Source organism: Protofrankia sp. Cas3 (assembly GCF_963555955.1).
Classification (GTDB): Bacteria; Actinomycetota; Actinomycetes; order Frankiales; family Frankiaceae; genus Protofrankia.
This window is the reverse complement of the sequence record NZ_CAUVXP010000008.1, coordinates 9328-64912: the sequence shown is the minus strand read 5'-3', so window position 1 is coordinate 64912 and position 55585 is coordinate 9328. Positions and strand designations below refer to the sequence as shown.

58 protein-coding genes and 7 pseudogenes are annotated in these 55585 nt (G+C 67.6%); 36 read left to right on the top strand and 29 right to left on the bottom strand.

The features are described 5' to 3' along the window. Positions 1-275 precede the first annotated feature (275 nt). Both U9983_RS03250 and U9983_RS03245 read left to right on the top strand, forming a co-directional pair. Positions 276-1010, top strand: coding sequence for an enoyl-CoA hydratase-related protein (locus U9983_RS03250; RefSeq protein WP_322752585.1), 735 nt, complete (start codon positions 276-278; stop codon positions 1008-1010). Positions 1011-1028: 18 nt separating this feature from the next. Continuing rightward, a complete protein-coding gene (locus tag U9983_RS03245; RefSeq protein WP_322752584.1) occupies positions 1029-1904 on the top strand; it encodes an LLM class F420-dependent oxidoreductase in 876 nt (291 codons plus the stop codon). Between the two features lie 106 nt (positions 1905-2010). Here U9983_RS03245 and U9983_RS03240 read toward each other — a convergent pair whose 3' ends face one another. Together U9983_RS03240 and U9983_RS03235 are read right to left on the bottom strand one after the other, a co-directional pair. Further along, positions 2011-3393, bottom strand: coding sequence for an alpha/beta hydrolase domain-containing protein (locus tag U9983_RS03240; RefSeq protein WP_322752583.1), 1383 nt, complete (start codon positions 3391-3393; stop codon positions 2011-2013). Positions 3394-3835: 442 nt separating this feature from the next. After that, the gene (locus U9983_RS03235; RefSeq protein WP_322752582.1) at positions 3836-4324 is read right to left on the bottom strand and encodes a hypothetical protein; all 489 of its coding nucleotides are present in this window, start codon (positions 4322-4324) and stop codon (positions 3836-3838) included. A gap of 429 nt (positions 4325-4753) precedes the next feature. On the opposite strand from U9983_RS03235, the gene U9983_RS03230 reads away from it, so the two are divergent. The 4 genes from U9983_RS03230 (at position 4754) to U9983_RS03215 (ending at position 6063) form a co-directional block, all read left to right on the top strand. Beyond that, positions 4754-4990 carry a FitA-like ribbon-helix-helix domain-containing protein gene (locus U9983_RS03230; RefSeq protein WP_322748999.1) on the top strand — a complete coding sequence of 79 codons (237 nt, stop codon included), beginning with the start codon at positions 4754-4756 and terminating at the stop codon, positions 4988-4990. Continuing rightward, positions 4987-5379: a type II toxin-antitoxin system VapC family toxin gene (locus U9983_RS03225; protein ID WP_322752581.1), complete on the top strand. Its 393-nt coding sequence runs from the start codon at positions 4987-4989 to the stop codon at positions 5377-5379. Before U9983_RS03230 ends, U9983_RS03225 begins: the two co-directional genes overlap by 4 nt. A gap of 133 nt (positions 5380-5512) precedes the next feature. Next, the gene (locus U9983_RS03220; protein WP_322752580.1) at positions 5513-5713 is read left to right on the top strand and encodes a hypothetical protein; all 201 of its coding nucleotides are present in this window, start codon (positions 5513-5515) and stop codon (positions 5711-5713) included. Positions 5714-5727: 14 nt separating this feature from the next. After that, a complete protein-coding gene (locus tag U9983_RS03215) occupies positions 5728-6063 on the top strand; it encodes a helix-turn-helix domain-containing protein (protein WP_322752579.1) in 336 nt (111 codons plus the stop codon). Between the two features lie 102 nt (positions 6064-6165). Here U9983_RS03215 and U9983_RS03210 read toward each other — a convergent pair whose 3' ends face one another. Further along, the gene (locus U9983_RS03210; protein WP_322752578.1) at positions 6166-7326 is read right to left on the bottom strand and encodes an epoxide hydrolase; all 1161 of its coding nucleotides are present in this window, start codon (positions 7324-7326) and stop codon (positions 6166-6168) included. Between the two features lie 629 nt (positions 7327-7955). On the opposite strand from U9983_RS03210, the pseudogene U9983_RS27695 reads away from it, so the two are divergent. The 12 genes and pseudogenes from U9983_RS27695 to U9983_RS03155 form a co-directional block, all read left to right on the top strand. Then, positions 7956-8039, top strand: a pseudogene (locus U9983_RS27695) (AAA family ATPase); the annotation flags it as partial. 124 nt (positions 8040-8163) lie between these two features. Further along, a complete protein-coding gene (locus U9983_RS03205; RefSeq protein WP_322752577.1) occupies positions 8164-8616 on the top strand; it encodes a VOC family protein in 453 nt (150 codons plus the stop codon). A 589-nt stretch (positions 8617-9205) separates the two neighbouring features. Continuing rightward, entirely contained in the window at positions 9206-9448 is a 243-nt protein-coding gene (locus tag U9983_RS03200) for a hypothetical protein (RefSeq protein WP_322752576.1), read from the top strand. Between the two features lie 17 nt (positions 9449-9465). Next, the gene (locus U9983_RS03195) at positions 9466-9744 is read left to right on the top strand and encodes a ribbon-helix-helix protein, CopG family (protein ID WP_322752575.1); all 279 of its coding nucleotides are present in this window, start codon (positions 9466-9468) and stop codon (positions 9742-9744) included. A 300-nt stretch (positions 9745-10044) separates the two neighbouring features. Continuing rightward, the gene (locus U9983_RS03190; RefSeq protein ID WP_322752574.1) at positions 10045-11022 is read left to right on the top strand and encodes a hypothetical protein; all 978 of its coding nucleotides are present in this window, start codon (positions 10045-10047) and stop codon (positions 11020-11022) included. A 79-nt stretch (positions 11023-11101) separates the two neighbouring features. Beyond that, positions 11102-12133, top strand: a complete 1032-nt coding sequence (locus tag U9983_RS03185) for a helix-turn-helix domain-containing protein (RefSeq protein ID WP_322752573.1) — start codon at positions 11102-11104, stop codon at positions 12131-12133. Then, positions 12123-12878 (top strand): nucleotidyl transferase AbiEii/AbiGii toxin family protein, encoded by a 756-nt coding sequence (locus tag U9983_RS03180; protein WP_322750478.1) that lies wholly within the window; start codon positions 12123-12125, stop codon positions 12876-12878. Before U9983_RS03185 ends, U9983_RS03180 begins: the two co-directional genes overlap by 11 nt. Positions 12879-13309: 431 nt before the next feature. Then, on the top strand, positions 13310-15484 hold the full coding sequence (locus tag U9983_RS03175) for a hypothetical protein (protein ID WP_322752572.1): 2175 nt from the start codon (positions 13310-13312) through the stop codon (positions 15482-15484). A 237-nt stretch (positions 15485-15721) separates the two neighbouring features. Next, the gene (locus U9983_RS03170) at positions 15722-17863 is read left to right on the top strand and encodes a SpoIIE family protein phosphatase (protein WP_322752571.1); all 2142 of its coding nucleotides are present in this window, start codon (positions 15722-15724) and stop codon (positions 17861-17863) included. Positions 17864-17936: 73 nt separating this feature from the next. Beyond that, a complete protein-coding gene (locus U9983_RS03165) occupies positions 17937-19451 on the top strand; it encodes an MFS transporter (RefSeq protein WP_322752570.1) in 1515 nt (504 codons plus the stop codon). Between the two features lie 413 nt (positions 19452-19864). Next, positions 19865-20518, top strand: a complete 654-nt coding sequence (locus U9983_RS03160) for a zinc ribbon domain-containing protein (RefSeq protein ID WP_322752569.1) — start codon at positions 19865-19867, stop codon at positions 20516-20518. A gap of 16 nt (positions 20519-20534) precedes the next feature. After that, the gene (locus U9983_RS03155) at positions 20535-21974 is read left to right on the top strand and encodes a hypothetical protein (protein WP_322752568.1); all 1440 of its coding nucleotides are present in this window, start codon (positions 20535-20537) and stop codon (positions 21972-21974) included. 114 nt (positions 21975-22088) lie between these two features. Here the strand turns inward: U9983_RS03155 and U9983_RS03150 are convergent, their stop codons facing one another. Next, positions 22089-23081, bottom strand: a complete 993-nt coding sequence (locus tag U9983_RS03150) for an aldo/keto reductase (RefSeq protein ID WP_322752593.1) — start codon at positions 23079-23081, stop codon at positions 22089-22091. Between the two features lie 178 nt (positions 23082-23259). Here U9983_RS03150 and U9983_RS03145 point away from each other — a divergent pair, with 178 nt between their 5' ends. Beyond that, positions 23260-24213, top strand: coding sequence for a helix-turn-helix transcriptional regulator (locus tag U9983_RS03145; RefSeq protein WP_322752567.1), 954 nt, complete (start codon positions 23260-23262; stop codon positions 24211-24213). On the opposite strand, the gene U9983_RS03140 is transcribed toward U9983_RS03145, so the two are convergent. Next, positions 24210-24500: a hypothetical protein gene (locus U9983_RS03140; protein ID WP_322752566.1), complete on the bottom strand. Its 291-nt coding sequence runs from the start codon at positions 24498-24500 to the stop codon at positions 24210-24212. The genes U9983_RS03145 and U9983_RS03140 overlap by 4 nt on opposite strands. Before the next feature lie 459 nt (positions 24501-24959). Here U9983_RS03140 and U9983_RS03135 point away from each other — a divergent pair, with 459 nt between their 5' ends. Beyond that, positions 24960-25166 (top strand): hypothetical protein, encoded by a 207-nt coding sequence (locus U9983_RS03135; RefSeq protein ID WP_322752565.1) that lies wholly within the window; start codon positions 24960-24962, stop codon positions 25164-25166. A 58-nt stretch (positions 25167-25224) separates the two neighbouring features. Here U9983_RS03135 and U9983_RS03130 read toward each other — a convergent pair whose 3' ends face one another. The 3 genes and pseudogenes from U9983_RS03130 to U9983_RS27690 form a co-directional block, all read right to left on the bottom strand. Next, positions 25225-25578, bottom strand: a complete 354-nt coding sequence (locus U9983_RS03130; protein ID WP_322752564.1) for a DUF86 domain-containing protein — start codon at positions 25576-25578, stop codon at positions 25225-25227. Further along, positions 25575-26099: a helix-turn-helix domain-containing protein gene (locus U9983_RS03125; protein ID WP_322750637.1), complete on the bottom strand. Its 525-nt coding sequence runs from the start codon at positions 26097-26099 to the stop codon at positions 25575-25577. The genes U9983_RS03130 and U9983_RS03125 overlap by 4 nt, the downstream gene beginning before the upstream one ends. Positions 26100-26327: 228 nt before the next feature. Beyond that, a pseudogene (locus U9983_RS27690) lies at positions 26328-26456 on the bottom strand (GTP-binding protein); the annotation flags it as partial. Positions 26457-26492: 36 nt separating this feature from the next. On the opposite strand from U9983_RS27690, the gene U9983_RS03120 reads away from it, so the two are divergent. After that, the gene (locus U9983_RS03120; RefSeq protein ID WP_322752563.1) at positions 26493-26699 is read left to right on the top strand and encodes a hypothetical protein; all 207 of its coding nucleotides are present in this window, start codon (positions 26493-26495) and stop codon (positions 26697-26699) included. A 66-nt stretch (positions 26700-26765) separates the two neighbouring features. On the opposite strand, the gene U9983_RS03115 is transcribed toward U9983_RS03120, so the two are convergent. Next, positions 26766-27740, bottom strand: a complete 975-nt coding sequence (locus U9983_RS03115) for an NAD(P)-dependent alcohol dehydrogenase (protein WP_322752562.1) — start codon at positions 27738-27740, stop codon at positions 26766-26768. Between the two features lie 374 nt (positions 27741-28114). Here U9983_RS03115 and U9983_RS03110 point away from each other — a divergent pair, with 374 nt between their 5' ends. Together U9983_RS03110 and U9983_RS03105 are read left to right on the top strand one after the other, a co-directional pair. Then, positions 28115-28915 carry a DNA polymerase beta superfamily protein gene (locus U9983_RS03110; RefSeq protein ID WP_322752561.1) on the top strand — a complete coding sequence of 267 codons (801 nt, stop codon included), beginning with the start codon at positions 28115-28117 and terminating at the stop codon, positions 28913-28915. A 242-nt stretch (positions 28916-29157) separates the two neighbouring features. Further along, positions 29158-29730, top strand: coding sequence for a TetR/AcrR family transcriptional regulator (locus tag U9983_RS03105; protein WP_322752560.1), 573 nt, complete (start codon positions 29158-29160; stop codon positions 29728-29730). Positions 29731-29880: 150 nt separating this feature from the next. Here U9983_RS03105 and U9983_RS03100 read toward each other — a convergent pair whose 3' ends face one another. Both U9983_RS03100 and U9983_RS03095 read right to left on the bottom strand, forming a co-directional pair. After that, complete coding sequence (locus tag U9983_RS03100) at positions 29881-30747, bottom strand: alpha/beta hydrolase (protein WP_322752559.1); 867 nt, start codon at positions 30745-30747, stop codon at positions 29881-29883. Between the two features lie 91 nt (positions 30748-30838). After that, complete coding sequence (locus U9983_RS03095; RefSeq protein ID WP_322752558.1) at positions 30839-31687, bottom strand: alpha/beta hydrolase; 849 nt, start codon at positions 31685-31687, stop codon at positions 30839-30841. Positions 31688-31873: 186 nt separating this feature from the next. Here U9983_RS03095 and U9983_RS03090 point away from each other — a divergent pair, with 186 nt between their 5' ends. The 3 genes from U9983_RS03090 (at position 31874) to U9983_RS03080 (ending at position 33820) form a co-directional block, all read left to right on the top strand. Next, positions 31874-32872, top strand: a complete 999-nt coding sequence (locus U9983_RS03090) for an NADP-dependent oxidoreductase (protein WP_322752557.1) — start codon at positions 31874-31876, stop codon at positions 32870-32872. A gap of 280 nt (positions 32873-33152) precedes the next feature. After that, the gene (locus tag U9983_RS03085) at positions 33153-33497 is read left to right on the top strand and encodes a type II toxin-antitoxin system RelE/ParE family toxin (protein WP_416211264.1); all 345 of its coding nucleotides are present in this window, start codon (positions 33153-33155) and stop codon (positions 33495-33497) included. Continuing rightward, on the top strand, positions 33494-33820 hold the full coding sequence (locus tag U9983_RS03080; RefSeq protein ID WP_322750647.1) for a helix-turn-helix transcriptional regulator: 327 nt from the start codon (positions 33494-33496) through the stop codon (positions 33818-33820). Before U9983_RS03085 ends, U9983_RS03080 begins: the two co-directional genes overlap by 4 nt. Positions 33821-34295: 475 nt before the next feature. Here the strand turns inward: U9983_RS03080 and U9983_RS03075 are convergent, their stop codons facing one another. The 7 genes and pseudogenes from U9983_RS03075 to U9983_RS03050 all read right to left on the bottom strand — a co-directional run bounded on the left by U9983_RS03075 (position 34296) and on the right by U9983_RS03050 (position 40110). Further along, entirely contained in the window at positions 34296-34757 is a 462-nt protein-coding gene (locus U9983_RS03075; RefSeq protein WP_322752555.1) for an NAD(P)H-dependent oxidoreductase, read from the bottom strand. Positions 34758-34857: 100 nt separating this feature from the next. Beyond that, complete coding sequence (locus U9983_RS03070) at positions 34858-36297, bottom strand: MFS transporter (protein WP_322752554.1); 1440 nt, start codon at positions 36295-36297, stop codon at positions 34858-34860. A 104-nt stretch (positions 36298-36401) separates the two neighbouring features. Continuing rightward, entirely contained in the window at positions 36402-36626 is a 225-nt protein-coding gene (locus tag U9983_RS03065) for an MBL fold metallo-hydrolase (RefSeq protein WP_322752553.1), read from the bottom strand. 124 nt (positions 36627-36750) lie between these two features. Beyond that, positions 36751-37509 (bottom strand): annotated as a pseudogene (locus U9983_RS27685) (nuclear transport factor 2 family protein); the annotation flags it as partial. 33 nt (positions 37510-37542) lie between these two features. Further along, positions 37543-38466, bottom strand: a pseudogene (locus U9983_RS27680) (NADP-dependent oxidoreductase); the annotation flags it as partial. A gap of 119 nt (positions 38467-38585) precedes the next feature. Next, complete coding sequence (locus tag U9983_RS03055) at positions 38586-39164, bottom strand: TetR/AcrR family transcriptional regulator (protein ID WP_322752551.1); 579 nt, start codon at positions 39162-39164, stop codon at positions 38586-38588. A gap of 130 nt (positions 39165-39294) precedes the next feature. Then, positions 39295-40110, bottom strand: coding sequence for an oxidoreductase (locus tag U9983_RS03050; RefSeq protein WP_322752550.1), 816 nt, complete (start codon positions 40108-40110; stop codon positions 39295-39297). Positions 40111-40484: 374 nt separating this feature from the next. Here U9983_RS03050 and U9983_RS03045 point away from each other — a divergent pair, with 374 nt between their 5' ends. Both U9983_RS03045 and U9983_RS03040 read left to right on the top strand, forming a co-directional pair. Next, on the top strand, positions 40485-41693 hold the full coding sequence (locus tag U9983_RS03045) for a cation:proton antiporter (RefSeq protein ID WP_322752549.1): 1209 nt from the start codon (positions 40485-40487) through the stop codon (positions 41691-41693). Between the two features lie 270 nt (positions 41694-41963). Beyond that, positions 41964-42323, top strand: coding sequence for a carboxymuconolactone decarboxylase family protein (locus tag U9983_RS03040; RefSeq protein ID WP_322752548.1), 360 nt, complete (start codon positions 41964-41966; stop codon positions 42321-42323). 283 nt (positions 42324-42606) lie between these two features. Here U9983_RS03040 and U9983_RS03035 read toward each other — a convergent pair whose 3' ends face one another. Both U9983_RS03035 and U9983_RS03030 read right to left on the bottom strand, forming a co-directional pair. After that, a complete protein-coding gene (locus tag U9983_RS03035; RefSeq protein ID WP_322752547.1) occupies positions 42607-42984 on the bottom strand; it encodes a PIN domain-containing protein in 378 nt (125 codons plus the stop codon). Beyond that, on the bottom strand, positions 42981-43235 hold the full coding sequence (locus tag U9983_RS03030; RefSeq protein ID WP_322752546.1) for a hypothetical protein: 255 nt from the start codon (positions 43233-43235) through the stop codon (positions 42981-42983). The genes U9983_RS03035 and U9983_RS03030 overlap by 4 nt, the downstream gene beginning before the upstream one ends. 227 nt (positions 43236-43462) lie before the next feature. Between U9983_RS03030 and U9983_RS03025 the strand changes: the two genes are divergently transcribed. The 3 genes from U9983_RS03025 (at position 43463) to U9983_RS03015 (ending at position 46876) form a co-directional block, all read left to right on the top strand. Beyond that, on the top strand, positions 43463-44119 hold the full coding sequence (locus U9983_RS03025; RefSeq protein WP_322752545.1) for a response regulator transcription factor: 657 nt from the start codon (positions 43463-43465) through the stop codon (positions 44117-44119). Then, positions 44116-45459 carry a HAMP domain-containing sensor histidine kinase gene (locus U9983_RS03020; protein WP_322752544.1) on the top strand — a complete coding sequence of 448 codons (1344 nt, stop codon included), beginning with the start codon at positions 44116-44118 and terminating at the stop codon, positions 45457-45459. The genes U9983_RS03025 and U9983_RS03020 overlap by 4 nt, the downstream gene beginning before the upstream one ends. Before the next feature lie 61 nt (positions 45460-45520). Then, the gene (locus U9983_RS03015; protein WP_322752543.1) at positions 45521-46876 is read left to right on the top strand and encodes a hypothetical protein; all 1356 of its coding nucleotides are present in this window, start codon (positions 45521-45523) and stop codon (positions 46874-46876) included. A gap of 18 nt (positions 46877-46894) precedes the next feature. On the opposite strand, the gene U9983_RS03010 is transcribed toward U9983_RS03015, so the two are convergent. Continuing rightward, on the bottom strand, positions 46895-47605 hold the full coding sequence (locus tag U9983_RS03010; RefSeq protein WP_322752592.1) for a 3'(2'),5'-bisphosphate nucleotidase CysQ: 711 nt from the start codon (positions 47603-47605) through the stop codon (positions 46895-46897). Between the two features lie 67 nt (positions 47606-47672). After that, positions 47673-47789, bottom strand: a pseudogene (locus U9983_RS27675) (sulfate adenylyltransferase small subunit); the annotation flags it as partial. Positions 47790-47870: 81 nt separating this feature from the next. Between U9983_RS27675 and U9983_RS03005 the strand changes: the two are divergent. The 5 genes and pseudogenes from U9983_RS03005 to U9983_RS02985 form a co-directional block, all read left to right on the top strand. Then, positions 47871-47975: pseudogene (locus U9983_RS03005) on the top strand (TetR/AcrR family transcriptional regulator); the annotation flags it as partial. Between the two features lie 453 nt (positions 47976-48428). Further along, a complete protein-coding gene (locus U9983_RS03000) occupies positions 48429-49394 on the top strand; it encodes a metal ABC transporter solute-binding protein, Zn/Mn family (RefSeq protein WP_416211263.1) in 966 nt (321 codons plus the stop codon). Continuing rightward, complete coding sequence (locus U9983_RS02995; RefSeq protein ID WP_322752541.1) at positions 49391-50218, top strand: metal ABC transporter ATP-binding protein; 828 nt, start codon at positions 49391-49393, stop codon at positions 50216-50218. The genes U9983_RS03000 and U9983_RS02995 overlap by 4 nt, the downstream gene beginning before the upstream one ends. Continuing rightward, positions 50215-51153, top strand: coding sequence for a metal ABC transporter permease (locus U9983_RS02990; RefSeq protein ID WP_322752540.1), 939 nt, complete (start codon positions 50215-50217; stop codon positions 51151-51153). The genes U9983_RS02995 and U9983_RS02990 overlap by 4 nt, the downstream gene beginning before the upstream one ends. Then, a complete protein-coding gene (locus U9983_RS02985; RefSeq protein WP_322752539.1) occupies positions 51150-52043 on the top strand; it encodes a metal ABC transporter permease in 894 nt (297 codons plus the stop codon). The genes U9983_RS02990 and U9983_RS02985 overlap by 4 nt, the downstream gene beginning before the upstream one ends. On the opposite strand, the gene U9983_RS02980 is transcribed toward U9983_RS02985, so the two are convergent. From U9983_RS02980 to U9983_RS02955, 7 genes and pseudogenes are all read right to left on the bottom strand, one after another. After that, positions 52033-52425 (bottom strand): SCO5389 family protein, encoded by a 393-nt coding sequence (locus tag U9983_RS02980; RefSeq protein ID WP_322752538.1) that lies wholly within the window; start codon positions 52423-52425, stop codon positions 52033-52035. The two genes, U9983_RS02985 and U9983_RS02980, sit on opposite strands and share 11 nt — an antisense overlap. A gap of 410 nt (positions 52426-52835) precedes the next feature. Beyond that, positions 52836-53363, bottom strand: a complete 528-nt coding sequence (locus U9983_RS02975; protein ID WP_322752537.1) for a YcaO-like family protein — start codon at positions 53361-53363, stop codon at positions 52836-52838. Then, positions 53360-53704, bottom strand: a complete 345-nt coding sequence (locus tag U9983_RS02970) for a YcaO-like family protein (RefSeq protein WP_322752536.1) — start codon at positions 53702-53704, stop codon at positions 53360-53362. Before U9983_RS02970 ends, U9983_RS02975 begins: the two co-directional genes overlap by 4 nt. A 211-nt stretch (positions 53705-53915) precedes the next feature. Beyond that, entirely contained in the window at positions 53916-54185 is a 270-nt protein-coding gene (locus U9983_RS02965; protein WP_322752535.1) for a hypothetical protein, read from the bottom strand. Positions 54186-54338: 153 nt separating this feature from the next. Further along, positions 54339-54543, bottom strand: a pseudogene (locus U9983_RS27670) (heavy metal translocating P-type ATPase); the annotation flags it as partial. A 49-nt stretch (positions 54544-54592) separates the two neighbouring features. Then, the gene (locus tag U9983_RS02960) at positions 54593-55150 is read right to left on the bottom strand and encodes a hypothetical protein (protein WP_322752534.1); all 558 of its coding nucleotides are present in this window, start codon (positions 55148-55150) and stop codon (positions 54593-54595) included. Between the two features lie 9 nt (positions 55151-55159). Further along, entirely contained in the window at positions 55160-55519 is a 360-nt protein-coding gene (locus U9983_RS02955) for a PadR family transcriptional regulator (RefSeq protein WP_322751290.1), read from the bottom strand. Positions 55520-55585 lie beyond the last annotated feature (66 nt).

The window sequence follows — 55585 nt, the reverse complement described above, 5'->3', positions numbered from 1 at the left end:
TAGATGAAACAAAGCCGAATCCACAACGCGGCCAGTCGCCGCCCGTACCTCAGTGTACAAGCTGTTCCGACCAGACCTGCCCGAGCCACAGCGTGCAGACGCGCTCGAGGGCTTTCAAGCGATGCATGCGATTCCGATCGCCCGTGTCAATGCCTCTGACATATCCGAAGATGACGCGGCAATCCGCGCGAGCGTTGAGCGAGGTCGCAGCGGCGACCCATCGTCCAGGCCGCAACCACAGCAGGCAAAACACTGTTCACGGACGGAGTGCTCGTATGACCTCAGCACAGGATCCACTTTTGGCCACAAAGGACGCCGGCGTCCTGACCGTGACGATGAACCGCTCGCCCCAACGTAATGCGCTCAGTCCGGGCCTGGTGTCCGCGTTCGCCGATGCGCTTGCCGATCTCGCCCACGATGACTCACTCGGCGCATGCGTCGTTACCGGGGCGGGGTCAGCTTTCTGCGCCGGACTCGACTTCGCCGCGTACGCCGAAGCGAACGCCGATCGCACAACAGTTACCGCTCTGCTGCACTCAATTGGGCAGACCCCAAAACCGATCATTGCCGCAGTCAACGGGCCTGCGGTCACCGGCGGCTTGGAGCTTGCGCTCGCGTGCGACTGGATCATCGCCGCTGAAAATGCGGTTTTCTTCGATACCCACGCTCGTGTGGGCGCGTACCCAGGAGGAGGGCTACCAGCCTATCTGGTAGAGGCCGTGGGCCTGCGGACCGCGAAAGCGATGACCCTCGGCGGACTTCGCCTCGATGCCGTGGCTGCGCTCCGCGCGGGTCTCGTCGCCGAAATCACATCCCCGGCAGAGCTGCTGAACCGCAGCGCTGAGGTCGCGCGCACGATCTGCATGCACGACGCCCGGCTCGTCGGGATGCTGCGCCGGGGCATGAATGAGGCAGTCGGCCACACAACGGAACACACCCTCCGCGCGGGGAAGGAGCACCTAAATACGTGGCGCGCCTCGGCGGACACCACACTCCAGCGAAGTCGCTGAGCAGGCGAGGGGAGACACATGCACATCGGACGGGTCGGCATCTGGTCGATCGCCCTCGACGCACAGCCGCTGCACGCCGCGCAGGACGCGGTCGCCGAACTCGAGGAACTCGGCTTCCCCGCCCTGTGGATCCCCGAGGCCGCCGGCAAAGAGGTCATGAGCCACGCCGCGCTGCTGCTCGCCACCACCGGGCGCATGGTCGTCGCGACCGGGATCGCGAACCTGTGGGCCCGCGACGCGACCGCCATGGCCAACGGCCAACGCACCCTCACCGAAGGATTCCCCGACCGTTTCCTGCTCGGTATCGGCGTCAGCCACACCCTGACGGTCGCGAACCGCGGACACCAGCCGACCAGCCCACTGCAGGTAACCCGCGACTACCTCGCCGCGATGGACACCGCCACCTACGCCGGCCCCCCACCGACTACCCCCCTGCACCGCGTCCTCGCAGCCCTCGGCCCGAAGATGCTCACCCTCGCCGCCGAGCTCACCGAGGGCGCACACACCTACACCGTCCCCGTCGAACACACCCAGTTCGCCCGCGGCCATCTCGGGCCAGGACCGCTACTGATCCCCGAACAGAAAGTCGTACTGGCCACCGAACCGAGTGAGGCCCGGCGCATCGCCCGCGCCAACATCGGCCGCGTCATCCGCCTCCCCAACTACGCCAACAACCTGCGCCGGCTCGGCTTCACCGACAACGACCTCGCGGAACGCGGCAGCGACCGGCTCATCGACGCTCTCGTCGCCTGGGGCACCATCGACGACATCGCCCGCCGGGTAAAGGAGCACCTCGACGCCGGCGCCGACCACGTCGCCCTCCAGGTACTCCCCGCCGACCCCACCGCCCTACCGCTACACGAGTGGCGCGAACTCGCCGCCCTCCTCGACTGACTGACTGACATCACTCCACACCCACGAGCCCCCGAGCCGGCGCGAGTCTCCCGGGTCCCGGTCAGCGTCACTTCGAAGGCCGTCCGGCCGGGACCCGTCTTTGCGTTTATGGAGTGGCGGAGGACTCAGCCTCGAGCATGATTCTCGCAGCGTCGCGTGGGAGTATGAAGCCCGCGGCTATACCCGCCGAAACCGCTTTCTCGACCTTCTCGAGATAAAGCTCTCGGGTGGGGTAGAGTGTTTTTAGAGTCTCGGGCGAGAACGGCTCCGAGGAACCGGGCAAGTTCTCGATCAGGTTGGCGGAGCCGCTGCTTCCCGTCAGCTTCGCGGTCGGTACCGCTACCGTAGGCAAACGGATGCCACCGCGAGCGATGCCATTGGCGTCGCGAACAACAGTGGGCGGTTCGCCGCCGATCTCGATGCGGGGTTGCGCTGGTGGCGGGATGTGCTCGGTCAGCCAACGCTGCATTTGGAAGAGAGAAGCATCGCGCAGTGGGCGGAGGTTGACGGTGTTCGGAGATGGTCTATCGAGAGTTGGCGACGCGGGCAGGCTCGTACCCCAGTCTCGCTCGAATTTGATCATGACCTCTTGAATGCTGGAGCTGGACGCGTGAGCCGTTCCGGCCGCCTCCCAGAGCCGGAACATTTCGGTGTCCGGCTGGCGGACCCTGAAGTACGTCGGCGTTTCGGTCTCGGTGTTGACCACCAGTACCGGGATGTCGAGATCGTCCCGTAGCCTCGTGACCGGCTGAAAAAGATCCACGACTCCCTGGAGGTTGGGTTCCCGTGAGGCATTCTCGGTCGACAGAGGCGCGACCCAGCCGAAATGGACGTCGAGCAGGAATCCGTCGAAGAGGTTCGTCAGCGGTTGGACCGCGTTGAAGTAGGTGTGCAGCCGGGCCGCCGACTGGGACGCCCCGGTCGCGAGCAGTCGCTTGACGTCCAGCCCGCCCATCGGATCATTCGCGCCCAGGTCGCGCTTGGGCCCAACGAGCTGGGCCGCCGCCGTGAAGATCCCGTAGGAGGCGTCGTCGGAGGGAATAGCCAGGGAGCCATAGCGTTCGGGATCCCAGCTCACCAGACCCTGGGGAGAGGCTGTGTCGAAGCCGTGCACGCCTACCGCCTGCGCGGAGACAGCGACCACCGCGAAGCCACCTTCGAAGGTTTCCGGCGTGTCGAGCTGAAACATGTCCGAGCCCATGGAGACGTTGATCCACGAAACGATCACGGTGCCGTTGAACTTCGCCGCGTCGACTGGGCGCCGGATAATCATCCGAGTCTTGAAGGGGTGGGTATCGCTGGGCTCCGCCGTCCAGCGGCCGTCCGCGCGTAACTCGCCATCGGCGAGGCGGTACGTGGTCGCGTCACCTTCGAAGAAGTACTCCTCCTCGACATAACCGTAGGTACTCACATCCACCAACGTGGTGCTCATGGGCCAGCCGCGGGTCCCACCGCTGACAGGCCCGGTCAGACGTGCGCTCTCACTCATCAACCGTGCTTCTCCCGTTGCTGGTGGCAGGGCTGCAACTGTGGCAGTGACCAGCATCGGGTTGCGGAAGGTCCAAGTCAACGAGTGCCTGAGATGTCAACAAACGCTCGGCGTCCCATCACACAAGGAAGTAGCTCGGCTCCGGGACGTTCCGTAGACGGCTCGGCACTGGAGCCGAGCGCGTCAGCTTCTTGTCTCAACCCTTACGATTCAGGCTGTCAAACGAATACGCGCGGTCGCGACGGTTTAGAGCGACCGGCAATAGTCGTGACGTCGGCGATCGGGTGGTCGGGCCGTGGTGGCCGTCGGGTGACAGCTCACCGGCGAGGATTCCCTTCTCCCGGCGGTACGGGCTTCGCGCAGGGCGCGTCGGCCTATTGCCGGGCGCTCTTATCCGGCGAGACGCCCAACACTTGGCCGAGCCAGGCGCATACACGACCTGTCATGTCGTGCACACCCAGGCGACCGAGGCGTCGACCGGGATGCCGTTTGGGGTCTGCCCGTCGATGGTGGTGGAGCCTCCGGTAGCGGTGATCGTGGTCGGCACCGGGCCTGCGGGGAGAGTGACGACCGTGCCGTCGGACTCGGTCAACTGGGCGGTGACGACAGCAGGGTAGTTACCCGGCCCGTGGTAGCCAGGTGCCCGAACGGTGAATGACAGAACGTCACCGTTGACGGGGACACTCGTAACGGAAGCCTGGTAGACGTGGCCGGTCGTGCAGGTAACCGTAGTCACGGCGGTACCGCTGACGGCCACCGGCTCGACAATCGACACGGTGACCGAGCCGGTTCCGGTGTCGGCGGCGGGTGCCGTGGCCGCCTCTGCGGCGGGGGCGAGGCCGACCGCCGCGGTCATGCCGACGGCCGTGAACACCCCGACCGCCCGGGCGGCGGCGAGGGTAGTGCTGCTGCGTCTGCGATGACGGGCCATCGACATACTCCTCGGATTGACTCGATCTTCCTTGGCCGAGGCTAATTTCCGGAAATATGCGTCCGTCCAAAGTTTTGTTCGAATCGGGTGTGAACGCGGGCGCGACAGGGGCAGCCCGGTGCACGGCTTTGGCGTCGAGAAGCGACTCTGGCGACGATCACGTGATGCTGGTCCCGGCCAGACCCACAGGTGCCAGTGCTAAGAGCGCCCGACAACAGGGGCGTGGATCAAGGAGCGGGGCTGGGGTGCGTAGATCGCAAGATGCGAGAAGGGAGGCACCGGAGGTGTTGGGTGTCGACCGACAGAGCCGGGATACCCGTGCACCGCGCAGCGATGGATGGGGAGCGATGCTGCGACGCGCGTCCCGAAGCACCGGCAGACCCGCCACGCGTGCTTGCTATGCGCTGCTGCTAGCAGCATAATGCTGCTATGGTCACTGCGATCACCATCCGGGATGTCCCTGACGAGACTCGCGACGAGCTTGCCTCCCGGGCCGCGCTCAGCGGTCGCTCGCTGCAGGAGTATGTGCGTTCTGCACTGATCGAGCTCGCCCGCCGGCCGGACGCGGAGGTGCTGCTGGCGCGCGTCCGTGACCGCAAGCAACGCGTCGGCAGCCGATTGTCGGTCGAGTCGATCATCGGCCATCGCGACGCCGACCGTCGATGAGCCTCGTCGTCGACTCCGGCCTGGTGGTGGCCGCGCTCGTCGACAGCGGCGAGATCGGCACCTGGGCGGATCACCTGCTCGCAACAGATGACCTGGCCGCGCCTCATCTCATGCCGGTGGAGGTCGCCAACGTGCTACGCCGGGCCGTCATGGCCAGCGAGATCTCAGCCGACACCGCGGCCCTGGCCTACGCCGACCTGCTGAGCCTGCGGGTCGAGCTGTTCGCCTACGAACCGTTCGCCAGCAGGGTGTGGGAACTGCGCGAGAATGTCACCGCCTACGACGGTTGGTACGTCGCGCTCGCCGAGTCGCTGGACGCAAAGCTGGCCACACTCGACGTCCGGTTGACGAAGGCCGCTGGACCTCGCTGCGTCTTTGCGACCCCGTAGGCTCGATGCCGGTCCGTACAGCTGGTGGGGGCGGCATCAACCGGTCACGTCGACAGCCGGCGTTAGTACCTCCATCGCGGCGGCAAGATCATAACGTTTATATTATATTGAAGCTATGGCCAGGTGACTGCTGGTGATACATCCCGAGGTGCGGGACTGGTTGCACGAGATCCGCAAGGGTGACCGTGAAACGGCGGCGCTCGTCGGGCAGGCTATCCAGCATGTGATCGACGGCCGCGGTCCGGACGAAGGACGTCCGCTTGTTTACCGGGTCAAGGGCAGCCGGGTGCACAGCTTGAAGGAGTTGGTGCCCGCCAGCGCCGGCGTTGACTGATGGGGCTGATTGAGATGACGAAGGAGACCGCCGCAGGGTGGCACGCATACGAGGACGTCGGAGAGCTGTTGGCCGAGCTCGAGCTCACCGACGACGACATGGAGCATGCCCGCGAAGCCACTGCTGACCACATCCGTGCGTGGCATCTCGCTCAGGTGCGCGCCGAGCAGGACCGGACCCAGGAGGACGTCGCTGCGGTGATGGGGGTCACGCAGCCCCGGGTGTCGGCGATCGAGCGGGGCGAACTTGACACAGTCACGTTCTCTACGTTGCGGGCGTACGTGCACGCTCTTGGTGGGAAGCTACGTGTCGTCGCGGATTTCGGTGACCGGGAGTACCGGCTGACATAAGCTGCACATTTTCAATGGCATCCTCGACGCATTCCTCGATCATGTCGGGCCGGACGCCGAAACGGCGGACCTCGCCAACGCAACAGACCCGTTCAGACCCGTTCAGAGCCGCTGGGTGCGGAAGAATGTGCGGACGTCATCGACGAGCAGCTCGGGCTCCTCCATCGCCGCGAAGTGGCCGCCCCGGGGCATATCCGTCCAGTGACACAGGGTGGGGAAGGCCGCCTCACACCAGCTGCGAGGGGCCCGGACGATTTCGGCCGGGAACGCGGCATGGCCGAGCGGGACCGTGATCGGCGGGGGTGTGTGGCGCCGGCCGGGACCGATCGACTCGTAGTAGAGGCGGGTCGAGGAGTTGATCGTCCCGGTCAGCCAGTAGATCGAGATGTTGTCGAGCAGCCGGTCGCGACTGAAGCGGGATTCGATCGTGTCGTCGCAGTCGCTCCATCCGTGGAACTTCTCCACGATCCAGCCGGCGAGCCCGGCCGGCGAGTCGGCGAGGCCGTAAGCGAGCGTCTGCGGCTTCGTCCCCTGGATCTTCTGGTAGCCGGTCTCGTGGTCGGCGAAATGCTTCACGCGGGCCAGGATGGCCAGGTCGGCTTCGTCCAGGCCGGCGGTTGGGTCGTTGCGGTCCGGCGGCGGCGCCGGCAGCAGGTTGAGGTGGATGGCCCGTACCCGCTCGGGGGCCAGGCCGGCGACCGTGGTGGTGACCGCGCTGCCCCAGTCGCCTCCCTGCGCGAAGAACCGCTCGTAGTCCAGGCGGGTCATGAGCTCCAGGAAGGCGGCCGCAGCCCGGGTGATGGTCCATCCCCGCTCGGTCGTCGGACCCGAGAAGCCGTAGCCGGGCAGGGACGGGGCGACGACGTGGAAAGCGTCGGCCGGGTCACCGCCGTGGCTTGCCGGGTCGGACAGGGGGCCGAGCACCTGCCAGAACTCTGCCACCGAGCCCGGCCAACCGTGGGTCAGCAGCAGGGGCCGGGCCGTCGGCTCGGGCGAGCGGGCGTGGATGAAATGGATGCGCTGCCCGTCGATCTCGGTCGTGAACTGAGGAAAGGCGTTGGCCCGGGTCTGGAAGCCCGACCAGTCGTAGTCGTCCTTCCAGTACCGACACAGCTCGACCAGGAAGTCACGTTCAGTGCCGTAGTCCCACGCGGTGCCGGGTATCTGGTCGGGCCACCGGGTCCGGGCAAGCCGGTCGCGGAGGTCGTCGATCTCGGCGGTGGTGACACGCACATCGAACGGTTCGATCGTTGGTGGGGTCATGACCTGGATCCATTCGCGAGTCACGCCGGTGGGGGTCGGTGGGTCATCGGCAGCCATCGCTCCCAGGATACGAAAAATCATACAACTCATTTGGTTGATGCGATCCGACCGCTGCTGGCGGACGCCTGCGGCGACCGCTCGGTCCAGGTCCGCAACCTCAACAAGCAGATCGACCGGCTGGGGTCGGTCGGCGAGCACGACTGATCCCCCGGGCGATGACGGGCTGGGTCGGTGACCACACGAACGACCGGGTACTACGCGACTACGAGCGGCTGGTTGCAATGGACCACTCTCCGTTAATGGACAGTACTATCCGCAACCATTGCGAGAGCTTACGGCCGGAGTGTTCCCTGCCCCGTGCGTCAAGCGATAATAGCGGTATCTTTTGTCTCGCTGTGCTTGAGAAGGCGGCCCTGCTTGCAACCGGTCGCGTAACGGCGGAAGTGGACCGTACCCGCTTTAGTGGACACTCGGTAAAGCTGCCCGATTGATCGGGAGCGCGAGATATGGTCTCGATACGCCGTCATTCCACACTCGAATACTTGATACCCAGAGAATACGAGCTAGGCTACAGAAATATCAGCCAAATGGCGGCTTAAAAGGGCGTCCAGAAAAGCGGAACCACTCCAGACCGACTCACCTTCGGCGGCAACAGCATCGAGACCGGCACCGACTCCTACCGCCTCGCCCGCACCCGAGCCCTCACCACCTGAGCCCCAACTGACGTCACAATTCACGAACATCGATCATGCTCCAAGCGCTCCGCTGACGCCGAAATCCAAGATTAGACGACGCCCCGCACCGACGCAGTCAAACATCCGCCCTATGCTCGGGGATATGACGATTCAGCGGATGGACCACGTCGGCGTCGTTGTCGACGACCTTAAGGCTGCTATTGAGTTCTTTGTCGAACTTGGCATGGAGCTGGAGGGCGAGGCGCCAGTCGAGGGACGTTGGGTGGACCGTGTCGTCGGGCTCGACGACGTCCGAGTCGACATCGCAATGATGCGGACCCCGGACGGCCACGGCCGGCTTGAACTGACGAAGTTCCACACGCCGACGGCGGTCAGCACTGAGCCGGAAAACGCACCGGCGAACACGCTGGGCATACGTCGCATCATGTTCGCCGTCGACGACATTGAGGACGTCCTTGCCCGCCTGCACACCCACGGCGCCGAACTCGTTGGCGAGCTGGAGAAGTACGAGGACAGCTATCGGCTCTGTTACGTCCGCGGCCCCGAGGGCATCATCGTCGCACTGGCCGAGCAGCTCAGCCGCCACACGCGCTGACGCCTGACTCGAGGACCGATGGCTGGCCGGTCCTCGAACCCGACTGGGTGCCCAGGCCACAGCGCGACCTCGACATCGGATGACCGACTGCGACTAGAGCGGGGTCACCCGCCGGTACATTGCTCTCTCTCAGTCGGCACTGCGCCATCCGGCGTAGTCAGTGGGCCATACACCCGGGTGGACGCACGCGTTCGGGCTCTGATCCGCGGCGGAGGATGTCGGTCCGCTGCTGTGGTGGCTGGACCGGATGCGTCGCGGCGGCCCGGTCCTCGTCCCGGCCCCGGACCGAGCGATCCAGCCCATTGATGTACGCGACGTGTCCCGCTTCATGATCGATCTGATCCAGCAGCGCGCGACCGGTGCCATCAACGTCGCTGCACCAACGGAGGGCCGAACCTACGGCGCCATGGTGCGGGCCTGCGCCGAGGTGGTCGCCGGCGACACTGACGGCTGCCTTCGCCGAACTCACCCTGGCAAGCCGATCAGCCAGCTGGCAGGGCCTGCCATGTCCTGCCTCCGTTCAACGCAACAGGGCCCGCACATCTCGTGGAGGCTGACAGGAGAACCAGTTTCGTAATACGTTTGTCGGGTGCATGTTCACCGGTCGGCACGCAAGCATGGCATCGCCGACGCGGACAGCATCCATGCCGCCCAACGATTCCTGGTCGCCTATCCCCTCGGGGACGACGAGGAGGAGCCGCGTCGGGAGCTGCGGTTGGGCCCGGACCGGGCGGGCAACCTGTTGGAGATCGTCGTCCTGCTCCTGGACGACACAGATCTGATCATCCACGCGATGCGAATGCGGGCGAAGTACCGGGATCTTCTGCCGTGATCAGTGAGAGGTGTGCCATGACGGACAGCAGTGAAAGGGCACCGACGTCGAACGGTGTGCCGGTGACCGACGAGCTGGTGGATCGGCTGGCGGCGGAGGCTGAGGCCGGTTATGACGTTGCGGAACTGCGTCGACGCGGGGGCCGCCGTCCGCTGGGGTCGGCTCCAGCAGATGTGGTACCGGTGCGGCTGGACCCGGAACTGCGGGCGGCGCTTGCCGCGCGGGCGGTTGCTGATCATACGAACACCAGCGACGTCATCCGTCAGGCACTCCGGGCATGGCTCGACGTCGCGTAGTCGTCGACGTCCCGCAGGGGTGCGGGGAACGGCTTCGACGATCGGAGTCGCACTGGTGAAATTCGTCGAATACTGTGGGTAACGCATATAATCATCTGCTATCCGGAAAAACGATGGGTACAGAAACTGTCTGTCACCACCGGAATCTTGCCAGAGCCGCAGTAACGGCGTAACTCCCCGAAAGTGAGGATGCGCCGTGACCGCCTTCTCGGTACGGAACAGCAGGAGAGCGAGAGAAGTCCGGTTCTCCTCCGCGACGGGTAGGCCGGCCAAGACCTCCAGCGGGCTGAACCAGTCGGCATGCCCTGGGGCGATCGTGCCGGAGACGAGCAGGCCGCGGATGCCGTCGTGGTCGACCGGGCGACTCGTAAAGCCTCCGCGGTCCAGCGGGCCCGGCGGGCCGGCATTCCATCGGATGTCGATGCGCTCGTGGCCTCGATGCTGGCGAAGGATCCGCGCGCGCGGCCTACCGCCGAAGCCGTCTACGAGGCGCTCGTGCCGTTCACGTCCACGCCGGATGAATCCTCGGGCACCGAGGGCACCGATGAGATCCGCGACCCGACTCTCCCGTTTCGCCGACCGCTGTTGGCGCCGCCCAGACGCCGCGAACCGGCAGACGGCCGCGCCACGCTCACCGAGGACGACGTCGACCTGCTGAAGGCCAACGTCCGGGCGCTGCTGGACAACGACCGACCGGCCGAAGCGATCAGCCTCCTCGAGGACGGCGTCGAGCGCACCCGTCACGACCCGTTCCTCGCGCTTCAGCTGCGGCACTTCCTGGCCGCCGCGCTGTTCTACGCCGGGGAGTACACGCGTGCCGCCGCACTCTTCGACGGCGTCGGACACGACTACCGCAGGCATCTGCCGCCGACCGACGCCTACGTCCTCGACTGCTCCTACCATGCCGGCCACGCCTACGCAGAGATCGGCAAACCGGACAAGGCGCTGCCTCAGCTCCGGTTCTACGTGCAGAACGCCGACAGCTCCGCAGGTGAGGACGAAGGGGCGAAGATTCTCGAATCCCGCTTCGTCATCGCCCAGCTGCTCGCGGCCGCCGGACATCCCGACGAGGCACTGACAGCGTTCGAGGCGGTCCGACCGCTGCTGGCCGACGCCTTCGGTGCCGACTCGGTCCAGGTCCGCAACCTCAACAGGCAGATCGACCGGCTCGGGTCGGTCAACGAGCACGGCTTAGAGGGGTCGGTCGACGCATCGAAACCCCACGTACGGAAGACGCCGGGCACCGTCGAAGACCGACCCGGCGAGGGAGCCAGATGATCTTGTGGGCCGTTGCTGTCACATGCCTGTTCGGTGTTCGGTATTGACCGAACACCGAACAGCACGGACGCTGGTCCGTATGGACACCGAGGCCCTCGTGGTCGACGCCCTCCTACAGCTCGGGGTCGAGGCCCGACTACCTGACGACGGGTCCGATGGTGGGGTCGACCTCGTGCTCGACCCGGATGGCGTCGCGGTTCCCATCGAGCTCAAGCGTCGGTCGCTGGTGTCCGAAGGCGTTGCCGCGCAGCTACTCGAGGCCAGCCGTCCACCCGGTGGATCGGGCGGCTCTCTCCTGCTGGTCGTCGCGGACCGGGTGACCGAGGCGGCCCGGAAGATGCTGACCGAGCATCGGGCCGGCTACTACGACCTACGCGGCCGGATTGCGCTTCGTTCGAGCAGCTTCGTGATCGATGCTGAAGTCAGCCCGGTCACCGGACGCGGTGAGCGGACACGGGTCTTGAGCGGCAAGGCCGGGCTCGAGGTCGCGACCACTCTGCTCATGGAGCCGGAGGAGGGCGCCGCCGTCCGGGAACTGGCACGCCGGCTCGGCCGGTCCCCCAGCACGGTGTCGGAGGTGCTGGCGACGCTGCGGCACGACGGTCTTGTCGACGCCACGAACGTCGTCACGGACGCGCGGCTGTTCTGGCAGGTGGCCGAGCGCTGGCCGGCGCGACGCACCTATCTCGCCAAACTCCCCGATCCCGGTGATGCGAACGGCGTCACCAGATCGCTGCGTCTTGGCCTCCGTGACGTGAGAAACGAGACCGGGTGGGCATTGACGGACACGGCCGCCGCCGCGGCGTACGGTGCCCCGGTCGCTGTTCGCGCTGACCAGTTGCTCGACTTCTTCATCCCCGATCAGGCGGTACTTCGGCGCGCGACCACGCTCCTCGGCGCCGCCTCGACGCCGGTCCAGGCGCGCGCCGCGGTGCGGGTCGCACCGGTCGCAGCCGTCTGCACGCGTCGTGTCGACCTCCTGCCCGAGCGGTGGCAGTGGCCGCTGGCGCATCCACTGTTCGTCGCGCTCGATCTGGCGCAGGACCTGGGGCGTGGACGCGAGATCCTCGACGCATGGCGGCCAGACCCGAGGTGGGCCCGTGTCTGGTAGCCGGGTGATCTTCCTTGGCGACGCGATGGCCGCGGTCGTCCAAGCCGTCGAGGAAGTGCGGAAGCTCATCGGCCAGCCGCCCGTCGTGGTCGGCGGGCTGGCGGTGCTGTGCCGAGTCTCCAGCACCCACCGAGCGACGGTGGACCTCGACGTCGTCGACCGGCTGCATGGGAGTGCGCCGCACCTGGAGGTGCTCCGCGCGGCCGAGGGCGCGAAGGCTGTGGAGCCCGCCGGTGTCCTGCTGCTAACTCCATATGGTCAGGTCAAGGTAGACGTGCTGGAGGTGCGGCAGGTAGAGCTCGACCAGCCGAGCGACGATCCCGGAGACCGCCTCCACGCGTCCGCGCACGCATGGGCGAACGACACTGCCACTGAGATCGCCATCGAGGTGATCCGGTCGAGCGGCGATCGCGTGGAGGTGAAAACGCCTGTCGCCGAGCCCGGTCCGATCATCGCGATGAAGCTCCAGGCGGTGATGAACCGCTCTGTGCAGAAGCAGGGCACCGACCTGCTCGATGTCATACGGCTCGCGCTCGACGACACGGCGCGCACGGCAGCGCTGGCCCAGCTCGGCGCCTGCGACTCGTCGACTGCCGCCGACATCGCCCTTCACGTCGATCTGTGGCTCGTCCGCCGCCGCGATCAGGCCATCCGATGGATACACGGCGTGGGCGGCGGTGACATCACGATGGATGACCTGGATCTTGTCGCCGAGCTTCTTCTCGATGCCTGCGAACGCACCTGACGCGGCCCGAATCGGCGACCAGGCGGGCACGGCCGCGTCGCGAGCGGCGGCGAGTACGCCCCCAACGCACTTGGCAACTTCGATTTCGAGGTCACGCTGAGCTACAGGCGTCTCTAGCGGCCTCGGCGTGACCTCGTGACACAGGCCATTCTCTACATTGCGAACATAGGTGCACGCTCTTGGTGGAAAGCTACGTGTCGTCGCGGATTTCGGCGATCGGGAGTATCGGCTGACATGGTGAGATCATCCCAGGTCACAGATCACAGGGCCAGGCAGCGGCTTCTGGCACCCCACCGGTTCCCGCTCGAGGTGACGCTGTCGTGACGGTCGACCTCTAGCGTCACCACCCGACCGAGTCGCGGTGGCCGACCGATCAGATCGCCGCAGGTGACGCGTGTGAACCGCAAGCGGGTGGACAGGGTGGGGAAGTCATGAGCGAAGCCAGTGCTGAGCACGAATTCGTCCTGGTCGTTCCATTGGACGCAAGCGGAATCGAGGGGTTTTCGCCCGAGCAGCAGGTAAAGGTCCTGGTCACCGATTGCGGCCGGACCTCGGTGTCGGTGGTCGCAGACCTGAATTCCGACGGCCACGGGCAGGCCATCCTTCGACTACCCGAGAACCCCGCGGGCGCACGTATCCACCTCGGCCCGAGTGGTGTCGCCGACGAGGACCTTCCCGGGCTTCAGACCATGACCGTGAGCCTGTCGTCCCGGCTCCTGCCGGAGGGGCCCGAGGGTCAGGTCGTGCGGCTGGAGCCGATCCGCATTCCGTCCTTCTACTGGTATCAGTGGTTGCGCTGGTGTCGCCGCTTCACGGTCCGTGGACGGTTGCTGTGCCCGGACGGCAGCCCGGTGCCCGGCGCCACGGTCTGCGCCTATGACGTCGACTGGTGGTGGTGGTGGTGCACCGACCAGCAGGTGGGCTGTGCCACGACCGACGTCCACGGCGCCTTCGAGATCACGTTCACCTGGTGTTGCGGCTGGTGGCCGTGGTGGTGGTGGGCGCGCCGGCTGTGGCGCGTTGAGCCAGGCCTGGCTGAGAAGATCACGGCGGCGCTGGGCGCAGGCACGGACATCGTGCTGCCACCGCCCCAGCCACGGCCCACCCTGGACATGTTCGACACGGTCCTGGCACGGGACGGGGTCGCAACCGGCATGCCCACCGAGGCTGTCGACCCGGCTCGGCTCGACAGCCTGCGCGCCCGGCTCCTGGAACGGCTGCCGGCGGTGGCTGAACTCGAGCGGCTGCGCGTCTGGCCGTGGTTGCCCTGGCATCCCTGGTGGGACTGCTCACCCGACCTGATCTTCCGCGCGACCCAGAGCTGCGACGGCCAGGAACGGGTGGTCCTGGACGAGTCCTGCCTGTCCGCCCGCCCGGACGTGCCGACCACCCTCAACGTCACCCTTGTCGCGAACGACAGCGCCTGCTGCGCCCACAGGCCGCCCTGCGGATGCGGCGACGCCGAGTGCCTGGTCATCTCGCATGCCTGTGGGGACCTGATGGCCACCATCGGCGGCAACGTCGGCGCGTCGCCGATGCCGGCCGGCTACCGGTCACCGGGGGTGGTCGCCACGGCCGGTGACCGTCCGTACGCGGGCACGGTGGCACTCCACGGGGTGTGCGGTGACTGGATGGACTACTACGAGTTCGAATGGTCCGACAACGCCGGCCTCAGCTGGCACGTCATGCCGGCCGGCGCGGCCGGCGGTTTCACGCTCACTTACTACGATCTACCGACACAATCGTGGAACCCCGTGTCGTTCGCGTTCACCACCATCAGCGGCCGGTTGGTGGTGGAAAGTCGGGCGCACTACGAAGCCACCCATTCACCGGGAAGCTGGGGGGTGACCCGGGTCTGGGTCGGAACGACCGACCTGCTTATGAACTGGGTGACGGCGGTCCCGTCGGCACCGACCGGACCGACGGCGTTGTTTGGCGACGGCACCTACCGGCTGCGGGTCCAGGCCTGGGATTTCGTCGGCGGCCACCTGAAGAATCCGCGGATACCACCGCTGTGCGGAAGCGATGAGGAGAACCGCGTCGTACTGACGCTCGACAACAGGATGGTCGGCCCGGGTGCCGGACACCCCACCACTGCGAGCCACCCATGCGGCCCGGCCACGGTGCACCTGTGTACCACCGAGCCCGACACTCAGATCATCGACGTCCGGCTCGGCGGGGAACCGGCCACGCCATGCTCGATCATCCGAGCGCATGACGGCACTACCGTTGACATCGAGTTCCTCGCCAACGACCCGGACGGTCATCTGGCCTATTACACGCTGCACGCGCTCTACGGCAACAACGGTGTCGTCGACCTGCTTGCCGCGCCGTCCGCGACTCTTACCCGGGTAGCGGCCGCGCAGGTCGGCCCGACATATGGGGACGCGCGGGCGGGGGCGACCGCGCAGAACACCCCCGCGGCCGTTGCCCCGGTGTGGAACGGTGGCCGGATGCGCCTCACCATCGCCAACCTGCGGGACGCATTCCCCCAGTCCTGCTGCTACCTGCTCGAACTGCGGGCGTGGAAACGGACAATCGACAGTTGCGACGGCTCGTTCGGCCAGGGCAACTACAGCGTGTTCACCTTCACCGTAGAGCTCTGACCACTCCGCGCCCAACCGCGGTCATGGCGGCTCGTCCGCTCACGATCATCTAACGGCCGCTTGTCGATCTCTGACGTTTGGGTATCCGAGCAGGGGGCATCGGTTACCCGTGCCACGGGATGCCCCCTTTGGGGACTGCGTGTGCGTCGCTCGTCACCGTGTCGCGTGCCGCGTGCGCTGCTCGTCTCGACGCTGGGCGGGAGGTGGACCTGATCCGGGAATCCCGCGATCCCTCCGGTGGCGACCCGTGACGTGGAGCGGCACCGACTCCCCAGCCCCGCCAGCCCGGACGCATGGGACAGGCTGACGCTTGCCGCACGGATGTCCGACCTGGCCCCGATCGGCCTGCTGGTCGTCGACCGCGACCTGCGAGTCTGCTGGATGAACCAGACGATTCTCGCCATCAACGGCCTGTCCCCGGGCGACGTCGGGACCAAGAGCATCGCCGAACTGCTCCCCGGGGTAGAGCCCGAGGCGTGGCATGTGATCCGTCGGGTGCTGGCCACGGGCGAGCCGATCCTCGACGTCGACCTCGCCGGCACCACCCCGGCTACCGGGCCGGACCGGCAGGCCTGGCGCGTCTCCCACTACCCGATCCGCGATCGCGACGGGATCACCAAGGCGGTAGGTGTGGCGGTCGTCGACGTCACCGAGCAGCGCCACGCGGAGGCAGGTCGGGAGGCGGTAGAGCGGCGGTTGCGCCTGCTGAGCCGGGCCAGCGGGCTGGTCGGGGCGTCTCTGGACCTGTCAGCAATCCTGGAAGGGTTGATCGAACTCGTCGTCCCGGAATTCGCCGACGAATCCATCCTCCTGCTGACCGACGAACCTCTCGACACCGCCGCCAGGCCGGACCGGCTGCCGCTGCGCCGCCTGGTGAACGCACGAGTGGCTGGCTTCCCTGAACCACCACCCGGTCTGCAGATCGGTGAGCGGATCGAGTTCGCCAGCCAGACCCCCCACTACCAGGTATTCGCCGTAGGTGAACCACAGCTGCACCAAATGGGCGAGCAGCTCGTGCGTAACCTCGACATCCCCGGTGCGGGTGAGTACTTCAGGCAGATAGGCCTGCGGTCCGTCATCCATGTGCCGTTGCTGGCCGGTGGCAATTTTCACGGGGTGGTCATCTTCGCGGTCGGATCCTCCGGCCGGTCCTACACCGAACACGACGTACAACTCGCGGCGGAGCTGGGCAGCCGGATCTCCAGCGCGATCGCCAACGCCCGCGCCTACGCCCACCAACACACGGCCGCACTCACCCTGCAACGCGGGCTGTTGCCTGGAAACCTGCCCGCGGTCGAGGGCCTGGAACTCGCCTGGCGCTACGAGCCGGGCACCGCCGCCACCGAGGTCGGCGGCGACTGGTTCGACGTCATCGGCCTGTCGGCCGGCCGGGTCGCCCTCGTCATCGGCGACGTCATGGGCCGGGGCCTGACCGCTGCCGCCGTGATGGGACAGGTCCGCGCCGCGGTCCGCGCCTTCGCCGCCCTCGACCTGCCCGCCGCGGACGTACTGACCCACCTCGACGACATCGTCCGATCCATCGACGCCGGCCCCGACGGCGCGCTGGTCAGCTGCATCTACGCCATCTTCGAGCCCGCGACCGCCACCATCACCGTCGCCAACGCCGGCCACCTGCCCCCCGCCCTCGTCGACCCGCACGCAGACGTCCACCTCCTCGACGACGACAGCGGAATCATCCTCGGCGTCGCCGGTCAGCGGCTCACCGAAACCCGTTACCCTTTCCCACCGGGCGCCACCCTCTCTCTTTACACCGACGGGCTCGTCGAATCCCCCACCACCGACATCGCACAAGGCACCCGCCGACTACAGGCCGCACTCGCCGATCCCGCCGGCCTGCACACCACCGCCGACCGCCTCTTCACTCTCATCGACCGGACCGGCGGCTACGACGACGACGCCGCCCTCCTGCTCGTCCACGCCACCACCCCCGCGACCGTCAGCACCCGCCGGCTCCCCCCAGACCCCCGGGCAGCCAAGACCGCCCGCGACGTCACGGTCGCCGCCCTCTACCAGTGGCACCTGGCCGAACACATCGACCTGGTGGAACTCCTCGTCAGCGAACTCGTCACCAATGCCATCCGATACGCGCAGACCCCCAGTCACCTCACCCTGCGCCGCGGCCAGCACGCCCTCTACGTCGAGATCGCCGACAGCGACAGTCGCGTCCCCCGTCTCCTGAACCCCACCCCCGATGACGAAGGCGGCCGCGGCCTCCAACTCGTCGCCGAACTCGCCACCCGCTGGGGCGCCCGCCCCACCCGCACCGGCAAAACCGTCTGGTTCCAACTCGACACACCCGACACAGACCAGGCCAACTCGCTGAAAGCGGGTAGCGAGGCTTTGCCACGGCATCCGTGAGATCGGTTGCACGGGCCCATGCCTGGGGTCGATGATCAGGACGGCGGCGCCGGCCAGCCCGGGGGGATGACTTGTGATCCAGGAGACCCCGTCGCGGCACCACACCCGGGCTCCCACCAGATCATCACTCCCGTCAGACCGCTACGCGCAGGGGTCTGCGCACGCCACTCCCGCCATGGTGGTCCTGACGTGCCTGGTCGGGATGTTCTCGACCACCTTCACGGCCACCGTCCTCACCGTGTCGGTCCGCACGGTCGCCACCGACCTTCACAGCACCGCCGGTGTGATCACCTGGGCGGTGACGGGTGGGATGCTGGCGCAGGCGGTCGCGATGCCGATCCTCGGGCGGGTAGGCGACATCCGCGGTCACCGCCGGACCTTTCTCGTCGGTATAGCCCTGGCCATTGTCTTCTCGGTCCTGTCGGCTCTGGCCTGGAACGCCCTCTCGTTGATCGCCTTTCGGACGGCGGCGCAGCTCGCCGGCGCGGCGACGATCCCCTCATCGTTCGCGATCCTCTTCGAAGCCTTCCCGCCCGCCGAACGGATCCGTCCCTCGGCGTGGGCGTCCGGTGTGCTGGCGGGTGCCTCGGTCAGCGGGCTGGCCATCGGCGGCCTGGTCATCTCATCGATCGGCTGGCGTCCGTTGTTCGCGATCCAGGCCTGTCTGGCCCTGCTCGCGTTCGTGTCAGCAATCAGAGTCTTGCCGGCCGACCGGGGAAACGCCCACCTGTCGTTGGACCGGGCCGGCTCCTTCGTGCTTGCCATGACCGCGTTCGCGCTCACCTTCGGCGTCAACCGGGCGGCCGTCTGGGGCGCACGCCCGGTGGTCATCGGGCTGCTTGCGGCGGTCCCGGTGCTGGCGTGGATCCTGGTGCGGACAGAGCGGCGGGCCGCCGTGCCGGTGATTCCCCTGCAGCTGCTCGCCGAACGCGACATCCGTGCATCCGGAGTCGCCTCATTCATGATCGGCGCGGCGCACCTGGGCAACTTCCTCGTGACGCCGCTTCTTCTGGAGGGGGTCTTCGGGTTGTCCATCGCGGTGACGTCGCTCGTGACGATGGCCCGCACACTGTCCATCTCGCTGTCAGCGCCGTCCGCGAGTCGGCTGGGAAGCCGCTTTGGACCACGCCGGCTCGCCGTCGCAGGAGCCGCCGCCTATGTGGTCGCACTCGGTCTCCTGGCGGCGGGCACACAACTCGCCACCTTGTGGATGGTCATCGTCGGGTTGATGGCCAGCGGGCTGGCTTTCGGGCACGCGCAGCCGCCACTGCTGGTCATCGCGGGCAGCGCGGCGCCGGCCGACAGCTTCGGGCTGTCGATCTCGTTGCAGCAGACCGCGATCCAGATCGGCGCCGTGACGGGCATGAGCCTGCTGTCGGCGATCGTCGCGGACTCCGTGCGTGCCGGGCCGTTCGTCGCCGCATACCTGCTCGGTGCGGCGCTCGCCGTCCTCGGCTGCATCGCAGCCCACTTCTGCTCCCCTACTCCCCTGCTCCCCACGCGCGAGGGCCGGACGCCCCAGGTGGAGCTCCACACCCTCAGCTCAGACGGTGACCTGGACGTTTACACGGGGCCGCTGGGGCGCTGAGAGCGCCCGACAACAGGGGCGTGGACGAAGGAGCGGGGCCGCAATCCATGCGGTGCGACGAGTGGAAGAACGACGTCAGGAGACGCCAGTCTTCGGGCGGAAAATGTATGTCAACCATCCACTCGTGCTGGACCGGCCACCCACCGGCCCCCACCCGCCGGCCCCCACTCGCCGACCTGCACATCCACCACCGCGGCGCATCCGCCTCCCGCCTACTCACCAACATCCACGTCGAGGGTCTGGAGCCCCACACGCGTCAGAGCGCCCGGTCGCGCTCTATGATGCGGGTTGTCCGCAGATAGCCGATGGTGTGACGAGCGTGGTTCTCGAGCTGCCGGAGGCCTGGTGGAATTGCAGAGTGCGGGAGGTCCGGGTGGGCTGCGGGCCCTGGCCGTGAGGTGCGAGGGAGCGGCATGGCGAACCAGGTGCCTTTCACAAACAACTACCGGGACCTGTCGACACGCGAGGGTTACCAGTATGAGTTCTCCTGCCTGCGGTGCGGTAACGGGTACAAGTCCGCGTTCCGGCATTCCGTCACCGGCTTCGGTGGCCGGATCGCGACGATAGGTGGGCGGCTACTCGGCGGCAACATGGGTAACCGGATCGCCGACGCCGGCTGGAACGCCGAGTGGCTGCGTGACTCTACCGCCGGGTCGACCAACGACAGGATGCTGCGCGCTGCCGTCGAAGAGGTCTCCCCCAGCTTCCAGCAGTGCCACCGTTGCGGCCAGTGGGTCTGCAAGCAGGTCTGCTGGAACGGTACCCGCGGCCTGTGCGTGACCTGCGCACCCAAGGTCGACCAGGAGATCGCCGCCCGCCAGGCCTCGGCCCAGGTCCAGCAGATCGACGAACGAGTGCGGCAGGTCGACTGGACCGACGACCTCAACCTGCGCGACCGGGGCACCGGGCTCTGCTCCGGTTGCGGGCAGGAAAGCGGTGGCGGCAGGTTCTGCGCGCACTGTGGGACCGCCCTTGCCGCCGCGCGCCCCAGCAGGTTCTGCGTGAACTGCGGGTCCGGTCTCGGGCCGGGGGTCAGCTTCTGCGGCGAGTGCGGAACAACCGCGTAGCCGCCGGCCGCTACCGATGCGCTACCGACTGATGGGTGCCGACGAGGAACTCCTCGAAGACGGCGAGGCCACCGCGGTCGTGCGTGATCACACGCTCGTGGTCTCGCCGAGGGCAGGCCAGCCGTTGCAGGTCCGGTGCGCCGACATCCTCGGTGTCACCGACGTCGCTGCGGGAGCCCTGCTCCTGCAGTTGGCGGAGGGCCCGATGCTGCTACTGGAGGGCTTGGGTCGGCTGCACGGTCAGGTGCTGGCAGACCTTGTCCAAGCCCGGGCCGAAGATCTCATCCAGACCCTGCTGCTGATGGGCGTCGGGCGACCGGAGCGGTTTGCCGGAGCGCTCGACGGCGTGGACGCTGCGCTGTACCTGTACGACGACGCCCTGATTGCGGTGCCTGACCTCGGCGATCCAGAACAGGTGCCGTACTCGTTCCTTGGTGAGATAGCCGCTGAGGGGTCGGGTTACCACCTCGAGATCGCCACCCTGGACGGACGCAGGCTGGTAATCGCGCGGCTCGGTCGGCGCACCGGCGAGTTCCGCGAGCTCCTGCGCGTCCGAGTCAGCGCGGCCCGGGCACGCAGCGGGCACCTGGTCTCGGCGCTCCTGCCCGGCCTGGGATCGCTGGCCGCCCGTCGGGTCGCCGGCTACCTGGCCGACGGGGTCGCTACCCCGCGCGCCCAACTCGACGGGGTCGACCCGACCATGTTCACCTCGCTCGTCGCTGTCTGCTCCACACCCCGGCAGGCGCGCTGCGTCGACGTACTGGCCACGATCGGCACGCTCTGGTTCGGCCTGCATCAAAGCGTCTCCGTCGAACGGGAAGGCTGGTCGACCGGCCGCGACGACGCCCACCCGATCGGGCCGAGGAACCACGCCGTACCGACCCCGGCGCCAGGCGGATTGGCCGGGGTCGCCCACGGAGGCCTGGTGGATACGATGGGCTCGGCGATGAGCGGGGGGCTTGACGCCGAACCGGACGTCGACGCTGTACTGGCCTATCGCCTGCTCGGCGGGTACGGGCGCGAGGGGGCCGGATTCGGCGGCCAGTCGCTGGGGCATGACCACCAACTGAGACCACGCGCGCAGCCGAACCAGGGACGTGCCCGCGCGCCGTGGACTGATCTCGCAGCGCTCACCGTCAGCGGCGACGCCCCGACGGTCCTCGCTTTCACCTTCTGCGAAACCGCTCGCCACGTGCTGTTCGAGGTCCTCAGCGAGGATGGCCACGCTACCTACGTCTACCGGGCGTACCCCGGCTGTGTCCCCGCACTGAACCAGGCACTCGCGCTGCTCGGGTTCCGGGTCGCGGCGATCTACTCCGATGCCGCGACCGCCGCCTCCCCCTACCGCCAGGCCGTCGAGCGCCTGCCATACCTGCGGGTACTGCGCGAGGCGTTCCTCGGGCGGATCATCCACACGGACGGGTGGGAGCAGCAGGTCCGAGCGTTCATCCGCTGATCTCGCGGTCCTGTGTGGCGGGTGCGGGGCGCCACAATTCGGCGCTGCCATGGCCTGGCACGCCGGGTTCAAAGGGGCTCCGACGTGGCGACACGTCGGAGCTACCCGACCCCGTTAGATGTGAACCGCCTGCATGGCTCTGGGCGGATAGCGGTCACCGGAGACGACGCCAGCGGGTGCGACGGCCTCGATGGCGGTGAGGTCGTCGGCGGTGAGGGCGACGTCCACGGCGGCGGCGTTGTCCTCCAGGTTGGCGATTCGGCGGGTGCCGGGGATGGGCACGATGTCGTCGCCTTGGGCCAGCACCCAGGCGAGCGCGAGCTGGGATGGCGTGACCTCCTTCGCCTTGGCGAGGGCGACGACCCGGTCGACGACGTCGAGGTTGCGGGCGAAGTTCTCCCCCTGGAACCGCGGTGAGGTACGGCGGAAGTCGTCGGGGGCGAGGTCGTCGAGGCTGCGGATCGTCCCGGCAAGGAACCCGCGGCCGAGCGGCGAGTAGGGCACGAAGCCGATGCCCAGCTCACGGACGGTCGCCAGCACGCCGTTGTCCTCAACGTCCCGGCTGAACAGCGAGTACTCGGTTTGGACGGCGGCCAGCGGATGCACCGCGTGCGCGCGGCGGATGGTGTCCGGCGCAGCCTCGGAGATCCCGAGGTAGCGGACCTTGCCAGCGGAGACCAGCTCGGCAAGCGCACCGAAGGTTTCCTCCACCGGCACGGCCGGATCGACCCGGTGCTGGTAATACAGGTCGATGACCTCGACGCCGAGGCGGCGCAGCGACCTGTCGACAGCGCGACGCGCATAGTCGGGGCGGCCGTTGACCCGCCCGGCAAGCCGCCCCTCGTCGTCGACCTCGTTACCGAACTTGGTGGCGAGGACGACCTCGTCCCGCCGGCTGGCGATGGCCGCGCCGACGAGCCGCTCGTTGGTCCATGGCCCGTACATGTCGGCCGTGTCGAGGAAGGTCACGCCGAGATCGAGCGCACGGTGGATCGTGGCCGTTGACTCGGCGTCGTCGCGGGCGCCGTAGAAGGCGCTCATCCCCATGCATCCCAGTCCCTCAGCAGAGACGGCTAGGCCAGCCGTGCCCAAGGTACGCAGCTGCACTGTGGTCACTCCATCGGTTGTGTTCGGCGGATCGTCATCAGCTCAGTGGTCTCCAGCTAACCGCGGCACGGCCAAGGCCGGGTTGACCCGGCCCGACCCGGGGTCGGACCGACCGTAGTTCTCCTAGGACCAGCTTCGCGCCGCCCGCCGGCTCACCCCGGCGGGGACAATAGGCCGCATGGACCGACGGGATGAGTTGCGGGAGTTCCTGCGGGCACGGCGGTCGCGGTTACGTCCCGGCGACGGCGACATACCCGCGTTCGCCGGAGCCCGTCGCGTTCCCGGACTGCGTCGCGAGGAACTCGCTCTGCTCGCCGGCATCAGCGTGGACTACTACGTCCGCCTCGAGCAGGGTCGCGTCGCGAACCCCGGAGAGACGGTCCTCGATGCGCTGGCCCAGGCGTTGCAACTCGACGACGCCGAACGGGATCACCTGTTCCACCTCGCCCGCCCGGCGCGGAGCCGCCCGCGACCGGTGGCGCCACAACGGGTCCGCCCGACGCTACGGGTGATGCTTGAGCAGATGTCGGGCACACCCGCGTTCATCACCGGCCGGCGCTCCGACGTCCTCGCCTGGAATCGGCTCGCCGCCGCCCTCATCACTGACTTCGACGCGATCCCGGCCGTCCAGCGGAACATGTGCCGGTTCATGTTTCTTGACGAGATGGCGCGGTCGCTCTACCGGGAATGGGAGAAGGTCGCCCGCGTATCGGTCAACGTGCTGCGCCTACGCGCCGGGCAGTACCCGCACGACCCGGAGCTCGCGTCCCTGGTCGGTGAGCTGTCGGTGCACAGCCCCGAGTTCCGGCGCTGGTGGGCCGACCATCAGGTAGCTGAACGCACCCACGGCACGAAGGCCTACCAGCATCCGCTCGTCGGCGAGCTGACTGTCGCGTACGAAAACTTCCGCCTCGCCGACAACGGCGAGCTGACCCTCACCGTCTACAGCGCCCCGCCCGGCTCACCGTCTCGCGCGGCACTCGACATGCTCGCCAGCCTCACCAGCCCAGGCCCAACTGCAGCCGCAAGCCCGGCTCCGACCGACAGCACCGCAGCGGCGGCGCCAACAGACGGACTGTCTTACGCCACCGCGCAGAACCGGGCCGGCGGAGCCGCGATCGGTCGTCCCTAGAACGAATCCGCGGAGTTCAGGCTCTGGTATACGCTGACCTCAGGTGGCGCGGATACTCCGGCGGCCTGCATGAGTCCGGGGATCTCGGTCTGGTTCGCGAAGAAATTCTGGAACGCCTCCACGCTTTCCCATTCGTCGACCGCCAGCACATGGTCCTCGCCGGCCACAAACCGGTGGTGCAGGCAACCCTGCGCCTTGCCGTCGCTGGATACCGCCGCGAATTCTGCCGCCCGTTCGCGGTGCGCTTCTCCGAACATCGTCGGATCCACGACAAACTTGACGATCACTGTTACCGACATTTTCTACCCCCGTGTTCAAGGCGGCGACCGGGCCGCCGGACCCACCAGCGTTCTGGTGCCTCCGCACCTTAGGGCAAGCCGTACCAGGTTATCAACACGGGCGTGCGTTCTCGTACAATCGGCGACCAGGCGAACACAGAACCGCCGCCGTGGTCCATTCCCTGCCGAGACCGAGCGGGTGGACTGTGATCAGGGGATGGACTGTGATCAGAGGGTGGCCGTCGGCCTGAGGCGACGTGCCATCTACGGCAGGAGCCGCCAGCGTCTGCCCGCCAGCCACGTCAAACCGGCTATCGCGCTGGGCGCCGGACGGGTGCTGGTAGTGGGTACCGAGCCGATCCGCAACCCCGAGGTTCCGCCCGGCGGTCGCCCGCCGCAGGAACCCGCGGTACAAGATTCCGCCGCACCGATGTTGAAGGCTGTACGGAAGAGGTCCTGGCGAATCGTTTGTCCGGCGCACGATTTCTGCTGGACCCTGAACTGGTGCTTCTTCGCACCCTGCTTGGTCCGCTCCCGAGTAGCAACGATATCCTCAGCTACCTGCTCTTCGAACCGGACTTCGTCGACACCGTGATTCAGCTGGGCAGCGACGATGCGAAAACAATCCTCAAACAAGTACTCTCCACGCCGAACCCGGAAAAAATTTCTGGCTGACGACGGAGTTCCCGTGAACCGGAGCGCCGCAGGAATTTCTGGGGTGTTTCGGTGGAGGTCATTCATTCGTGTCAGCGGACTTATCGGCCAGGTGCCGGCTCAGCCGTCGGATCGCCTGTTCCAGGTCGGGCAGGTCGTGGTCGACGGTGGCCTGCAGGATCGCGTGCGAGGTGTCGAAGTAGCGGTGGGCCAGGTGATCGCGCATTCGTGCGATCTGCTTCCAGGGGATGTCCGGTTCGGTGACGAGCAGGTCAGTGGGTAGAGCTTTGACGGCCTCCCCGATCTCGAGGAGTCGGATTCGGACCGCGTCGAAGACCAGACCATCCGAGAGGTTGCCGCGCTGCAGGTGGGAACCGATCGCCTCGATCGCGGCGAGGATGTCGGACACCCGCTGACGGTCCCGGTAGGTCACAGCGCCACCTGTTCGCGCTCGACCCGCGCGCGGACCTCGGGCTTGAGGTCCTGCGCCGGGACCAGGTCGACCGGGACACCGAGAATGGTCTCCAACGCGTCCTGCACGCGACCGAGCCCGAGCAGTCCCAGATCGGCGGGCAGGTCGGCGAGTAGGTCCACGTCGCTGTCAGGGCGGTCCTGCCCGCGGGCCACACTGCCGAACACCCGCAGGTTCGACACCCTGTGCGCTGCGGCGGCCGCGATCAGCTCCCGCCGGTGGTGACGGACCACGCGCCCGATCGGCCCAGACAGCATCTGTAGCTGGTGCGGCGGTCTGCGAATTCCCACGGTGAGCTCGAACCCGGACGCCTCGATCAGCGCAGCCAGCGTCGACACGGCCGGCTGCCGGTGCCCGGACTCGTAGGCGCTGATCACGCTCTGCGTCACTCCCGCGCGGGCCGCCAGCTCGATCTGAGTCAACCCCGCCCGGCGACGCGCGTCTCGAAGCACCGTTGCCGCCACGTCACCGGAAGAGAGCACGCCCCCGATAATATCGCGAATCGTCGATATTGAACAAGCTGGTGAGTCGCTGAGGACGGGCCTGCGCCTGACCCGCTGCCGGGCCACGTCTGCGACGGGGGGCCGGGTCACGATGGCTGACGGTGACGGCCACGGTGAACTACCCGGCCCGGTCACGGCCCAGAACGCCACCCAGCGGTGTGACGGCATCCCTGGCCGGCAGCTCAGCTGGCCCGGACCACTGGCCTCAAGTATCACGTACTGGGGGGCTTCGGGCCTGTTCATGACGCGCCGCACGGCATCGAATAGATCATCACGGATCGTGCAGCAGACACACCCGTTCGCCAGGCTGACGACCGCACAGTCGTCCGCACCCACTGGAACGGCCTGTTCGCGCTCGGCGCACCCGACGGTGTGGTCGTCAACGTCACCAAGGACGCGAGGTGGAAGGTCCCGACACCGACACACACGGTTTCCGATCTCATCGACCGGGTAACACTCGCCAGAGAGATCCCCGACGAGCGCTACGTCCCGGCGGACGTGCGGCGCCGTGCCGTGCGGACGTTTCCACAGAGCCTGGTCGGCGAACCAGCCCCGCTCGGCGAACGGGCCCCTCGGTGACCAATGGTGACTGGCGCTGCCCCCCCGGGCGTAACGAAAACCGCACACCGTCGGATGGGCTTGGCCTCACATCACGGTGACGACGACCTTGCCGCGGGCGTGTCCCTGCTCCACGTGGCGCAGGCCCTCGGCCGTGTCGGCCAGCGGATACGTTCGGTCGACGACCGGCGTGAGCGTCCCATCCTCAATGAGCCCGGTGAGGGCGAGCAGCTCCGCCCGGTCCTCCCGGGTCGGGAGGATCCGCAGGCGCTGTCGGACGAAACCATTGACCACGACCGCCCGCAGCATGGGGCCCACCGCCCCGACCACGCGGCCCGGTGAGCCGCCGGCGTTGAGCACGAGGGTCCCCGTCGGGGTCAACGCCCGGCGCAGCCGGCGCAGCGGCCGGTTGCCCACGTTGTCGAGGATCACGTCGTAGTGCGCGTGCCGGTCGGTGAAGTCCTCCGCCGTGTAGTCGACGACGTGTGCGGCACCGATCGAGCGCACCAACTCGACGTTGCCGGTGCTGCACACCCCGGTGACCTCCGCGCCCAGCGCCGCCGCGATCTGGACGGCGTACGTACCGACGCCGCCGGCGGCCCCGTTGACCAGCACCTGATGTCCGGCCCGCACCTCACCCACGTCCCGGATCCCCCGCAGTGCGGTCGCCGCCGCCACCGGGACCGCCGCCGCCTGCTCGAAGGTCAGGCCCGCCGGCTTGGGCACCACCTTGTCCGCCTCGGCGCGGGCGTATTCGGCGAACGCGCCCGGACAGAAGCCGAGCACCTCGTCGCCAGCCTGCAGCCCACGCACGTTCGCGCCGACCGCCTCCACCCGGCCCGCCGCGTCGAGCCCGGCCACCCGGTACTTCGGCCTGGTCAGGCCTACTCCCATGAGCCGCGCGACGAGGGGGTCGCCGCGCAGCATGTGCCAGTCGTACGGGTTCAGTGCGGCGGCGTGCACCCGAACCAGCACGTCGTCGGCCCCGATCTCGGGCAGGTCGGTGTCCACCAGCCGCAGGACGTCCGGCGGGCCGAACCGTTCCTGGACGATCGCCTTCATCAGGTCTCCTCCTGTCGTCACGCCATATGTGATGGTTAAGAGCGACCGGCAATAGGGGACGCGGCGTCGCGGGGCTGGGGCACGCACCTCGCGTCGTTGTCGTCGGTCGACACCCAACACCAGGGTGCCTCCCTCCTCCGCCTCGCGATCTACGTGCCCCAGCCCCGCTCCTTCATCCACGCCCCTATTGCCGGGCGCTCTAACGCTAAACCGGCGTAACGGTCCGGCGCGGTGGGGCTACCCCCACCGTTGCGTGGCCGCGCGGGCGGCTGCGGACCGGACCACACGAACGCCGGCGACGTTATTACGTCAGGCGCTTCGAGCACGGAAAAACTGGTTCGAGCGGCCGGCGCCGGTCGTGCCATCATCACGGCATGCCCGTTGCCGCGCCCCAAACCGAGTACGGCGACCGTGAACTGGCGTTGGCCGGGGAGATCCTGCGCACGGTCGTCGGTTCCGGCGTGCACGGCATCGCCATCGAGGGCACCGACGACCACGACGAGATGGGCGTCTTCATCGAACCCCCGGCCTATCTGATGGGGCTCGGTAAGCCGTCCGACCACTACGTGTTCCGGACCCAGCCCGAGGGCGCACGCTCCGGTCCCGGCGACACCGACCTGGTGATCTACTCGCTGCGGAAGTATCTGCGGCTGGCGACAAAGGGCAACCCGACGGCGCTGCTACCGCTGTACGCGCCGGCCGACACGGTGCTGGTCGTCACCCCGCTGGGCGAGGAACTGCGCAGGTTGGTTCCGGCCATGCTCTCGCAGCAGGCGGTGCGCCGGTTCCTGGGTTACCTGGACTCCCAGCTCAATCGACTGGTCGGCCGCGGACCGCGACGCGGGACACCCAACCGACCGGAACTGGTGGCCCGGTTCGGCTACGACGTCAAATACGCATCCCACGCTCTACGGTTGGCCTACCAAGGCAGGGAGGTCGCCCGCGACGGACGGCTGACCTTGCCGATGCCCGAACCGGAACGGCAACGCGTCCTGCAGGTCAAACGCGGGGAGGTCCGCGAACTCGGCGCCGTGCTGGACGAAATCGCCGACGTCCAGTCTCAGGTGGAGAACCTCCTCGCGGCCGGCCGAACACCATTGCCGGCCCAACCGGATCTGGCGACCGTGCAGGAATGGTGCGTCGAGGCTCATCGACAGCACTGGGGCTGGACCTGATCCACGGTAAACAGCGGTGACGGCCGCCGACCGGGGGTCGATGTGATGGGCGGCGGGTGACCTCATCCGCGGCCGGTGCGCGCGACTGGTCCACGCCGATCCGAAGGGGACGTCACTTTGGGCATGCCTCGTCTCGGACATCACCGATCAAATTGCCTGCTGATCGTAATATTACGTACGTCAGACTACAGTCTAGGATGGGGTGCAGGGCAATGGCCTTGCAAAGCGAATGGAGGAGCCCGGTGGCGCGCTACGACAAGGAGCACAAGCAGGCGACGCGGCAGCGGATCATCGAGACGGCGGGCTATCGGTTCAAGCAGGACGGCATCGACGGCTCCGGCGTCGCCACGCTGATGGCGGACGCGGGGCTGACCAACGGTGCGTTCTACGCCCACTTCGCGTCCAAGGAGGACCTCGTCGCGAACGTCGTCGCTGACCAGCTCGGTACACAGACCGCGAGGTTCAGCACGCTGGCGCCCGGCCGAGCGGGGCTGGAGGGGTTCGTACGCGACTACCTCTCGCCTCAGCACCGGGACAACCCCGGCACCGGATGCCCGTCTGCCGCCCTGCTCGACGAGATCGGGCGCTGCGCGACCGCAACCAAGCACGCCTACACCGACGGTACGCGGGCCATGGTGGACGAGATCGCCGCCCGTCTGGCTCCTGACGATCCGCAGTCCGCACGCGGAAAGACGCTCGGGCTCTTCACGATGATGGTGGGAACGATGCAGCTGTCCCGCGCCCTGTCCGACCCGAGGTTCGCCGACGAGGTCCTCGAACAGGGCATCCAGAACGCCCTCGCATTCATACGCTGAGCAATACGCATGGCGCTCCGCGGCGGAACGCGCACGGCTCAACCGCGCGAGAGCTGACGACCGACCGTCCGGATTCTGCGAGGCCGGCCCCCTCGACCGCGACTGGCGGGAGCGACTGGCGGGAGCGAAAGGGCCGCCTCCCCTCCGGCTCTACCGCTCGAGGAATTCGAGGGCCTTTTCGACGAACTGCCCGTGGAACTGGAAGATGCCGCCGTGCCCGGCGTCGGGGTAGATCACCAGCTCACTGTCCGGCAGGCGTCGAGCCAGGTCGGCCGAGTTCTTCGTCGGCACCATCCTGTCGCTCTCGCCGTTCGCGACGAGCACGGGCTGGCGAATGACGGAGAGGTCGGATGGCCGCTCCAGTCCCCAGCGGTGGATGGCCTTGAGCTGTGCGCCGTAGGACTTGAGGGAGATCGCCTTGTCTCGGTTGTCGGTGCGCTCCTTCAAGCGTGCCAGGAACTCCTTGCCGGCCCGACGCCCGTTGGGAGTCCTGGTGAAGAAGAGGAACTGCTTCGGGTCCTGCAACGTGAGCAGCCCGCGGATGGTGTCGAGATGCGACAGCTTGGTGACGTTCTTGATGCCCTCGCCGCCGGCGGGCCCCGTGCCCGCGAGGATCAGCGTGCGGACGAGCTGAGGTTCGTCCTGAGCGATCACCTGGGCGATCATGCCGCCCATGGAGAAGCCGAGGATGTCGACCTTGTCCAGACCCAGCGCCCGGATGAAGGTGACGGCGTCCGTCGCCATCGCCTGGATGGTGTTCGGCGTCGAGCCGGTGGACGCGCCGACGCCCCGGTTGTCGAACGTGAGGACCCGGTGTTTCGCGGCGATGCCGTCGACGACCCGAGGGTCCCAGTTGTCGAGGACCGCGGCCAGGTGGGTCAGGAAGACCACCGGGATGCCGGTCTTCGGGCCGAGCTCCCGGTAGGCGAAATCCACGCCACCGGCGGAGACGGTGCGGGTTGATGCGTTCTGGCACGATGTCACCACGTCGTCTCGTGTTCCTTGTCTGTTATTCATGGCCAGGTCCTTCTATGGGTGGGCTTCTGTGAGCATTGTGTGCCACGCCCCTCGAGCCACGCCCCTCGAGAAGAGCGAGGGCGCAGTGCAGTCAGTCCGCGAGGAAGAGGTTCACCTGCGCGACGAACTCGTCGATGTGCTGGAACAGGAAGGCATGGCCAGCATCGCTGTAAAGAACGAGGGTGGAGTCGGGGACCTGCTCGACCGCCTTGTAGGAGGCGATGGCGGGGATCATCACGTCGTGGATCCCGTTGGCATACAGGACCGGCTGGCTGATCGCCTGCAGCTCGGACTTGAGCTGGTCCCAATTCACGGCCAGGAGGCGGGCGACAGCGGCAAGTTGGCCGCGGGCAGCCTCCTCGGTCACCGCGGGGCCACCTTCGAGGCGCTTTGAGACCTTCGCGAGGTGCTCGAGCCCGGATGCGCGGGCCTGTTCGGTCTCGGGGTAGAAGAGGTAGAGCAGGTCTTCGGCGTCCGCGTCCGGCTTGGCCATGATGGAGAGCACCCGCTCGCTCATATCCGGGGTGCCCGGCGCCGCGCCCGGCCCGCTGCTACCCGCGACGATGATCTTGCGTACGAGGTCGGGCCGGCGCAGGGCGACGTGGTGCGCCACGATGCCACCGAGTGACCAGCCGAGCAGGTCGACCTGCGTCAGGCCGAGAGCATCGATGAACTCGATCGCACCCTCGGCGAACCCCTCGGAGGTGTCGCGAGGCTCACCGCTGGTGTACCCGATGCCGACGTTGTCGAACAGGATGACGTCGCGGTCCTGGGTGAGGCGGTCGATGAACTCCGGGTCCCACCAGTCGATGGTGCCGCGGAACCGCATGAGCAGGACAAGCGGCACACCACCCTGCGGGCCCGTGCGCCGGTAGGTGAACACCGTGGAGGGGCCGGCGGCAGTGTGGTTCTCGAGGGTGTCAGCCATGTAGGTCGTCATGAGTCTCTCTTCCCTGTTGTCTCCCAGGCTGTGACGGCAGTCTGAAGGTTCGACGGGCGCAGGCCGTGGGAATGGGTCCCTGTGCGGTCGAGCCTCTCGTCATCGCATGTCACTGATTGAAGTATGTCTGTAATTCTATCACGCCGCAAGTCGGCGAACCGAACGAGATGAAGAGAGCAGGAGGACATGAAGGCCTTCATCGTCGAGCGCTACCGCAAGGACGGCCTTCGAGCTGCCGAGGTCCCAGAACCCGAGCTGGGAGACGGCGACGTCCTGGTCCGGGTCCGCGCCGCCGGCGTCAACCCGCTGGACTCGAAGATCCGGGACGGCGAGTTCAAGCGCATCCTGCCCTACCGTCCGCCGTTCGTGCTCGGGCACGACGTCGCAGGCGTCGTCACGCGCGTCGGACCCGCGGTGCGGAGGTTCACAGTGGGCGACGAAGTCTACGCCCGGCCCGGGAAGGACCACATCGGGACGTTCGCGGAGTTCATCGCGATCGACCAGGACGACGTCGCGCTCAAGCCGGCCGCGCTGTCCATGCAGGAAGCGGCCGCGGTGCCCCTGGTCGGCCTCACCGCATGGCAGGCACTCGTCGAGCGAGCGAACGTGACCGCCGGCCAGAAGGTCCTCATCCACGCCGGCTCCGGCGGCGTGGGGACGATGGCGATCCAGCTCGCCAAACAGCTGGGCGCGACCGTCGCGACGACCACGAGCACTGCGAACGTGGACTGGGTGAAGAGCCTCGGCGCCGACGTCGTCGTCGACTACAAACAAGAGGACTTTGCCACGGTCCTCTTCGACTACGACGTCGTCCTGGACTCACTGGGCGGCAAGACGCTCGAGAAGTCGTTGACGGTGGTGAAGCCCGGCGGGCTGGTGATCGGCATCGGCGGCCCGCCGGATCCCGACTTCGCGAAGGAGATCGGAGCTTCAACATTCCTGCGCGTGGCCATGACCCTGCTGAGCCGCCGCATCCGGCGGCAGGCGAAGCGGCGGGGCGTGCGGTACTCGTTCTTGTTCATGCGGGCCAGCGGGACGCAGCTGCGAGAGCTCACCACGCTTATCGACGCCGGACACCTGCGCCCGGTCGTGGACCGGGTGTTCCCGTTCGACGCGACGCTCGAGGCGGTCGCGTACGTCGACCAGGGCCGCGCCAAGGGCAAGGTCGTCGTCACGCTGGCCTAGCTCGACACCTGTCGCCAGAAACCTGATGGCCTGACCTGGACGTCCAGCGGTTCGCATGTCCTGAACTATCGATCTTAGTAACTTTGGTGTTACATCGCTGGGCTTCTGGCCTGCGCTTCCACGAGACTGCCTCCATCCGTTGCGCTCGACCAAGTAGTCGGCCGCGCCTCGGTCTTACCGCCTGTTTCCCGGAAGCTGGCGGCGTCGAGAAGGTCCTAGTACACTGATGTACTGAACCTTCCTTGATCCGAAGGGGCCGTCGGTGAGCTATCAGCTGGCGATGGTCGACGAGGTCAGGGAATGGTTGCATACGCTGCGCCGGGCAGACCGAACGACCGCGATCGGTGTAGGCCAGGCGCTGGCCGCCCTCCTGGCGGAGGGGCCTGGCCTCGGACGGCCGCTGGTCGATCGGATCAAAGGCTCGCGGATACACAACCTGAAAGAACTCCGCCCCGGCTCGACCGGGACGAGCGAGGTCCGTGTCCTGTTCGTGTTCGATCCGGAGCGTCGAGCGGTCCTACTCGTCGCGGGCGACAAGGCGGGCGAATGGTCCGCCTGGTACCGGCGGGCGATACCGCTGGCCGAAGCCCGGTACGCCGTCTACCTCAAGGAGCGTGACCAGTGAGCGCGGTTCACGACTACGACAGGGACAGCTTCCTCGCGGAGTTCTTCCCCGACGACGCCGACCGCCACGAAGTCGAATCCGGCGCCAGCCGACTCGTTGCCGAGAACCGCGCCCATCGACTTGCCGAGATGCGTCGCCGGCTGGGCCTGACCCAGGCGGACGTCGCCGACCGGATGCACGTCCGCCAAGAACGCGTCTCCGCGATCGAGCGGGCCACCGTCGATGCCAGCGAGCTGCGCACACTCGCCGCCTACGTCAAGGCTCTCGGCGGACGCCTGGAGATCATCGCCGACTTCGGCGGTGAACGACTCGTCATCGGCTGAACACCACAGACCCGCCCCGGCCCCTCGCGCCCTCACCTTCGAGCGGCCGGGTCACGTTGATTTTCCCTCTAACGAACCACCCCACGCCGATGGATCAACAAGAATCGGCGTCAAATAGCCTCGACCAGGGCCTGTCTGATAGATCTTCGATCGCGCGGATCGATGCCCAAAAGGCGTCCCGCCGCCTTGTCGTCGTCACCGACGATATCCATCAGGCAGGCCCTAACTGCGCTGTCCCCCGTCGACGATGTTCCACGCACGTGCTGGCGTTGGAGCAAAAAATGGTCAGGGATTCTCGTGAGGTCGCCGGGCCGGCGAGCAATTGTCAGAACTTGTGGATGAGGTTCGTGGCTCAGGAGATCGGCCGTGCGGTGCGAAGGTGAGGGTGGAGGCGCTCATCGTCCATTCCAGGCCGTCGAGGCCGCCGCCGAGATACGTGGCGGATCGAGGGGAAGCGGCGGTGACGATTAGGTTGTTAAGCGGGGTCAGGAATCCGGCTACGCAATGAGGTTGGCGGTGGCCTCCAGGGGGCGCAGCAGTTCCGCCATCGTGAAGCGGTTGATCCCGTCAGGGCCGTACGCCTCGGCCGGGTGGCCGGTGGAGATGTGGAGATGGCGAAGCGCAGGGTCTTGCCGTGCAGTGCGGTGCCGCCCTCGCCGAAGGCCCAGCCGTACGTGAGGACCTCGTCCAGCCACAGCTTCAGCAGCGAGGGCGTCGAGTACCACTGGAAGGGGAACTGGAGTGTCACCGAGTCATGTGCGAGCAGCAGCCGCTGCTCGCGAGCGACGTCGATACGGAAGTCCGGGTAGGCGGCGTAAAGGTCGTGGACGGTTACGTGCTCTTCCTGGCGTGCGACGTCGGCCAGGGCGGCGTTGACCCGGGAGTTGGACAGGTTCGGGTGAGCGAGCAGGACCAGGGTTTTGGCGGTGTTCGGCATGGGGGATATTTCTTAATCTGATTAGCGGCGAATGGATTGTGAAGTGACACGTCCGGCGGTCGAGGCGGTGGGCTTGTCAGCGCACCGCCCGGTACGGGCTCTACGCAGCCACCGCCGCAGCCTCCGCGATCTGTTCAGGGCTGGGTGCCAGCCGGGGCGAGAGGAAGGTCACCGCGATCGTGACGACGGCGTAGACCGCCGCCACGAGCAGCCCGCGGTGGAAGCCGTCGGTCAGCCCGTCGGACTGGCTCGCGCCGGAGGCAATGGCGGAGGTGGTCCGGGAGGTGGACAGGGTGCTCACGATGGCGAGCCCGAGCGCGCCGCCGACCTGTTGGAAGGCCTGGACGACACCGGACGCGGCGCCGGCCTCCTGGTGGGAGACGTCGACCACGGCGGCGATCTGCGCGGGAACGGCGATCGCGCTGAGGCCGGCACCGAAGATGATCAGGCCGGGCATCAGTCCGGTCGGGTAGGAGCCGTGTGCGTCGACGCGCGCGAGCAGGAGGAGTCCGGCGACGTTGAGCACGGCGCCGACCATCATGACCGGCCGTGTTCCGAGGCGGGTGACCAGCGGGGTGGCCATGACCGCCCCGAGGATGGCGGCACCGCCCATGGGCAGGAACTCCACTCCCGTGCGCAGCGCCGAGTCGCCGCGCACCTGCTGCAGGAAGATCGCGGTCAGGAAGAACATCGACAGGAAGGCGGCACCGTTGAGCGCGAGCGCGCCACCGGCCGTGCTGAGCGCGCGGGCCCGAAGCAGCCGTAGCGGAACCAGCGGCGCCGTGGTCCGCGCCTCGACCGCCAGGAAGGCGGCGAGCATCACCACACCCGTGGCCAGGAACCCGATGACCTCCGCCGAGGACCAGCCGACGGGTTCGGCGCGGACCACGCCGTACACCACGGCGAGCAGGCCGCCGGTACCGAGCACGGCGCCCAGCAGGTCGAAGGAGCGGTTGCCCTGGTGCGGGGCGATGGGGCGGACGAAGACCGGGGTGGCGATGACGAGGGCGATCACGATCGGGACGTTGACGATGAAGACCCAGCGCCAGCTCAGGGAGTCGACCAGCACCCCGCCGAGGACCACGCCCGCCGTGCCGCCGAGGCCGGCCAGGCCGCCCCAGACGCCCATGGCGATGTTGCGTCGCCGGCCGTGTTCGAAGGTGATGGTGAGGATGCCCAGGGCGGCCGGGGACAGCAATGCGCCGCCGAAGCCCTGGACGGCCCGCGCAGCGATCAGCTGTACTGGTGAGGTGGCCAGGCCCCCGGCCAGCGAGCTGACGCCGAACAGGGCGAGCCCGGTGATGAAGACCCGCCGCGACCCCAGCAGGTCGGCCACGCGACCGCCGAGCAGCAGGAAACCGCCGAAGAGCAGGATGTACGCGCTGATCACCCATTGCAGTCCGTCGGTGGTGAAGCCGAGACCGCTCTGGATGTGCGGGAGCGCGACGTTCACGATCGTCACGTCCAGCACCACGATGAATTGCGCAAGGGCCAGCACGGTGAGCGTGGCCCAGGGACTGCGTCGCATGGCGAGATTCACGGATCATCTCTTTCTTGAACTGTAGGTACAAATATTGGGCACGGCGCGGCGGGCCCGAATCCATACGAGCGGCGGGGGTCAGAGAAGGTCGATGGTTGTGTTGATCACCCTGATGAGGCGGTCGGGCCCTGACTCGACACGGGCCATGAGCCGCGGTCGGCGTAATGGTCGCCGTGGCCATGGGTGATGTAGATCTGCGTAATGTCCCGGCCGATCTTCTCCACCCAGGCGAGCACCTCACGGGTGGCGCCGATGGTGAAGGGCGGGTCGACCAGGACAGCGTCGCGCTCGCCGTAGATCAGGGTCGTCGAGATGGGCGACCACACCATCGGGTCCCCGTTGGGAAGGTTTTGGGAAGGTTTAAGGTGCCGGTGTACTGCGGAATCGCGGGTGTCACGAACACCTTGAACATCAACGCGGTCATGTCTGTCTCCTGCTACGACCCGGCGGCGATCAGAACATCGTGTGGTCGTTGGCGGAGGTCTCCGGCACGTCCTGCGAGGCGTTCCAGTGCTCGACGATCTTTCCGTGCCGCACCCGGAACAGGTCGATGACCGCCCGGCCGCGCTCGCCCGGCGTGTCGACGTACTGGCTGTGGACGGCCACCAGATCGCCCTCCGCGATCACCCGCTTCGGTGCCACGCTCCCCTGCGGGAACTGTTCGAAGTAGGCGCCCAGCCCGGCCTTCAGGCCCGCCACGCCGTCGGGGATGTTCGGGTCGTGCTGGTGGTACTCGCGGCCCGCGTACCTGTCGATGGCGGTCAGGTCTTTCTGGACCAGGAGCTGGTCGAAGTACGCGGTGACCAGCTTCTTGTTGTACGCCGTGAGCCGCCGCTGCCCCGGCGCGTCGGTCTGCGGCCGGCTGAGCGTGGAGAACATGTCGTTGCCGTTGGCCGTGGTCGCCGGCACATCCTGGAGGACGTCCCAATGCTCGGCGAGCTTCCCGTCCTGGAAGCGGAAGATGTCGAAGACGGCGATCCCGGGGGTACCGGGGATGGTGACGGCGTGGGAGTGCAGGAGCGCCAGGTCGCCCTCGGAGATGACCCGCTTGAGGTCGTAGGTGGCGTCCGGGAACTGCTGTTGCCAGAAGGCGCCGAAGGCGTTCATGGCCTCGGGGCCGTCGGGGGCCAGCGGGTTGTGCTGGATGTAGTCCGGCTGAACGTAACGGTCGACGAGGGAGGTGTCGTCCGACTCGAACACGCTCCTGAGGACCTGGGCGGCCAGCTGCGCCTTCCTGGTCTCCGCCACGGTCAGCACGATCTTGCCGGTGGTCCGGTCGGTTTCGCCGAGGGCGTGGGCCTTGGCGGCCTCGGCGAGGGGGAAGACGGCCTCGATGTGGGCGCGCAGAGCGCCGGTCTCGACGAGGTCGGCGATGGCCTGCATCCCGCCGTGGTCGGCTTCGACCAGGAGGGCCTCGAATCGTACGCCCCGCTCGGCCGCCTTGGCCGCCACGTCGGGGTCGCCACCCAGGAGCGAAATCAGAGTGCCGCCCGGACGCAGGACCTCCAGGGAGCGGGCGAGGTTGTCGCCGGCGACCGGGTCGAGAACGATGTCGACGTCCGTGACGGCCGCGGTGACGTCGACGGTGCGGTAGTCGATGACCTCGTCGGCTCCCAGGGAGCGCAGGAAGTCGTGCTTGGCCGCGCTGGCGGTGCCGATCACATATGCGCCCCGGGCCTTGGCGATCTGGACGGCGAGGTGACCGACGCCGCCGGCGGCCGCATGGACGAGGACCCGCTGCCCGGGCTGGACATCGGCGGTGTCGACGAGTGCCTGGTAGGCGGTGAGGGCTGCGAGCGGGAGGGCACCGGCCTGGACGTGGTCCATACCGGCGGGCTTGTGGGCGAAGGAACGGGCGGGGGCGGTCACGTACTCGGCGTGGGCGCCGACCCCGTAGGGGTAGGGCAGCATGCCGAAGACCTCGTCGCCCGGCTCGAACAGGGTGACGCCGATACCGACGGCCTCGACGACGCCGGAGACGTCCCAGCCGAGGACCAGTGGCATGCGGTCGATGGTCAGGACCTGAGCGCGGTTCTTCCAGTCGGTCGGGTTGACGCCGGCCGCGCGGACGGCGACCAGGATCTCGCTCAGGCCCGGCACGGGCCGGGGAACGATGACCTCCTTGAGCACCTCGGGAGAACCGTGGATGTCCTGGCCGATGGCGCGCATGGTGGCGTTGTTCGTCATGCGTTCGGCGAGATCGAGAGTCATGGATCATCCTTTTTTTGAACTGTAGGTACAAATTTTGGGCATGGCGGGGTGGCCCGAATCCATGTGTGCGGTAGGGGTCAGAGAAGGTCGATGATTGTGTCGATCACCCTGATGAGGCGGTCGGGCACTGACTCGACACGGGCCATGAGCCGCATGCCGTTGACGGTGCTCAGCAGCAGGCTGGCCAGGCCCTTCGCGTCACGTCCAGGATCGATCTCCCCGGCGCGCTGACCCTCCTCGATCAGGGCGCGAAGGGCGCCCTCGATGCGGTCGAACATGTCTTGCACCTGCGCCGTCACGGATTCATCCGTGCGGCCGAACTCCATCGCGGTGTTCAGCACCAGACAGCCACGGCGGTCGGGGTCGGCGAGGTCCGCCTGAGCCACGAAGTGCAGCGCCTTGCGTAGCCGCTCCTTCACCGGCCCGGAACCCTCCAACAACTCCGTCACGGCCGAGTTCTGCAGGTCCAGGTAGCGGCGCAACGCCAGGTCGAACAGTTGGCGTTTGCTGCCGAAGGTGTTGTAGAGGCTGCCCTTGCCGATGCCCAGGGTGTCGATCAGGCATTGAGGTGTGGTGGCGCCGTATCCCTGTCGCCAGAACATCTGCATCGCCTGCTCGACCGCCACATCCGGGTCGAACTGCTTGGGCCTTCCCACGACTCAGACTCTAACACTTTTCTGGACCTGCAAGTCAAGTATCTGTCTGTCAATCAGAACCATGGAATCCGGGACGGGCACCGGCCGTCGGCGATAAAGCCGCAACCAGCCGCTCAGGGTCGAGTGGGTGTCAGCCGGCCAGCTTGTTGATCTTACGGATCTGGCGGTCGAAGGCCCGGGCGGGGGCGATACGGCGCAGGGTGGCGACGCGTCCGGCCGTCGAGCCGGCGGTGTAGCGCAGCTTCGGCTTCGCGTCGGTCGCTGCCGCGACGATCACCTTGCCGACGACGGCGGGGTCGTCCCCGTCCTTCATCGCCGCCACCAACAGTCCGTCGAAGATGTGCCGCTGCTGGGCGTAGACCGGTAGCGGGTTGTCGGGCTGGACGGCGTTCGCGTCGAATCCGGTCTTGGTGTAGGCGGGCTGGACGAGAAGCACCCGGACGCCGTGCTCGCGGACCTCGTGGTCCACGGACTCCGAGTACCCCTCGATCGCGTGCTTGGTCGCGGCGTAGACGGCCATGTAGGGCGCCGGGATGAAACCGAGGACGGACGAGATGTTGATGATGCGCCCGCTTCCCTGGGCGCGCATGTGTGGCAGCACGGCCGTCGTCATCCGGATCGTGCCGAAGACGTTGACGTCGAAGATGCTCTGCGCCTGTGCGACGGAGCTCTCCTCAGCGGCACCCGCCGCACCGATACCGGCGTTGTTGACCAGGACGTCGATCTGCCCGAACTCCTCGATCACCCGTTTGACGACGACGGTGACCGAATCGTCACTGGCCACGTCGAGATCAAGGAACGTCACCCCGTGGAGAGGGGCGACGCGCGAGGTGTTCCGGCTCGTGCCGATCACATCGAACCCCGCCTCGACGAGCGCGAGCGCGGCTGCCCTCCCGATGCCTGAGGACGCTCCCGTCACGAGCGCCACCTGTCGCGTTGCTGTCATCGTCGGCTCCCTAACCCTTTGGCGTACGGTCATACGACCATAGAGTGAGATGGAGCCTGAAGGCAAGGGTCTGCCAAAAATTAAGAGCGCCCGGCAATAGGGGTGTGGATCAAGGAACGGGGCCGGGGTGCGTAGATCGCGAGGCGCGAGGCGCGAGGCGCGAGGCGCGAGGAGGGAGGCAGCGGAGGTGCTGGGTGTCGACCGACGGAGCCGGGGTACCCGTGCATCGCGCAGCGATGGATGGGGAGAGTCGGGCACAGGGATCACACTGCCGCGAAGGGTACATGATGAGTGGCCTGACCGTAGTAGCGGTCGTATTCGTGGCCTACGCGCTGGTGGCGTCCAAGCTGGATCTCTAGTGGATCACCGGACCGATGGTATTTGTCGCGGCTGGCTTGATTCTCGGCCCGTACGCGCTCGGGATTCTGCCGTTCTCGCTGAGCAGCAAGACGATCCTCACCATCACTGAGCTGACGCTGGCGCTGGTGCTCTTCTCCGATGCCTCGACAGTCCGGCTCCGTGACGTCGAGGGCGACGCGACACTACCCGGACGCCTGCTGTTCGTGGGGCTCCCGCTCACCATCGCCGCAGGCGCGCTACTAGCCTATTACCTGCTCCCGGGGGCAGGGTGGGCGCTGGCGGCGCTGATCGCCACGATTCTCGCCCCCACCGATGCGGCCCTTGGCCTGGCTGTCGTGACCAACCAAGCGGTGCCGGTGCGGATCCGCCGGGCGCTCAACGTCGAGAGCGGCCTCAACGACGGGATCGCGACGCCGTTTGTCACCTTCTTCATCGCGGTAGCTGCGGCCGAGGAAGGCATCGGCGAGCACGCGTGGGGCCTGGAGGCGCTTAAGGAGATCGGCCTGGCGATCGTCGCGGCGGCCGTCGTCGGCTTTGTCGGCGGGAACCTGCTGGCATTCGCCAAGAGCCGGGGGTGGACCTCGGAGGTGTCCGAGCAGATCGCCATCCTCGCGCTCGCGCTGCTTGCGTACGCGGGCTCGGTCGCGATCGGCGGGAACGGGTTCGTCGCGGCATTCGGCGGGGGGATCCTGTTCGGGACCGTCACCAAAGGACGTCTGGGCGCGGCCGGCGCGTTCACCGAGACGCTCGGGCTGACCGCCTCCTTCGTGGTGTGGACCATCTTCGGCGCACTGTTCGTAGGAATGACCTTCTCCCACGCACTTTCCGCCCGGCCCATCGTGTACGCGGTGTCAAGCCTGACGGTGATCAGGATGGTCCCCGTCGCGCTCGCCCTCATGGGAATCAACCTGCGGCCTGCCACCGTCGCCTTCATGGGCTGGTTCGGCCCTCGCGGGCTGGCCTCGGTGGTCTTCGCTCTCATCGCCCTGGAGGAATTCGACCACAGCAGCGCCGGCGACACGCTGGTAGCGGCCGTGACGTGGACGATCCTGTCCTCGGTGGTCCTGCACGGCATTTCAGCCTCGCCGCTGGCCGCACGGTACGGAGCGCTTATCGCGCAGGAACCTGACGTGCCAGAGAAGGCTCCGGCAGAAGAGCCGTGGATCAGGTTGCGCGACCTGGCAGGTCGTCATCCACTGGGAAGGCAGCCGGAGAAAGAATGACCCTTTCCCGGGTGTCTCTTCTGGTGATTCTAGATCATTACTTACTGTTACCAATCGTGAGGGGCTGAGATCGGCGTAGGCGGGCGAGACTGTGCCAGACGATCTCACGAGGACCCTCGGACACTTCGCCGTCAGGCACGCAGAGTTAGTTGCATCGGAAAACACCAGCCATCTATGGTTTGAGCTGGACACGGCTGGGCAGTTCAGGTCCCAAGAGCGGATACCGCCACTGGTAGCCGTGCTGGCGATGTAGGGGAAGGGAAAAGATCAATGGCGACACAAACCCCCGAACGGACTCTTGACGCGGTAGCGCGGGGCGATCTGCCGGTTCTTGAGCAACTCCTTCAGATGCATATCGACACCCTGCCGAACTCGGGTCTCGACCCACGCACTTATCACCTCGTACGGCTGGCGGCGCTCATCTCGATGGATTCGGCGCCCGTATCCTATATGGTGAATCTCGCGGCGGCGCGCGACGCTGGCCTGACCGCAGCCGACGCACAATCGGTGTGCACGGCGATCGCGCCGATCGTGGGGAGCGCGCGGGTGGCATCCGCGGCGAGCAACGTGCTGCGAGCGCTCGGCTTGGGCGAGACGATCAAGGAAAATCAGAAGCAAAACCAGTCGTAGGCAAATGCGAGTCGGAATGCAGTCAGGTTCGGGTCTTCGAAACACTGCCAGGCAACTCGCCAACAAGATCAGATGATCTAACGCTGTTAGATTTGACAGGGGTGGGCGATGGCTGTCCGCAGCCCGTGCGCCCCGGCCCGGGAGCGGCCCGCATCCTCAAGGCGCGGGCGGCTGCCCGGGACGAATCGCTCAACACCTACCTGCGAGAAATGATTGACCGCCGCCCACACCCGCGCTGGATCAGCCGCACCCATGGCAACCGAACAACACCAAATGACCACAGTCAGATCACGACAACACCGAGCGTTGGGTCCAATTTGTGCAGATCATGCGGATCTGATGTGATGACCGTGGCACGGAGCTTCCGCGCCAGCAACGCGACATGAGCGTCGACGACATCACTCGTTCCCGATGCCGCCAGCAGCAGTCCGAGCCGGACAGCGATCTCCTCCGACAAGGGCTCGACCCGCAACGCGCCCGTCCGCACCAGTTTCATGACGGCATGCTGACGTGGTGAGCCACGCCAGACCTGGGCGAGGACTCCCGCCGGTAGGTGCGCCGCGACCCTTGCGACCACCAGATCCGTGGCCAGCGCGAGCATGCGGGTGTCACGACGCTCAAGCGCGATGAGCGCACCCGCGTCGAGGACGACCGTTCTCACGCGGCCCCGGCCACATCGCCATCGTCGGCCTCCAGCGCCGAGCGCGCCCAGTCGTGCGCGGCGTGGTCCAGTCCGCCGGCATCTGCGATCATCTGGTCCAGGATCGTCTGTGCCTGCGCCCAGTCGGGCTCGGCAGCGGCAAGCCCGGCGAAGTAGGCCGAGACCGACTCCACCTGGCCGGCGTCGGCGGCCCGCTGCGCTTTCGCCGCGATGTCCTCCGGGACGCTGATAGTGATCCGCTTGAAGCTCATAAGTTAAGCATAAATCATGTGCAACCTTAGAGCGACCGGCAATAGGGGACGCGGCGTCGTGGACTGACCACTCGATCAACACCTTGACTCAGGTGATCATCCAAACGACGGACCCCGGTATTACGGGTCGAGACCGCGAGGGCGTCAGCAGACCGGCCGGTGCCCGTGCCCGGCCCACCAGCCGGGCTGGCGCCGTAGGCATACTGGCGGCTGTGGAGGGAGCGCGGGTGCTGGTCGTGGAGGACGACCCGGCGTTGCGCGGCGTCCTGGCCCGCGGCCTGCGTGAGCAGGGCGCGGTCGTGACCACGGTGGCCGACGGGTCGTCCGCCCTGTCACGGTTCACCGACGACAGCGGTTTCGACGTGGTCGTGATGGACGTGGGCCTGCCCGACTCCGATGGCCGGGACGTGTGCCAGGCCCTGCGGGCGCGTGGTGTGTACGTCCCGGTGCTGTTCCTCACCGCGAGGGGGAATGTCACCGATCTCGTTTCGGGTTTCGCGGCCGGCGGTGATGAGTACGTTGCGAAGCCGTTCCACTTCGCTGAGCTCGTGGCCCGGTTGGGGGGGCTGCTGAAGCGAGCCCGGTCCTCGCCGGTCTCGGTGCCTGACGGCCTGCGCCTGGACCCGCGCGACCATGCACTGGCCGCCGCGACCACGAGCGTGCGCCTGACCCCGACGGAGTACCGGGTCCTTGCCCGGTTGATGGCGTCGCCCGGCGTGGTGGTGAGACGGCGGGAGCTGGTGGGCGCAGGTTGGCCCGAAGGGGCGATCGTCCACGACAACACCCTGGACCAGTACGTCGCGAAGCTCCGCCGCAAGCTGGCGCTGGTGGACGGTTCACAGGCGATCACAACCGTCCATGGCATCGGGTACCAGTTCACGTGAGAAGGCCCTCGACGCTGCGGGGCCGGATCGCGGCGGTGGCGGTCGTGGCCACCGCAGGCTGGCTCGCGGTGCTGACCCTGGCGTTCAATGCCGCGCTCGGTGCGCAGCTGCGGCAGCAGGCCGACACCGTGCTACGGACCCGGGCAGAGGCTGTCGCCAGCACCATCGAGATCGTCACCAGCGGTGCGGTCTCCGTCCATGACGTACGTGACGACACCGCGATCGATACCGGGACGTGGATCTTCGCGGGTGGCCGGGCGGTGGAGCAGCCACCCGGCGGGGCCGCGTTACTGGGCCAGGCCAGCGCCCTGACCGGCATAGGCGAGCGGACGGTAACGACGGGTGACGCATCCCCGGTCCGGCTGTTCGCACTACCGGTGACGTCGCAGGGCCAGCAGGCAGCCACCGTCGTCGTCAGCCTGTCGCTGTCCCCCTACCGGCAGACCGAGAAGATCGCCGTCGTCGGCAGCGTGCTGCTGGCCCTGCTGCTGCTCGGCGGCGTGTACCTGGTGGTACAGGTCAGCACCGACCGGGCGTTGCGCCCGGTCGAGGAGATGACCGAGCAGGCAGGCCGGTGGAGCGCGGATGCCGCCGACCACCGGTTTGGAGCCGCGCCCCGACCGGCCGAACTCGACCGGCTCGCCGCGACGCTCGACGGTCTCCTGGACCGGATCAGCGCGGTTCTGCGCCACGAGCAGGCATTCAGCGATCACCTGTCGCACGAGCTGCGCACCCCGCTGGCCGCCATGGTCGCTGAGATCAGCCTGCTGCAGAGCCGGCCGCGCGACGCGGCCGAGTTCGACCGGGCGCTGCCCCCGATCGCCGACGCGGCGAACCGGATGACGGTCATCCTCGACACCCTCATGGCCGCCGCCCGCACGAGCGCCGGTGGACTGCCCGACCGGTGCGACGTCGACGAGGTGGTGCACGGCCTTGCCGAGCGGTGGAGCGCCCCGCCAGAGCTGGTGGTGTCGGTACCCGCCGGCACGCTCGCGGGGGTGGATGCCGGCCTGCTCGAGCGGATGTTGTCGCCGGTTCTGGACAACGCCCGCCGCTACGCACACACCCAGGTACACGTGGTGGCACGGGTCGTCGCCGGCCAGGTCCGCATCGACATCCGCGACGACGGGCCCGGGCTCGGCGCCGACACGGCGGCGCACCTGTTCGAACCGGGCTGGCGCGCGGACCCACACGACGGCCACGATGGGGCGGGGCTCGGACTGGCGCTGGTCCACCGCCTCGCGGCCGCTGCCGGCGGCAGCGTACGGGCCTTCGACGGCGGGCCCGGCGCGACTGTCGGGCCCGGCGCGACTGTCGAACTGTCGCTGCCCGGGGCGTGACACGCCGCTGACCGCCGACGTGGTCAGGATTTGTTCAGGCCTCCTGGGCCACCGTGGCAGCATGACGACTCCCACGCGCCTCGCGGTGCCCAGCCACCGCTCCCCGGCATCGTTGCGGGGCCGGCCGATGCTCAGCAAAGTTCCAGAAGTCACCGTCTACTTCTGGATCATCAAAGTGCTCTGTACGACCGTCGGTGAATCGGCCGCCGACTTTCTCAACGTCAACCTGAACCTTGGCCTGACCGGCACGTCCGTCATCACCGGCGTCCTGCTCGTCGTCGCTCTGATCGTCCAGTTCCGCGCGGATCGGTACGTACCGAGCAGGTACTGGCTGACGGTGGCGCTCGTCAGCGTCTTCGGCACATTGGTGACCGACAACCTCACGGACAGCGTCGGCGTGCCACTCGAAACAAGCACCCTGATCTTCGGCGTTCTTCTTGTTCTCGCCTTCCTCGCGTGGTATCTGACCGAGAAGACGCTCTCCATTCATTCCATCCTGACCAGACGACGAGAAGCGTTCTACTGGCTGACGATTCTCGTCACCTTCGCGCTCGGCACGGCAACCGGCGATCTCATGGCCGAGGTGCTGGGGATCGGCTACCTGATGACGGGAGTCATCGTGGTATCGCTGATCGCCGTCCTTGCGATTGGGTGGCGATTCGGACTCAACCCGGTTCTCTCCTTCTGGATCATCTACATCATGACCCGCCCGCTTGGAGCGTCGATCGGCGACTACCTGTCTCAGTCACCGAGCGAGGGCGGACTCGGTCTGGGTGCGACGGTAACGAGCCTCATCTTTACGGTCGGCATTCTCGGCATCGTCGCTTATTTCTCGCTGACGAAAGCCGATGTCATCGCGAGTGCGCCTGCCCTCGACCCTGACGAGGCCATGGAACGAGGAGGCCTGTGGCAAACCGTCGTCGTCGTGGCGCTTATCCTCGTCGCCGCGGGGACAGGATACTCCGTGCGCAAGTCCGCGCTTCAAAATGACACGTCAGACTCGGGTACCGTCGCGCAGTCGGTCCCTGCTGGAAGCCAGCCGTCAGGAGAGGCGATTCCCGGCGGAAGCCAGGGGGCCCAGGCGATACCCGGCGGAAGCCAGCCAGCGCAGGCGATACCCGGCGGAAGCCAGCCAGTGCAGGTCTCGCCCCTCGGCGACCTCTCGAAGTTCCGAAAAATCACACAGGACACGCTGGATCTCCTGAACTCCGGCAACCAGTCTGGTGCCACGGCCCGCATCGCCGATCTCGAAACCGAGTGGGACAAGGGCGAGGCGCGTCTGAAACCGAAGGACAAAGCTACCTGGACCAAGATCGATGGAAAAATCGATACGGTGCTGCGCGCGCTCCGGGCAACGAGCCCCAACCCGGACGGAGAGAAGACCGCGCTAAGCGCATTGCTCACGACACTCGGCTGAGCCTTTCCGTGTGACAATTCATCGCAGTAATGCGTTCAACACGACGCCGGCCAGTTCCGGGCGGCAGACGAGCAGGTCCGGTAGGTAGGGGTTGGGTTGGTTGTAGTGCAGGGGTGAGCCGTCGAGCCTGGAGACGTGCAGCCCGGCGGCCGCGGCGACGGCGACGGGCGCACATGAGTCCCACTCGTACTGCCCACCGGAGTGGGCGTAGACGTCGGCCTGTCCACGGATGACGGCCATCGCCTTCGCGCCCGCCGAGCCCATCGGGACCAGCGTCGCGTCCAGGCATGCGACGAGGTGGTCGACCCAGGCCGGCGGGCGCGTCCGGGAGACGGCGAGACGGATCGGGCCAGGCGACGCCGGCGCGACGGTCAGCGGCGATCCGGTGTGCAGCACGAGGTCTGCGCCGGGCAACGCAACCGCTCCGACCGTGGGACGCCCGTGCACGGCGAGCGCGACGTGAACCGCCCAGTCCGCCCGCGGCGGCTCGCCGTACTCGCGCGTCCCGTCAAGCGGATCGATGATCCAGACACGATCACGGGTGAGGCGGACGGCGTCGTCCGCCGCTTCCTCGGACAGGACGGCGTCGTCGGGACGTGCTTCGGCCAGCAGGCGCAGCAGCAGCTCGTTCGAGCGCCGGTCCCCCACGGCGCCACCCTGCGCGCGGATGTCGAGCAGGAGAGCCCCGGCCCGGGACGCGAGCGTGGCGGCGAGGGTGTGGTCGTCCATGACGTCGGCGGTGGGGAGGTCGGCGGTCGCGTGCGCCATCAGAAGTGCTCCTCCTCCTTATTCCTTCGCCATCGGGCTTTTCCTTCACCATCGGGCCGGACGAGTCGTAGTCGATCACCCGACCCTGGCGCTCCGAGCTGGTCAGCGGGTAGCAGCCCAGCGTCCGGAAGCGGACCCGCTTCAGTAATGTGCTGATCACATGCTTAGCATCGTGCCGCCGACCGGTCAAGCGCGCACGCAACGTCAGCAAGCGCCCCCGCTGGACGCGGCGAAGACGGGCCTCAAACCCGCCCTCGTGCGCTACTACTTCCGCACGATGGACGATCTGTTCCTGGCCGTGTTCCGACGCGGCGCGCAGGCGAAGCTTAGAGCGCCCGACAACAAAACAGACTCTTAGCGGTCGGCGCCGGACGTTCGTCCAACGAGGGGTCCCCGGCCAACGCGAAGCGGTGGACGGGGTACGTGCCGGCGCCAGGCGGCGCCTCGCGACGCATCCACCCCAACCCCACTCCTTGATCCGCATTCCATGCGGTGCGACGAGTGGAAGGAAGACGTCAGAAGGCGCCAGTTTTCGGGCGGAAAATGTATGCCAACCATCCACTCGTGCCGGGCCGGCCACCCACCAAGGTGTTGCTGCCACCGCGGCCACACATCCGCGCGGCCACCCGCCGGCCCACGCTCGCCGACCTGCACATCCGGCACGCGTCCGCGCCCCGCCCGCTACCCGAACTTGTAACGGTTTCCATTATCAGCTAGATTTGGTGAAAATGGATCCCGGTACGGATAGTGCATCCGGTTGACAGCAAGCAAGGAGATCATGGTCATGGAAGGTGCGGCTGCGGTACCGCGTCGGTGGACCCTGCGCCTGGGCGTGGTGGCCGCATGTGCGGTGGTGGGGGCCGTCGCGGCATGCGGGACATCCTCGCCGGGTGGTACCGGGGACAGCGCCGCCGGTGGCAGTGCCGCTGGTAGGAAGATTACGGTTGTGGCGGCCGAGAACTTCTGGGGCAGCATCGCCGCTCAGCTCGGCGGTGCCCGGGTGACGGTCACCAGCATCATCGACAACCCGGACGCCGATCCGCATGACTACGAGCCGACGCCTGCCGACGGCCGGGCGATCGCCGATGCGCGGCTGTTCATCGACAACGGTGTCGGCTACGACCCGTGGGCGGCCAAACTGGTGGCGGCCAACCCGACAGATGGACGGACGGTACTGACCGTCGGTGACCTGGTCGGTGCGACGGACGGGGACAACCCGCACCGCTGGTACAACCCGGGGGACGTCGCCAAGGTGATCGACACGGTCACCGCGGACTACAAGAAGATCGACCCGGCGGACGCGGGCTACTTCGACCAACAGCGGACGTCCTTCACCGCCACTACGCTGAAGCCGTACACCGACGTCATTGCGACGATCAGGACGACCTACGGCGGGACACCGGTCGGCGCGTCGGAGAGCATCTTCGCGATGCTGACCCCCGCCCTCGGACTGGACCTGCTGACCCCACCGGCGTTCCTGCGCGCGATCTCGGAGGGCACCGATCCGACCGCCACGGACAAGGCCACCATCGACGACCAGATCAAGGGCAAGAAGATCAAAGTTTACGTGTACAACAGCCAGAACGCGACCCCGGACGTCCAACGTCAGGTCGAAGAGGCGAAGGCGGCCGGTATCCCGGTGACCACCATCACCGAGACGCTCACCCCAGCCGGCACGTCCTTCCAGGACTGGCAGGTCGCCCAGCTGGAAGGCCTGCGTGCCGCGCTGGCCCAGGCCACCGGAAAATGACAGGAACGGCGACGGCGGTGTTCCGGGACGCCGCGGTCCGCCTCGGTGGGCGGGTGGTGTGGAGCGGCGTCAACGTCGAGGCGGCGGCCGGGGAGTTCGTCGCGATCCTCGGCCCCAACGGTGTGGGCAAGTCCACCCTGCTCAAGGCGACGCTCGGGCTGCTGCCGCTGTCCGCGGGGCAGGCGGTGGTACTGGGCCGGCCACCCGGGCAGGCCCAGGCCGAGATCGGGTACCTGCCGCAGCGGCGCAGCTTCGATCCGTCGGTGCGGATCCGCGGGCTGGACGTGGTCCGCCTCGGGTTGGACGGCCACCGGTGGGGCCTGCCCGTGCCCGGCGGACGTCGCGGCCGGGCAGCCAGGGGACGGGTCGCCGAGCTGGTCGAGTTGGTCGGCGCCGCCGGCTACGCCCACCAGCCGATCGGGCGGCTGTCCGGCGGGGAGCAGCAGCGACTGCTGATCGCTCAGGCGCTCGCACGCAGGCCCCGGCTCCTGCTTCTCGATGAGCCGCTGGACAGCCTTGACCTGTACAACGCCGGTGCGGTCGCGGCCCTCATCCGCGACATCTGCCAGACGGGGGTGACAGTGCTGATGGTCGCCCACGACGTCAACCCGATTCTCTCCAGTCTTGACCGGGTCATCTACCTCGCCGGTGGCGGTTCGGTGTCGGGAACACCCACTGACGTGATCACCAGTGGGACGTTGAGCCGGCTCTACCACACCCCCATCGAGGTGCTGACCACCTCGGATGGACGGCTCGTGGTCGTCGGCCAGCCCGAAGCGCCCGCGGTGCATGTCGACCGCCACAGTGGGACCGGCCGGATATGATCGTCGCCGCAACGACTGAGGCCGGCCTCTCGTGGGACCTGGCCGATGACATCCGGGCGATGTTCGCCTATCCGTTCATGGTGAACGCGTTCCGGGCCGGAACCGTCGTGGCGGTGACCGCCGGGGTGATCGGCTGGTTCATGATCCTGCGCCGTCAGACGTTCGCCGGCCACGCCCTGGCCATGGCCGGCTTTCCAGGTGCGGCCGGGGCGATCTGGCTCGGCGTCGGCGCGACCTACGGCTATTTCGCCTTCTGCCTCACCGCGGCGCTGGCCGTCGCGGCCATCCCGGCGGCGGGCGGGGGCGGGGGCAGCGCCGGGGGCAGCGCCGGGCGGTCCGAGGAGTCGGCCGCCGTCGGCACCGTCCAGGCGTTCGCCCTCGCCTGCGGGTTCCTGTTCGTCAGCCTCTACCAGGGATTCCTCGGTGGGGTGAACGCACTGCTGTTCGGCAGCTTTCTGGGTATCACCGGCGGGATGGTCCGCACCCTGGCCGTGCTCGCCCTCGTCGTCCTGGTCGTGCTGGCGGTCATCGGGCGTCCGTTGCTGTTCGCTTCGCTCGACCCGGCGGTGGCCACTGCCGCCGGGGTGCCGGTGCGGGGCCTGTCGACGGCATTCCTGATCCTGCTCGGGACCGCCACCGCCGAGGTCAGCCAGATCACCGGCACCCTGCTGGTCTTCACCCTGCTGGTGATCCCGGCCGCGACCGCGCAGGTCCTCACCGCCCGGCCGGTGCTCAGCCTGACCCTCACCGTGCTCCTCGGGGTGCTGGTCACCTGGGCCGGGCTGACGGTGGCCTACTACTCGCCGTATCCGATCGGCTTTTTCATCACCAGTTTCTCCTTCGGTCTGTACCTCCTCGCCCGCCTGGCCGTCGGTGTCCACGACATGCTCGGCCGGGCCGCCCGCGGCCCCCGGACGGCGGGAGCACCGGCATGATCACGATGTTCGACCATCCGTTCATCCAGCATGCCTTCCTCGCCGGCACAGGGATCGCCGCGGCGGCGGGCCTCGTCGGCTACTTCCTGGTCCTGCGCGCGCAGGTGTTCACCGGTGACGCGCTGTCCCACGTGGCGTTCACCGGTGCGCTCGCCGCCCTGGCCACCGGCATCGACGCCCGCGTCGGCCTGTTCGCCGCCACCATCGCCGTCGGATGCGTACTCGGGGTGCTGGGCCGCCGTGGCCGGGCCGACGACGTCGTCATCGGCAGCGTGTTCGCCTGGGTACTCGGGCTCGGGGTGCTCTTCCTCACCCTGTACACGACCCGGCGCAGCACCGGCAACGGCACCGCCGGAGTGACCATCCTGTTCGGCTCGATCTTCGGGTTAGCGCCGTCCCACGCCTGGGAGGCGGCCGTGGTCGGGGCGGCCATCTGCGTCGCCACGGTCGCGATCGGACGTCCGCTGCTGTTCGCGAGCCTGGACGAGGCGGTCGCCACCGCCCAGGGTGTTCCCGTCCGCCTCCTCGGCATCGGCTTCCTCGGCCTCGTCGGGGCGACCACGGCCGAGGCGACCCAGGCCGTCGGCGCACTGCTGCTACTCGGCCTGCTCGCCGCGCCCGCCGGCGCGGCCCACCGGCTCACCACCCGCCCCTACCACGGAATGTGGATCTCCGTCGGGCTCGCGGTCGCGGTGACGTGGGCCGGGCTGACGATGAGCTACCTCGCACCGCGGGTCCCGCCGAGCTTCGCCATCATCGCCGTCGCCACCGCCGTCTACACCGCCACCCTGGGCGTCACCTCGCTGACCGCACGCCGAGCGCACACGCTGCACCCGGACCCACCGCCGGCGGCTGGCGTTCCCTCCCGCCAGGCGACGTTCAGCAGTTGACGAACCCGGGCTGCTGGTTGAGGACCTGGCTCTCCGCGGAGACGAAGCGACGGTACTGCTCGCCGCCCACCGCAGCCGGGCGGAACGCGGCCAGCCGGTGGCAGTTCTGGAATGCCAACGCCACCCCGAACCGCCGCTCCAGCGAGCTGCGGATCGCGGTACTTGCCATCGCCCGCAGCAACTGCCCCCGCGCTGCGTCGTCCGGTGGCGGCACCAGGTTGTCCGCGAAGTCGCGCCCGGCGGCCGGCAGCTCACCCGCGAGCCGTTCGACCAGCCCGTAGGCGTAGGGCAGCGACTCGCGCACACACGCCAGGAACGCCTCCTGGTCGACATGGCCGGCTTCGGCTTGGACGAGCAGATCCGGGGACACGGTCAAGGACATGACTGATCCTCCTGTCGCAGCGACACGCTGGAACATCGACTATTTCCGATTTGACAACCATTGTCAATATGGGCTGCAGTCGCGTGTTCATCCGGCCGGGCCCACCATGATGGGCTTAGAGCGACCGGCAACAGGGGACGCGGCGTCGCGGGGCTGGGGCACGCACCTCGCGTCATCGCTCCCCGTCCATCGCTCCCCGTCCATCGCTCCCCGTCCATCGCTCCCCGTCCATCGCTGCGCGATGCACGGGTACCCCGGCTCCGTCGGTCGACACCCAACACCTCCGGTGCCTCCCTCCTCGCACCTCGCGATGCACGCACCCCAGCCCCGCTCCTTCATCCACGCCCCTGTTGCCGGGCGCTCTAACGATGTGAATCTGGTGCTACTGGAGCAGCACGAGATTCACATCCTTAGCGCGTGATCCGCACCGCGTGATCCGCAGTAAGGATCTGGCAGCGGCAGGTGGCGAACGGCGCATCGGTGTCGAGCGTTTCCCATCCGATCGTCCCGTTGATGGAGTCGGTGAGTTCAGCCGCCAGCCGCTCCTGCATTCTCGGATCGAGGAAGAGCTGCAGGTGGGTGCAGTACTCGACGACATCGGCAAGATCGTCCCGGCAGTCGTCGAGGTAGCACCGGTCGGCTCGCCACGGCTTGAGCGGACTGTCCGGACGACGCGCGGCACGCATGTACGCTCCGTCCGGGTCGTCAAGGTCGCCGACGAACATCTGCAGCTGAAAAGCTTCAGCCAGGGCCTTTCGCAGGGCCGGTTCGGCGATGGTTCGGCAGGCCGCGCCCATGGACAGGTAGCCGCTGGTCTCATCGAATACCAGCGCACCGATGACGATCATTCCGAATTCGTTGGGGAATTCGATGAAACGGGTCGTCAGGCTGCTCTGCTCCCCCGTGCCCAGCTGTGCCAGCCACGGTGGTGGGATCACTTCTCGCAGCGGCCGGCGGCCAGCCCGGAGCTGAGGACCGGATTGAGGAACAGCACGCCGCGCACGGGTGCCTGATGCGCGTACGACACCCAGACGAGGTTCGCCGGCACCCACACGACGGCTCCGGTGAGCAGCTGGGTGCCGGGTACCCACTCCAGTTCGAGATCTTCGCTGAATGCGACGAACGGGAAACGCGGCGAGCCGTACTGCGCGGGGGAGAACAACACCACCGAGCGTGGATCGAGGACCTGACAGTCGGACGCGGTGAGCTCGGCGAAGGTCGCGCGGCGCAACCCGGCCGGAATCAGGTTGCCGCAGTACCGCTCGACAGCTTCTCCCACGGCGGGCCCAAGGGCCGCATCCTCGTCCAGGAGCGCGTATCCGGGCCCGGCGAAGTCCGCTGGCCCAGGCGGAGAACCTCGTGGTGTCAGAAAGCACAGCAGTGACCATGAAGAATTCGGATGGCAGCGTGGGCGGGATAGTATTTCTCTCGATCCGGCGGATGATACCCGTTCTCGGGTCGAGAATCGCGGAGAGATTCATCGGCACGTCCTACACGTGGGGAATCGGGTACGGGTACAACGTGTCCTCGGTCAGGTTCTCGGTGACCCAGCCCAGCTCGGTGGGCACGGTGTAAAGCCGGTCGCCGCCGAGATACGGAAAGGCAGCGGGAGGGTTGCAGTAGAGCCCTGGGACGATCACTCGCACCACCGCCAGACCGGCGGCCCGCACGTCGGATGTGGTCACGTCCACCGACACGGCCCGTAGGTTCCGCTTCGCCAGGATGTCCAGGTAGTGCTGGCGGGCCCGGCTCTCCTGCACCGCGGAGATGTCCGTGAGCCGTACCGGCCGTGTCCGGTGCCGTCATCCGGGGCCATGTTGTACCGAGCGAGGAGATCGGCGGCGTCGACAACGGTCTGGGGGCGTGTTTCACTCGCCCACCAGATGGTGTTCGCGTCGCGTTCGAAGAGTTCTGTTCCATCACGATGGCGGACTTCACCAGCACGCCGTGGCGGCCGGCGTTGGCGATCGCGCACAGCAACGGCGGCATGGTCGCCAGCACCACCGCACACGGCGACGCGACAATCATGAACGTCATCGCCCGCAGCAGCGTCGGCCGCAACGCCGCGTCGAGCACCAACGGCACAACGAGCAGGACGACGGTGGCGCCCACCACACCGGCGGCGAACCACCAGCTGACAGCGGCGATCAGGGGGCGTGGAGTGTGGTCAGGGGGTGGCCGTCGGTCTGCCGCGGCGTGCCATCCACGGCAGGAGCCGCCAGAGTCTGCCCGCCAGCACTGTTCCCACCAGCAACAGGACATAGGTAATCGGGGTCCACGCACCGCCGACCTGACTGCCATTGCCCTCGGCGAAGGTGTACGTGACCGCGCTTTGCAGGTAGCCGATGCCACCCCAGGTGAACGTTCCGGTCGCGTGCGGGTCCGTCGCCGTGATGGCCTGCTGGTAGGCCGAGGCGGCTTCGCCGAAGAAAAAATTGATCACCAGCGGAAAGAAAGTGCAGAAGTAGGCGGCGGCTATCCAGGAGTGCCGGGGGCCCTCACCGAGCTCGGCGGTCAGATATTCCTCGGCCAGGTGGCTGGTACTGCCCAGCCGTCGCAGTGCCGCGGTGGTTCCGACGTCCCGGGCGGCCGCGAGGAGGTTGGTGCGTACCTCGCGCCGAGTGCCTATCCGCGACGACCGTGGCAGGTCGTAGATCTGCTGGTCCAGCGTCCACACAAAACGTTCGATGCGCAGCCGGTCGATCCACGTGACGGAGTGCGGCATGTCGTGTCCTCATTTCGGTGTCGACGATGCAGGGGGGGCTAGGGGGCGGGTGAGGACGGCATTGACGATCGCCGTATGCCGGGTCCAGGTCGCCGTCCCGCTCGCCAGAGCCTCGTAGCCGGCTGGTGTCGGCCGGTAGTACTTGCGGGCAGGACCGCTGGAGGACGACACCAGCCGGGCGGCCACCCGCCCCTCGCGTTCCAGCCGGGCCAGCGCCGGGTAGACGGTGCCTTCCAGCACGTCGGTGAGGCCGACCCCTTGCAGCCGTTGCACCACCTCGTACCCGTAGGACTCCCGCTCGGCCAGCAGGTGCAGCAGTAGCAGGGACAGGACGCCCTTGAGCAGTTGCGGGTCATGGGTGAACGTCACGCTTCTAGATTCTGCCTAGTACCTGGCAAAATCAAGTAGATACGCCGCCGCCCGTCGGACCGAGAC

What these genes read in the sequence shown, in the direction of transcription:
- U9983_RS03000 (WP_416211263.1), top strand. Translation starts at nt 48,429, where the DNA reads ATGGAAGGTGCGGCTGCGGTACCGCGTCGGTGGACCCTGCGCCTGGGC.
- U9983_RS02995 (WP_322752541.1), top strand. Translation starts at nt 49,391, where the DNA reads ATGACAGGAACGGCGACGGCGGTGTTCCGGGACGCCGCGGTCCGCCTC.
- U9983_RS03195 (WP_322752575.1), top strand. Translation starts at nt 9,466, where the DNA reads ATGACGGACAGCAGTGAAAGGGCACCGACGTCGAACGGTGTGCCGGTG.
- U9983_RS03240 (WP_322752583.1), bottom strand. Translation starts at nt 3,393, where the DNA reads ATGAGTGAGAGCGCACGTCTGACCGGGCCTGTCAGCGGTGGGACCCGC.
- U9983_RS03205 (WP_322752577.1), top strand. Translation starts at nt 8,164, where the DNA reads ATGACGATTCAGCGGATGGACCACGTCGGCGTCGTTGTCGACGACCTT.
- U9983_RS03090 (WP_322752557.1), top strand. Translation starts at nt 31,874, where the DNA reads ATGAAGGCCTTCATCGTCGAGCGCTACCGCAAGGACGGCCTTCGAGCT.
- U9983_RS03190 (WP_322752574.1), top strand. Translation starts at nt 10,045, where the DNA reads ATGCCCTGGGGCGATCGTGCCGGAGACGAGCAGGCCGCGGATGCCGTC.
- U9983_RS03225 (WP_322752581.1), top strand. Translation starts at nt 4,987, where the DNA reads ATGAGCCTCGTCGTCGACTCCGGCCTGGTGGTGGCCGCGCTCGTCGAC.
- U9983_RS03145 (WP_322752567.1), top strand. Translation starts at nt 23,260, where the DNA reads ATGGACCGACGGGATGAGTTGCGGGAGTTCCTGCGGGCACGGCGGTCG.
- U9983_RS03155 (WP_322752568.1), top strand. Translation starts at nt 20,535, where the DNA reads ATGCGCTACCGACTGATGGGTGCCGACGAGGAACTCCTCGAAGACGGC.
- U9983_RS03185 (WP_322752573.1), top strand. Translation starts at nt 11,102, where the DNA reads ATGGACACCGAGGCCCTCGTGGTCGACGCCCTCCTACAGCTCGGGGTC.
- U9983_RS03210 (WP_322752578.1), bottom strand. Translation starts at nt 7,326, where the DNA reads ATGACCCCACCAACGATCGAACCGTTCGATGTGCGTGTCACCACCGCC.
- U9983_RS03075 (WP_322752555.1), bottom strand. Translation starts at nt 34,757, where the DNA reads ATGCCGAACACCGCCAAAACCCTGGTCCTGCTCGCTCACCCGAACCTG.
- U9983_RS03230 (WP_322748999.1), top strand. Translation starts at nt 4,754, where the DNA reads ATGGTCACTGCGATCACCATCCGGGATGTCCCTGACGAGACTCGCGAC.
- U9983_RS03040 (WP_322752548.1), top strand. Translation starts at nt 41,964, where the DNA reads ATGGCGACACAAACCCCCGAACGGACTCTTGACGCGGTAGCGCGGGGC.
- U9983_RS02985 (WP_322752539.1), top strand. Translation starts at nt 51,150, where the DNA reads ATGATCACGATGTTCGACCATCCGTTCATCCAGCATGCCTTCCTCGCC.
- U9983_RS03050 (WP_322752550.1), bottom strand. Translation starts at nt 40,110, where the DNA reads ATGACAGCAACGCGACAGGTGGCGCTCGTGACGGGAGCGTCCTCAGGC.
- U9983_RS03115 (WP_322752562.1), bottom strand. Translation starts at nt 27,740, where the DNA reads ATGAAGGCGATCGTCCAGGAACGGTTCGGCCCGCCGGACGTCCTGCGG.
- U9983_RS02990 (WP_322752540.1), top strand. Translation starts at nt 50,215, where the DNA reads ATGATCGTCGCCGCAACGACTGAGGCCGGCCTCTCGTGGGACCTGGCC.
- U9983_RS03235 (WP_322752582.1), bottom strand. Translation starts at nt 4,324, where the DNA reads ATGGCCCGTCATCGCAGACGCAGCAGCACTACCCTCGCCGCCGCCCGG.
- U9983_RS03095 (WP_322752558.1), bottom strand. Translation starts at nt 31,687, where the DNA reads ATGACGACCTACATGGCTGACACCCTCGAGAACCACACTGCCGCCGGC.
- U9983_RS03250 (WP_322752585.1), top strand. Translation starts at nt 276, where the DNA reads ATGACCTCAGCACAGGATCCACTTTTGGCCACAAAGGACGCCGGCGTC.
- U9983_RS03175 (WP_322752572.1), top strand. Translation starts at nt 13,310, where the DNA reads ATGAGCGAAGCCAGTGCTGAGCACGAATTCGTCCTGGTCGTTCCATTG.
- U9983_RS02980 (WP_322752538.1), bottom strand. Translation starts at nt 52,425, where the DNA reads ATGTCCTTGACCGTGTCCCCGGATCTGCTCGTCCAAGCCGAAGCCGGC.
- U9983_RS03215 (WP_322752579.1), top strand. Translation starts at nt 5,728, where the DNA reads ATGACGAAGGAGACCGCCGCAGGGTGGCACGCATACGAGGACGTCGGA.
- U9983_RS03245 (WP_322752584.1), top strand. Translation starts at nt 1,029, where the DNA reads ATGCACATCGGACGGGTCGGCATCTGGTCGATCGCCCTCGACGCACAG.
- U9983_RS03015 (WP_322752543.1), top strand. Translation starts at nt 45,521, where the DNA reads ATGACGACTCCCACGCGCCTCGCGGTGCCCAGCCACCGCTCCCCGGCA.
- U9983_RS03110 (WP_322752561.1), top strand. Translation starts at nt 28,115, where the DNA reads ATGCCCGTTGCCGCGCCCCAAACCGAGTACGGCGACCGTGAACTGGCG.
- U9983_RS03065 (WP_322752553.1), bottom strand. Translation starts at nt 36,626, where the DNA reads ATGGTGTGGTCGCCCATCTCGACGACCCTGATCTACGGCGAGCGCGAC.
- U9983_RS03100 (WP_322752559.1), bottom strand. Translation starts at nt 30,747, where the DNA reads ATGAATAACAGACAAGGAACACGAGACGACGTGGTGACATCGTGCCAG.
- U9983_RS03045 (WP_322752549.1), top strand. Translation starts at nt 40,485, where the DNA reads ATGGTATTTGTCGCGGCTGGCTTGATTCTCGGCCCGTACGCGCTCGGG.
- U9983_RS03030 (WP_322752546.1), bottom strand. Translation starts at nt 43,235, where the DNA reads ATGAGCTTCAAGCGGATCACTATCAGCGTCCCGGAGGACATCGCGGCG.
- U9983_RS03160 (WP_322752569.1), top strand. Translation starts at nt 19,865, where the DNA reads ATGGCGAACCAGGTGCCTTTCACAAACAACTACCGGGACCTGTCGACA.
- U9983_RS02960 (WP_322752534.1), bottom strand. Translation starts at nt 55,150, where the DNA reads ATGCCGCACTCCGTCACGTGGATCGACCGGCTGCGCATCGAACGTTTT.
- U9983_RS03010 (WP_322752592.1), bottom strand. Translation starts at nt 47,605, where the DNA reads ATGGACGACCACACCCTCGCCGCCACGCTCGCGTCCCGGGCCGGGGCT.
- U9983_RS03085 (WP_416211264.1), top strand. Translation starts at nt 33,153, where the DNA reads ATGGTCGACGAGGTCAGGGAATGGTTGCATACGCTGCGCCGGGCAGAC.